Raw genomic sequence first — 57,671 nt, forward strand, 5'->3', positions numbered from 1 at the left:
TGTTGTTCTGTAGCCCCCCACAAAACAAAAAGTCGGAGCACGCGATGGTGGGGGGGGGGGTCCCCGGGCGGGCCCGGGGGGGAACAGGGGGGGGGGGCGCCCTCTCCGAGGGAGGGGCCCCCGCCGTCGTCGAACTTTAGATGTTGAAGCCGAGGGCCCGCATCTGGTCCTTGCCGTCGTCGGTGATCCGCTCGGGACCCCATGGCGGCATCCAGACCCAGTTCAGCCGCCAGTCGTCCACGACGCCGTCCAGCGCCTGGCCCACCTGCTCCTCGAGCACGTCGGTGAGAGGGCAGGCGGCGGTGGTGAGCGTCATGTCGATCAGGAGCGCACCGTCGTCATCGGAGTATTTGAGGCCGTACAACAGCCCCAGGTCCACCACGTTGACGCCGAGCTCAGGGTCGATGACGTCCTTGAGCGCCTCTTCGACGTCCTCCAGGGCCGTCCGGCCCGGCTTGATTTCGGTCATGACAAGTCCTAACTAGGCCTGTACTGCGGCGGGAGCCGCGACGGTGGCTGCGCCGGCGCCCTTGGCGTACCGGTCGTAGCCTTCTTCCTCGAGGCGGTCGGCCAGCTCGGGGCCGCCTTCCTCGACAACCTGGCCGTCCACGAACACGTGCACGAAGTCAGGCTTGATGTAGCGCAGGATGCGGGTGTAGTGGGTGATGAGCAGCGTGCCCATGTTCCCCTCGGAGTGCGCGCGGTTGACGCCCTCGGACACGATCTTCAGCGCGTCCACGTCCAGGCCGGAGTCGGTTTCGTCCAGGACGGCGAACTTGGGCTTGAAGAGCTCCAGCTGGAGGATCTCCACGCGCTTCTTCTCACCGCCGGAGAAGCCTTCGTTGACGTTGCGCTGGGCGAAGTCGGCGTCGATGCGCAGCTTCTCCATGGCGTCCTTGACGTCCTTGGTCCAGGTACGCAGCTTGGGTGCTTCGCCGTCGATGGCGGTCTTGGCGGTGCGCAGGAAGTTGGTCATGGTGACGCCGGGAACCTCCACCGGGTACTGCATGGCCAGGAAGAGGCCGGCGCGGGCACGCTCGTCGACGCTCATGTCCAGCACGTCTTCGCCATCCAGGGTGATGGTGCCGCTGGTGACGGTGTAGCGGGGGTGTCCTGCGATGGTGGACGCCAGGGTGGACTTGCCGGAGCCGTTCGGGCCCATGATGGCGTGGGTTTCGCCGGTCCTGATGGTCAGGCTGACGCCCTTCAGGATCTCCTTGGTGCCCTGTTCCGTCTCAATGCTGACGTGCAGGTCCTTGATCTCAAGAGTTGACATGCTCTTCTTTCTTTTCGCTCGTAAGTCTGGTGCTGCGGGCGCTCAGTAGTTGTCTACTGCCGCGCCGTTCAAAACGTTGGTGACGTCCACGTAGACGTCGTCCCCGTCGAGTTCGACGGCGAAGACGGGCACGGGATCGTAGGCGGGGAGCTGGAGCGGCTGGCCGCTGCGCAGGTCGAACTGGGAGCCGTGGCCCCAGCACTCGATGGTGCAGCCTTCCACGTCGCCCTCGGACAGGGAAATGTCCGCGTGCGAGCAGGTGTCGCCGATGGCGTGGATGTCACCCATCGAATCCCGGACGACGGCCACAGGGTAGCCGTCGACCAGGATGCGCAGCGCCTGCTTGACCTGGATATCGCTGGCACTGCATACCAGCTCACCCTTGGGAGTCCCGCTCATACGTTCCTGCCTGCCTGTCCCTAGTAGTCGATTGCCGCGAGTTCGCGCTCAACAGCTTCGGTCAGCCGCTCTTCGAGGGCCGGGACCTTGATCTGCTGGATGATCTCGTTGAGGAAGCCACGGACCACCAGGCGGCGGGCGACGTCCTCGGGGATGCCGCGGGCCATCAGGTAGAACAGGTGCTCGTCGTCGAAGCGGCCGGTGGCGCTGGCGTGGCCGGCACCCTCGATCAGGCCGGTCTCGATCTCGAGGTTCGGCACGGAGTCGGCGCGGCAGCCGTCGGTGAGGACCAGGTTCTGGTTCTTCTCGTAGGAGTCGGTGCCTTCTGCCTGCTTCTGAATCAGAACGTCGCCCACCCAGACGGTGTGCGCGCCCTTGCCCTGCAGCGCGCCCTTGTACAGGACGTTGGACGTGCAGTTGGGCTTGTTGTGGTCCACGAAGGAGCGGTGCTCAAGGTGCTGTCCGGCGTCGGCGAAGTAGAGGCCCAGGAGCTCTGCCTCGGCGCCTTCACCGGCGAAGCGGACGTTGGAGTTCAGGCGGACGATCTTTCCGCCGAGGGTCACCGCGATGTGCTTGTACACGGCGTCCTTGGCAACCTCGGCGTCGTGCTGTGCCAGGTGCTTGGCGTCGTCTTCCCAGAGCTGCACGGAAACCACGGTCAGCTTGGCGCCGTCGCGGACCAGGACCTCGACGTTGCCGTTGTGGTCGGCTGCTCCGTCGTGCTCGATGATGACCACGGCACGGCTGTTCGCGCCGGCCTCGATGACCAGGTGCGAGTTGGTGCGGCGGCCCGCGCCGTTGCCGGTCAGGACCAGGCGCACGGGGGCGTCCAGTTCAGCGTTCGCGGGGATGGAGATGAGCTGGGCGTCCGCGGCGTTGGCGGAGGCCACGACGGCGGCACGGTCGGCCGGCACCAGGGTGGCGCCACGGGGGGCCTCACCTGCGCGGAGGGTCCGCTGCGTCACGGATGCCGGCGCCTCGACGGTGACGCCCAGGGCGCCGTCCTCCGACGGGGTGTCGGACAGCAGGTTGGCCAGTTCGCGCACCGGGGTGAAGCGCCATTCCTCTTCCCGGCCGTTGGGCAGGGCGAAGTCGGCCACGTCATGGCTGGTAAGGCGTTCGGCGCGCGAGGACATGACCTGCGTGCCGTGGCTGTGGTGGCGGTCAACCTTGGAGGCGACGAGGTGTTCGCCCTCCTCGGTGAAACCGGCGATCGACGGCGCGCCGATGCGGGCCTTCTCGGTAGTTGCTTCGGCAGTCATTAACCGACGGATCCTTCCATCTGGAGTTCGATGAGGCGGTTCAGCTCAAGGGCGTATTCCATGGGCAGTTCACGGGCGATCGGCTCAATGAAGCCGCGCACGATCATGGCCATGGCCTCGTCCTCGGGCATGCCGCGGGACATGAGGTAGAACAGCTGTTCCTCGCTGACGCGGGAAACGGTGGCCTCGTGTCCCAGCTGGACATCGTCCTCGCGGATGTCGATGTACGGGTAGGTGTCAGAGCGTGAAATGGTGTCCACCAGCAGGGCGTCGCAGCGCACGGTGTTGGCCGAGTGCTTGGCGCCTTCGCGGACCTGCACCAGGCCGCGGTAGGCCGCACGGCCGCCGCCGCGGGCAACGGACTTGGAGATGATGGAGCTCTTGGTGTTCGGCGCGATGTGCACCATCTTGGAACCGGTGTCCTGGTGCTGGCCTTCGCCGGCGAACGCGATGGACAGGGTCTCGCCCTTGGCGTGCTCGCCCACCAGGTAGACGGCCGGGTACTTCATGGTCACCTTGGAGCCGATGTTGCCGTCCACCCATTCCATGGTGGCGCCGGCTTCGCAGACCGCGCGCTTGGTCACCAGGTTGTACACGTTGTTCGACCAGTTCTGGATCGTGGTGTAGCGGACGCGGGCGCCCTTCTTCACGATGATCTCCACCACGGCGGAGTGCAGCGAGTCAGAGGTGTAAATCGGCGCGGTGCAGCCTTCGATGTAGTGGACGTAGGAGTCCTCGTCGGCGATGATCAGGGTGCGCTCGAACTGGCCCATGTTTTCCGTGTTGATGCGGAAGTAAGCCTGCAGCGGGATGTCCACGTGGACGCCCTTGGGCACGTACACGAAGGAGCCGCCCGACCAGACGGCGGTGTTCAGCGACGCGAACTTGTTGTCGCCCACCGGGATCACGGTGCCGAAGTACTCCTGGAAGATCTCCGGGTGTTCCTTCAGTGCAGTGTCCGTGTCCAGGAAGATGACGCCCTGGGCCTCGAGGTCCTCACGGATCTGGTGGTACACCACCTCGGACTCGTACTGCGCGGCAACGCCCGAGACCAGGCGGCTGCGCTCGGCTTCCGGGATGCCCAGCTTCTCGTACGTGTTGCGGATGTCCTCGGGCAGGTCCTCCCAGGTGGCGGCCTGCTTCTCGGTGGAGCGGACGAAGTACTTGATGTTGTCGAAGTCGATGCCGGAGAGGTCTGCACCCCAGGTGGGCATGGGCTTGCGGTCGAAGTACTTCAGGCCCTTCAGGCGCAGGTCGAGCATCCACTCGGGTTCGCTCTTCTTGGCCGAAATGTCCCGGACTACCTCTTCATCGAGACCACGCCGTGCATTGGCGCCGACGTCGTTCTTGTCGGCCCAGCCGTACTCGTAGTTGCCGATGCCATGGAGCTCGGGATTCTTTTCCAGAATCTCCGAGATCACAGTGTTTTCGGCTACTGCTTTCTCTGATAGTTGGTCCGTCATCACGGCCTTTCTTGCTGATGGTTGATTTCTTCGTCCAGGCCGGCGGGGGCTGCAGCCGGCGCGGGGGCCGGTTTGGCAGACAGCCTGCCTGTAGGAATGTGGGTGGTGCAGACGTGGCCGCCGCGGGCCAGCGTGGATAGCCTGCGGACATCGACTCCCACCAGCCTTGAGAAGACCTCGGTTTCGACGTCGCAAAACACCGGGAACCGGGCTGCAAGCTGCTGGATGGGGCAGTGTCCCTGGCAGAGCTGCACGCTGGAGAGCGCCGCAGGAAGGGGCGCCTTGGCCTCGATGGTGGCCGTGGACGCAACGAAGTTGTCGCGGCTGAGGGCGGCTGACAGGGCCTTGGCCCGGTCCCGGATATCCGGGCCGGCCTGCTCGATTTCGGGTGCGTAGCGGCGCTCCATGTCCGCGAAACGTTCGACGGCGAAGGCCCGGACCGCGTCAGGTCCCGCAACCTTTTGCAGCTGCTGGAGCGCAAGGGCGGCGATGTCCAGGTAATCGTTGCCGAGGCTTGACTGGCCCTGGGAACTCAGGACGTAGCGGCGGGCCGGACGGCCGGCGCGCGCTCCGGGTTTGGCCACCCGCTTGACTTCGATGACGCCTGCGCGCGACAGGTGGTCCAGGTGGCGCCGGACGGCGGCCGGGGTGAATCCCAGCATGTCCCCCAGTTCGGCCGCACTGACGGGGCCGTGCTCCAGGACGGCAGCGAGGACCCGGTCCCGGGTCCGCTCGTCGGCATCGGCCAGAGGACTGGATCCACCAGTCCCGGGGCCGGCCACGGGCACAGCTGTAGCGTTGGTCATGGAATACACAACACAATCATGTCGTAATTTAGTCCCGGGCTCCAGTAAGGACAGGCTGACCTTTGGTTGCCGACGGAATGTGACCACGGGACCGGTCGAGTCGAAGGGCTTCCCGACCCGGACGTAAGAAAATACTACGTCCCGTAGAATATTGTGGTGCGATCCCCCCAGTCCCCCGTCCTGTCCATCCATGGGCTCATCAAGGACGTCGGCCCCCTTTCCAGCCTGGACGGAAAGATGCTTCGGGTTGTCAGCGGCGTCTCCCTGGTGGCCGAACGCGGCCAGGTCACCGCCCTGCTCGGCGCCAACGGCGCCGGGAAAACCACAACCCTCGAATGCGCGCAGGGCCTGCAAAAGCGCACCGGCGGCAGCATCTCACTCCTGGGCCAGGACCCTGCAACGGCCGGCGCGGACCTGCGCTCCCGCGTCGGTGTCATGCTGCAGGACGGCGGACTTCCGCCCTCCGCCCGGCCCCTGCCCCTGCTGCGGCACATCGGCGGGCTGTACGCGCGGCCCTGGCCGCTGGAGGACCTGGTGGGCAGGCTCGCCATCGATACCTTCAGCCGGACCAGCGTCCGCCGGCTGTCGGGCGGCCAGAAGCAGCGGCTGGCACTGGCCGCCGCCCTCATCGGACGCCCCGAGGTCCTGTTCCTGGACGAGCCCAGTGCAGGCCTGGACCCCCAGTCCCGGCAGCTGGTGTTCGACCTGATCGCCGAACTGCGCAACAGCGGCATGGGGATCATCCTGACCACGCACCTCATGGACGACGCCCAGCGCCTGGCCGACTATGTCTACATCATCGACGGCGGACGCAACGTGGCCGAGGGGACGGTGCAGGAACTGCTGCAGCGCAGCCCGGCTGCCGGCCAGGGCGGCGACCACGTCCGGACTCTGGCGTTCGAGGGACCTGCCGGCCTTGACCTGTCAGCGGTGCTGCCGGCCGGCGTCGACATCTCCGAAACCCGGGCCGGAAGCTATTCCGTGACCGGCGTCCTGACCCCGCGCCACCTCTCCGCCCTTGCCCAGTGGTGGGAAGAGAAGGGGATCATGCCCGCATCAATGAGCCTCGAGGCGCGTAGCCTTGAAGACGTCTTTCTGGACATTTCAGGAAAGGACATCCGATGAGCAACGCAGCTGGCCTGGAGACGCAGCAGCCGGCGTCCCTGCTCCGGCGTGTCCTCCTGCAGGGAAAATACGAGGCGCTGACCATGCTGCGCAACGGCGAACAGCTGATCCTTGCGGTGGTGCTGCCGCTGCTGGCGCTCGTCGGTTTGACGGTCACACCCTTCCTGGACGGGATGGGCTCCAGCCGCATCAACGTGGCCGTTCCAGGAATCCTTGCCCTGTGTGCCATGTCCACGGCTTTCACCGGTCAGGGCATCGCCACCGGCTTCGACCGCCGCTACGGCGTACTCCGGTTCCTCTCCACCACGCCCCTGGGCAGGGGCGGCCTGATCGCCGGCAAGGTCCTGTCCGTCCTGGCCGTCCTGTGCGTCCAGGTGGTGGTGGTGGGCCTTGTCGCCCTGACGCTGGGGTGGCAGCCGACGGCGGCGGGCTGGCTTCCGGGGCTGGCCCTGCTCGCGCTGGGCGCGGCGGCGTTCACCGCCCTGGGCCTGCTGGTTGCGGGAACGGTCAGGCCTGAGGCAACGCTGGCCATCACCAATCTCCTCTGGATCCTGCTGGGCGCCATGGGCGGGATCGTCATCCCGGCCGAACGGCTGCCTGCTGCCGCCCAGGCGGTTGTGCATTTCCTGCCGTCCGGCGCCCTGGGCGAGTCGATGCGCGCAGCCTTCCTGGATGGTGCCGTCAACGGCGGCGCCCCCCTCATCCTGCTCCTCTGGACGGCCATCGCCGGAGCAGCAGCCATCCGTTGGTTCAAGTGGAATTGAGATAATCGTGACCACGGCTTCACGCCTCCCCCAGTTCGCCGGCCGCCTGGCCTCGCGGCTCCCCCGCACCGTGGACGTCCGCGTCCGCCGCCTCGCCGTCGCCTCGCTGATCGGCCAGACACTCCTGGTGGTGACCGGCGGCGCCGTCCGCCTGACCGCGTCAGGCCTGGGATGCCCCACATGGCCCCGCTGCACGTCTGATTCCCTGGTGAACACCCCCGCAATGGGCATCCACGGCTTCATCGAGTTCGGAAACCGGCTCCTGACCTTCGCGCTGGCCGCCGTCGCAGCCCTGATGCTGGTGTACCTGTGGAACCTCCGGAAGGAACGCCGGGACCTCTTCCTCCTGGCCCTCGGGCTGCTGGCCAGCATCCCGGCGCAGGCGATCATCGGCGGTGTCACCGTCCTGACCAACCTGAACCCGTGGGTAGTGGGCCTGCACTTCCTGGTGTCCATGGCCCTGGTGGTCTTTGCCACCCTCCTGGTGAACCGGGCCTTCGGCCGGACGGGCCGCTTCCTTGCATCCCACCCCGCCGCCCTGCCCGCCGCCCTGCGCCCGGTGACGGCCGCCGTCGCCCTCTTCTCGGCCGTCGCCGTGATGCTCGGCGTGGTGGTTACGGGCGCCGGCCCGCATGCCGGGGACGCTGATGCGCCCCGCAACAACCTTGACTGGGACCTGTTCTCCCACATCCACGCCGTGCCGGCGTACCTGGTGACCGCCGGTACGCTGGTGGCCCTCGTCCTGGTCGTTAGGCGACGCATCAGGGGCCCCTTCCGCGCAGCCGTCCTGGCTCTCCTGGGGGTCACCGTGCTGCAGGCAATCATCGGGTTCACGCAGTACTACAACGGCATTCCCGCATTGTTGGTTGCTGCCCACATGCTGGGTGCTGCGCTGCTGATGGCGGCATCGACCAACGCGTGGGACATTGCCCACTCCAGCCCGCAGGAGACCTCCCGGCCGGGGCGGTAGGTCCCGGCAGTCCCGGGAGGCCCAGGAAATCGTTGGATTCCGGCTTCAGGACACGCCACACTCTCAAAGCACGGGGCGCCCCGGTCCATTGCGGACCGGGGCGCCTGGCGGTTCGGGCACTTCCTGCGGGTCTGCAGTCCTAGCGGCCCGGGGAAACGGCGGCGGTCCGCAGGCCGCCGTCGAACGCCGGGTCCAGGCTCTCAATGGAGTCCGCCGTGATCTGCAGGACACGCGCCGTGGCGATGTCGTAGAACAGTCCCGTTGCCTGCACGCGGCCGCATGCCAGCGCGGGCCCCGCGACCGGATGTTCCTGCAGTTTCGCCAGCTGCACCGCCACGTTCACCATGGCCAGCTGGTCCACCCTGCCGTAACCGGCTGCGGCGGCCTGCCTGCCGACCGGATGGCCCGCCAACAGCTCCGTGTAAGCCGGCCGGGCATGGTCGAGCCACTTCACGAATGCGTCGCCGAGGGAACGGTTGTCCCCGCCCCCGGCTTCCGCGAGCACGGCCTTCATGGCACCGCAATTGGAATGTCCGCAAATCACCAGCGACTGCACCCCCAGGCCGTCCACCGCGAAGGACAGGGCCGAATCGATGGATGCGTCACGGCCGTGGCCGCACACCACGTTGCCGATGTTCCGAAGGGTGAGCAGGTCCCCGGGGCCGCTGCTGGTGATCAGGTTCGGGTTCACGCGGGAATCAACACAGGCCACGAACAGGCTGTCCGGGTTCTGCGTTTCCGTGAGGTCATGGACCAGCGGCCGGACCTGGTGGGCAAACCGCCGGTGGTACCGGTCGATGCCATGCAGCAGCGGCTCCTTCCGGGGCGGCAGGGGCAGTTCCGTGGCCACTTCCCGCCGCGGTGCGCGGTCTGCGGCGTCGTGGAACACGGTGTTGCCGTGCTCCTCGAGGCGTACGTTGCCGCCAGTGGCCTGGTGCTGCTGTTGCCAGGCGAGCAGGGCTTCCCGGAAGGGATGGTCCACGTAATCGGCGTTGAGCTCCACCATCACGCTGGCTCCGGACGGCACGGCCTGCAGCGTGCTGTTGAGCCGCGGCAGGGCGAAGAAGCTGCATGAACCTCCGATGGTCACCCGCCAGGGAATTGACGGCGCGGCAGGCGGGTGGGCCTGGATGGGGGCCCGCAGGACGCGCCACAGCACACTGACGGCGGCCAGGGCCAGGCCGATCATCACGCCTTCGAGCAGGTTCAGGAACACCACGCAGGCCAGCGTCACAGCGTAAATGGCCAGGTCGCCGGTGCGCAGGCTGGTCCGGATGTCAGCCACCTTGATCAGGCGCGCGCCGATCACCACCAGGAGGCCGGCCAGGACCGCCAGCGGGATCAGCTGGATCAATCCGGCAAAGAGGGCGGAGAAGGCCAGGACCCACACGCCGTGCAGTACCGCGGAGGCCCGGGTCGCCGCGCCCGCTTCCACGTTGGTGGCACTGCGGACAATGACGCCGGTCACGGGCAGGCCTCCCAGTGAGCCGGACACAATGTTCGCGGCGCCCTGGCCGACCAGCTCCCGGTTCAGGTTGGTCCGGGTGCCGGTGTGCATCTTGTCCACCGCCACGGCTGACAGCAGTGATTCGATGCTGGCGATCAGTGCCATGGTCAGGACGGCAAAGGCAAAGGCGCGCCAGTTGCCGTCCGGAAGCTGAGGCAGCGCGATGGCATCGAAAATCGAACCGTCCAGTGCGATGCGCTTCACGCCCGGCGCAAAGGCGACGGCCAAAGCGGTCCCTGCTGCCACGGCCGCCAGGGGGCCGGGAACGCGGCGGACAGCGGCCGGCAGGAACTTCCAGCACAGGAGGATTGCCACCACGGCCAGTCCGAGCAGTGCCGCGTGCAGTTCAAGGTTGGTGATGGCCGACGGCAGCCCGGCGAGGTTTTCCAGTGCCGAGCCGGCGGGCTGTCCGCCGAGGAGTACGTGGAGCTGCTGCAGGATGATGGTGATGCCGATTCCGGCGAGCATGGCCTTGACCACCACCGGCGAAACGGCGAGGGCGGCCCTGCCCACGCGGCTGATCCCCAGCAGGAGCTGCACGACGCCGGCCGCTGCGGTGATGGCGCAGGTAACCTGCCAGCCGAATTCCTGGACAAGGCCGGCGACGACGACGGTCAGTCCGGCGGCGGGTCCACTCACCTGGAGCGGTGAGCCGCCGAGGCTGCCGGCCACGATGCCGCCGACGGCGGCGGCAATGAGTCCGGCCATGATGGGTGCCCCCGACGCTGCTGCGATGCCAAGCGAGAGGGGAAGGGCCACGAGGAACACCACCAGGGAGGCCGGTACATCGGCGGCAAGGTGCATGGTGGCGGCCGGACGGTGGAACCTGAAACGGCTGCCCCGGCCTCCCGGCGGGCTGTGGCTGGGGGCGGTGGCTGCGGTGGGACGGGCTTCCATGGTTTTCCTTTGCTCGGGGGCAGGGTCCGCTCCACCGTAAGCAGCCCGTCACTGTCAATGACAGTAAAAGTGACGCATATGACAAACCTGTCACACGAATTCGAGGGGCCTGAAGGTGAGCCCGGACCCGGGGAAAGCCTTGCCGCTTAAACCAGAGAGGCGGCCCCCACGCCACGTGGGAGCCGCCTCTGCGGGACCGGCCTTGCTAGCCGGCCATGATCGCGTTTCCGACGAAGGGGTCCACCGCTAGGGCGATGAACAGCAGGGTCAGGTAGCTGATCGATCCGTGGAAGACCTTCATGGCGCGCTTATCCGGAATATCCTCGCGCTGGGCACGGGCATACAGCGCGTGCGATTCATACAGGAACCAGGCTCCCGCGAGGACCGCGGTGACGGTATAGACCCAGCCCGCACCCCCGGCCGGGATCATGAGCAGCGAGCAGGCCACCATGGCCCAGGCGTAGAGGACCACCTGGACGGATACCACCTTGGCCCCGGCGATGGCGCCGAGCATGGGAACGTTCGCGTTTCGGTAGTCCTCGCCGTAGCGCATGGACAGGGGCCAGTAGTGCGGCGGGGTCCACAGGAAGATCACCATGAACAGGATCACTGCCGGCCATTCGACGGAGTTCGTGACGGCGGCCCACGCGATCAGCACGGGGAAGCAACCGGCCGCGCCGCCCCAGACAATATTCTGCGCGGTGCGGCGCTTGAGGATCATCGTGTAGATGACCACGTAGAAGAAGATGGCCCCCAGGCCCAGCCACGCCGACAGCGGATTGGCGCCAAACCACAGGATCACGATGGATGCCGCCCCCAGCAGCCAGGAGAAGACCAGGGCCTCGCGGGGGGTCACTTCGCCGGTGACCAGCGGCCTGTTTTCCGTTCGGTGCATCAGCTTGTCGATGTCGCGGTCGATGTAGCAGTTGAAGGCCCCCGCGCTGCCCGCGGCGAAGGCTCCACCGACCAGCGTGGCCAGGATCAGCCCAAGGGACGGGAAGCCGCGCTCGGCGTAGATCATGGTGGGCAGTGTGCTGACCAGGAGGAGCTCGATCACGCGCGGCTTGGTGAGGGCGAGATACGCCTTGGCCTTGCGGGCAAACCCGGAACCTGCGGCCCGGGATGCGTTCAGGGGCGTATCTGTTGTGCTCACGGTGGCAGTCACCCGTTCTGTGTGGCAGTTGAGGCTGGCAAGCAGCTCCGGTCGTGCGGCCCGGACCCGGGCACAACACGAGGGAGGAAAAGCGCCTGGTGCGTGCAACAGCCGGGGAACTCCGGGCGGCGACAGCAATGCCCACCCGGTGTTGGCCTCCGAATATCATACCGCGCCGCAGGCCGTGTCCCGGCCCCGCCGTATGCGCAGATGATTGCTCGCGCACCGATTCGAGCAGATTAACTCAACCTCACGGAATGGTGATTCACAAAAGGGGAAATTGCGTCCACAACGTGAGATTTGCACCGCCCGCAGTATGGATAAGAGCTAAGCTGTCACCAGATCAGCACGCAGCAGGAAAGCAGTGGAAAACGCATTCCCTACGCTGTCCGTGACTGGAATCAAGGATCAACGTTTCGATGGTGGACGGCTGGTACGCAACGGCAGCGGGCGCCACACAGGGCGCCTTTGACCGAACCCCGTGTACCACCGCCACCAGCAAAGAGAGGGGCCCGGTTTTCGTGCCACATTTGGAAGAGCAAGAACTGTCATGGACCAGCCTGGACCAGCGTGCCGTGGACACCATCCGTGTCCTGGCCGCCGACGCCGTGGAGAAGGTGGGCAACGGCCACCCGGGTACCGCGATGAGCCTGGCGCCGGCCGCCTACCTGCTGTTCCAGAAGCTGATGCGCCATGATCCGCGTGATCCCCAGTGGCTGGGCCGCGACCGTTTCGTCCTGTCCCCCGGCCACACGTCGCTGACGCTGTACATCCAGCTGTTCCTGTCGGGCTACGGGCTGGAACTGAAGGACCTCGAGGCCCTCCGCACCTGGGGTTCCCTGACCCCGGGCCACCCCGAGTACAAGCACACCGCCGGTGTGGAGATCACCACCGGTCCGCTCGGCCAGGGCCTGGCCTCCTCGGTGGGCTTTGCCTACTCGCAGCGCCGCCAGCGCGGCCTGTTCGACGCAGACGCGCCGGCTGGCGAGTCGCCCTTTGACCACACCATCTGGGTTATTGCTTCCGACGGCGACCTGCAGGAAGGCGTCACGGCTGAAGCCTCGTCGCTGGCCGGCCACCAGGAGCTCGGCAACCTCGTGGTCATCTACGACGAGAACCACATCTCCATCGAGGACGACACTGACATCGCCTTTACCGAGGATGTCCTGAAGCGCTATGAGGCCTACGGCTGGCACACCCAGCGCGTGGACTGGACCCGCACCGGGGAATACAAGGAGGACGTCCAGGAGCTCTACAGCGCCCTGCTCGCGGCCAAGGCCGAAACCTCCAAGCCGTCCATCATCTCGCTGCGGACCATCATCGGCTACCCGGCCCCCAAGAAGCAGAACACGGGCAAGATCCACGGTTCCGCGCTCGGCGCCGAGGAAGTCGCAGCGCTGAAGGAAGTCCTGGGCTTCGACCCCGCCAAGTCCTTCCAGGTCGACCAGGAGGTCCTGGACCACGCCCGCAAGGTTGTGGAGCGCGGCGCCTCCGAGCGCAAGGAATGGGAAGAGTCCTTCAACGCGTGGCAGGCTGCCAACCCCGAAGGCGCGGCACTGCTGCAGCGCATCGAGGCGCAGGAACTCCCCGAGGGCGTCGATGCGGCGCTTCCGGTCTTCCCGGCCGGCAAGGACGTTTCCACCCGCGCGGCATCCGGCAAGGTCCTCAACGCCCTGGGCCCGGTCCTGCCCGAGCTGTGGGGCGGTTCCGCCGACCTCGCCGAGTCCAACAACACCACCATCGAAGGCTCCCCGTCCTTCGTCCCGGCATCAAAGCAGACCGGTGCCTGGTCGGGCAACCCGTACGGCCGCGTCCTGCACTTCGGCATCCGCGAGCACGCCGCCGCATCGATCGTCAACGGCATCAGCCTGGCCGGCAACACCCGGGCCTTCTCCGGAACGTTCCTGATCTTCAGCGACTACCAGCGCCCCGCCATCCGCCTCGGCGCCCTGATGGGCGTTCCGTCGCTGTACGTCTGGACGCACGACTCCATCGGCCTGGGCGAGGACGGCCCCACCCACCAGCCGGTGGAACAGCTCGCCTCGCTGCGCGCCATCGTGGGCCTGGACGTGGTCCGCCCCGGTGACGCCAACGAAGTGGCTGCCGCGTGGAAGACCATGCTCGAAAACCACGCCAACCCGGCAGGCATCGTCCTGACCCGCCAGAACATTCCCACCTGGGAACGCGGGGAGGGCGACGCCGATGGCGACACCTTCGCTTCCACCGCCGGCGTGGCAAAGGGCGGCTACGTCCTGGCCGAGGCATCGAAGGACGGCGCCACGGTTCCGGCCGACGTCATCCTGATCGCCACGGGCTCCGAGGTCCAGCTGGCCGTCCAGGCACGCGAAGCCCTGCAGTCCGAGGGCATTGCAGCCCGGGTTGTCTCCATGCCCTGCGTCGAATGGTTCAAGAAGCAGGACGCGGCATACCGCGAATCCGTCCTGCCGGCAGCCGTCAAGGCACGCGTGTCCGTCGAAGCAGGCCTCGCCCTGGGCTGGCGCGAATTCGTCGGCGATGCCGGCCGTTCCGTCAGCCTCGAGCACTACGGCGCTTCCGCCGACTACAAGCGCCTCTTCCAGGAGTTCGGCATCACGGCGGAGGCAGTGGCCGCCGCCGCCAAGGACTCACTCTCCAGCCTCCAGGCCTGATCACCAATCTTTGAGGAGATAAACACCATGACTACTCCCACCCAGCAGCTCTCCGACGCCGGAGTCTCCATCTGGCTCGACGACCTCTCCCGCGGACGCCTGGAAACCGGCACGCTCCGCAAGCTCATCGAAGAGAAGAACGTCGTTGGCGTCACCACCAACCCGTCGATCTTCCACGCTGCGATCACCTCCGGCACGGACTACGACCACATCATTGCCGCCAAGGCAGCCGCAGGTGCCAGCGTCGAAGACACCATCTTCGAGATCACCACCACCGACGTCGCCGACGCCTGCGATCTCTTCGCCCCCGTGGCTGCCGCCACGAAGGGCGTGGATGGACGCGTCTCCATCGAGGTCGACCCCCGGCTTGCCTGGGACACCGCCGGAACCATCGCCGAGGCCAAGCACCTTTTCCAGCGCGTCAACAAGGACAACGTCCTCATCAAGATTCCTGCGACGGTTGAAGGCCTCGAAGCCATCACGGCAACCCTGGCAGAGGGCATCAGCGTCAACGTGACCCTGATCTTCTCCCTGGAGCGCTACCGCGCCGTCATCAACGCCTTCCAGTCCGGGCTGGAGCGGGCAAAGGAGAACGGCCATGACCTCTCCAGGATCCACTCGGTCGCCTCGTTCTTCGTCTCCCGCGTCGACACCGAGATCGACAAGCGCCTGGACAAGATCGGCACGGAGGAGGCCAAGGCCCTCAAGGGCAAGGCCGGGGTTGCCAACGCCCGCCTTGCCTACCAGGTCTACGAGGAGCTCTTTGCCACCGAGCGCTGGGCCCTCCTGGCGGATGCCGGCGCACTCCCCCAGCGCCCCCTCTGGGCCTCGACCGGCGTCAAGGACCCGGCCTACCCGGACACCCTCTACGTCACCGAACTCGTGGCACCGGGCGTGGTGAACACCATGCCGGAGAAGACCCTGGACGCCACGTTCGACCACGGCGTGGTCACCGGCGATACCGTCACCGGCACCTATGATGAGGCGAACGCAACCCTCGACGCCCTGGAAAAGCTGGGCGTCAGCTACAACGACGTCGTCGCGCTCCTTGAAACCGAAGGCCTGGACAAGTTCGTGGCCAGCTGGAAGGAACTCCTGGCCGACGTCGAAGGCGCCCTCGCCTCTGCACGAAAGGCTTCCTAACACCTATGAGCACTCTCAGCTACGACGCCACCGGCGCTGCCCAGCAGGCGCTTGAACAGCACCTTCCCGCCCTCGTCGAGGACAGGATCGCCACCCGGATCTTCGCCAAGGACCACACCCTGTGGGGTCCGGACGCCGAAGCCGAGTCGGCAATCCGGCTCGGCTGGGTGGAAGCCGCAACCGTTTCACAGCCTTTGGTCAAGGACATCCTGGAACTCCGTGACGCTTTGCGTGGCGAGGGTGTCAGCAGGATCGTGCTCTGCGGCATGGGTGGATCCTCGCTGGCCCCCGAGGTCATTGCGGGTACCGCCGGCGTCGAGCTGACAGTGCTGGACAGCACGGACCCGGACCAGGTCCGTGCCGCCCTGGCGGACCGGCTGGCCGAAACCGCGATCGTGGTCTCGTCCAAGTCCGGCTCCACCTTGGAAACCGACTCGCAGCGGCGCATTTTCGAGCAGGCTTTCACCGAAGCCGGCCTCGACGCCAAGAGCCGAATCATCATCGTCACGGATCCGGGTTCGCCGCTGGACAAGGCATCCCGCGAAGCAGGCTACCGCGCCGTCTTCAACGCGGACCCCAACGTTGGCGGCCGTTATTCGGCCCTGACCGCGTTCGGCCTGGTCCCCTCCGGCCTGGCCGGCGTGGACATCCAGGCATTCCTGGACGAGGCGGAAGAAGCTGCCGAAATCCTCAACGACGACGCTCCCGAGAACATCGGCCTTGCCCTGGGCACGGCGCTGGGTGGGACCACCCCCCTGCGGAACAAGATCGTCATCGCGGAAGACGGCTCCGGCATTGTTGGGTTCGCGGACTGGGCCGAACAGCTCATCGCCGAATCCACGGGCAAGCTGGGCACCGGCGTCCTGCCGGTGGTGGCGGGTCCAAATGCTCCGGAGGTCACCTCGGGTGCTCCCGACGTCCTGGTGGTGCGCCTCGTCGCCCCGGATGCCGACGTCGAACTCGGCGAAGACCAGGTGGCCATCGCCGGCGGCCTTGCCACCCAGATGATGGTGTGGGAGTTCGCCACGGCGGTGGCGGGCAGGCTGCTGGGGATCAACCCCTTCGACCAGCCCGACGTCGAAGCTGCCAAGGTGGCGGCGCGCGGCCTGCTGGATGCCCAGCCCGAGCCGACGCCCGCAGCATTCGTTGACGGGGCCATCGAGGTGCGCGGCGGCGACTGGCTGGGAGACGCTTCAACTGCCGAAGGCGCAGTCAAAGCGCTGCTCGGCACGCTTGCTGCGGACAGCTACCTGAGCGTCCAGGCATACTTCGACCGGCTCGCGTTCGCCGGCCTGGAGGGAATCCGTGATGAGCTCGCAGCCACAACGGGACGGCCCGTAACCTTCGGCTGGGGCCCCCGCTTCCTGCACTCCACCGGACAGTTCCACAAGGGTGGTCCGGCCATCGGCGTGTTCCTCCAGGTCACAGCCGAGCCCGCCGGGGACCTTGCCATCCCGGACCGGCCCTTTACGTTCGGCGAGCTCATCGCCGCCCAGGCTGCCGGCGACGCGCAGGTCCTGGGTGAGCACGGCCGTCCCGTGCTGCGCCTCCACCTGACCGACCGTGCCGCGGGCGTTGCCCAGTTGCAGGACCTCGTCTCTGCCCTGTCCACCCGCGCATCCGCAACCGAAAGCTAAGGCACAGAAGCACCATGCCAGAAACTGAATACGGCAGGAAAGGCGCGGGCCGCGGGCGTAATCCGTTGCGGGATCCGCGCGACCGCCGCTTGAACCGGATTGCCGGTCCCTCGTCGCTTGTGTTGTTTGGGGTCACGGGTGACTTGGCCCGGAAGAAGTTGATGCCCGCGGTGTATGACCTGGCGAACCGGGGGTTGTTGCCGCCGAGTTTCGCGCTGGTGGGTTTTGCCCGCCGGGAATGGGACAAGGAGGATTTCGCCGCCGAGGTCAAGGCGTCGGTGCAGGCGCATGCGCGCACGCCGTTTGATGAGGCGGTCTGGAACCAGTTGTCCGAGGGCATCCGGTTTGTCCAGGGCGAGTTCGACGACGACGCCGCGTTCGAGCGGCTCGGCGAGACGATCAAGGAACTCGACGACGTCCGGGGCACCCGGGGAAACCATGCGTTCTACCTCTCGATTCCACCGAAGGCGTTCGAGCAGGTCTGCCGTCAGTTGTCCAAGCACGGCCTGGCGCAGGCCGACGGGGACAAGTGGCGGCGCGTGGTGATCGAGAAACCATTCGGGCACGACCTTGAATCGGCGCGGCAGTTGAACGACATTGTCGAATCGGTGTTCCCGCCGGACGCGGTGTTCCGGATCGACCACTACCTGGGCAAGGAGACGGTACAGAACATCCTGGCGCTGCGCTTCGCGAACCAGTTGTTCGAGCCGCTGTGGAACGCGAACTATGTGGACCATGTCCAGATCACCATGGCGGAGGACATCGGCACGGGCGGCCGGGCAGGGTATTACGACGGCGTGGGCGCGGCCCGCGACGTAATCCAGAACCACCTGCTGCAGCTGCTGGCGCTCACGGCGATGGAAGAGCCCATCTCGTTCAACGCCGATGACCTGCGCGCGGAGAAGGAAAAGGTCCTCGCCGCGGTCAAGCTCCCCGAGGATCTGTCCACGCATTCGGCGCGGGGGCAGTTCACCGGTGGCTGGCAGGGCGGCGAACAGGTCCAGGGCTACCTGGAAGAGGAAGGCATCCCTGCCGATTCGACCACGGAAACCTACGCGGCGATCCGGGTGGACATCCATACCCGCCGCTGGTCCGGGGTGCCCTTCTACCTGCGCGCCGGCAAGCGCCTGGGCCGGCGGGTCACCGAGATCGCGGTGGTCTTCAAGCGCGCACCGAACCTGTTGTTCCGTGACCATGGCGAGGATGATTTCGGGCAGAACGCCGTGGTGATCCGGGTCCAGCCCGATGAGGGCGTCACCATCCGGTTCGGTTCCAAGGTCCCCGGCACCCAGATGGAAGTCCGCGACGTGACCATGGATTTCGGCTACGGGCACTCGTTCACCGAGTCCTCCCCGGAGGCTTATGAACGGTTGATCCTGGATGTGCTGCTCGGTGAGCCGCCGCTGTTCCCGCGGCACGAGGAAGTGGAGCTGTCCTGGAAGATCCTTGACCCGTTCGAGGAATACTGGGCCTCGCTGAACGAGCAGCCCGAGCCCTACGCCCCAGGCTCCTGGGGCCCGGCCAGCGCCGATGAACTGCTGGCCCGTGACGGACGAACCTGGAGAAGGCCATGATCGTAAACCTGCCCGACACCACCACCTCTAAGGTCTCCAAGAAGCTCATGGCCCTGCGCGAGCAGGGCGGCGTGATTGCCCTGGGCCGGGTCCTGACCCTGGTGGTCGTGACCAAGTCAGGGCTTGAGGAAGAAGCGATCGAGGCCGCGAACGACGCCTCCCGCGAACACCCCTGCCGGATCATCGTCCTCGCCGACGCCGGCAAGGACGCGCAGGACCGGCTCGACGCGCAGATCCGCGTCGGCGGGGACGCGGGTGCCTCGGAGGTGATCGTGCTGCGCGGCTACGGACAGCTCGCGCGCGAATCCGAGTCCCTGGTCGCAGCTTTGCTGCTTCCGGACGCTCCGATCGTGGCCTGGTGGCCGCACGGAGCCCCGGAGAACGCCTGCGAAACCTCCATCGGCGCAATCGCGCACCGCCGGATCACCGACTCCGCGAACGAACCCGACCCGCAGGCCGCGCTGGAGAGGATCCACCACACCTACAAGGCCGGCGACACCGACCTTGCCTGGACCCGGCTGACCAACTGGCGGATCCAGCTGGCCGCGGCCCTGGACGAAGTGGACTCCTCACCTGTCACGGCCGTCGCCGTCGAAGGGGCCTCCGACTCACCCTCGACCATCCTGCTGGCCGCCTGGCTCACCCTGACGCTGGACGCCCCCGTCACCATCGTCGCGGACCCGGCCGGAACCGGAATACGCCGTGTCCGTCTCAGCCGCCCCGGCGGCGATGTCCAGCTCTTCCGCCCCGGACTCTCGGTCGCCGAGCTCACCCAACCCGGCCAACCGGCCCAACGGATCTCCCTCCCACGCCGCAGCCTCCGCGATTGCCTTGCCGAAGAACTCCGGCGGCTTGACCCCGACGAAGTATTTGGCGAAGTGATTACTATTGGACTGCCACGTACCAATCTAAGGAGCGTCCGACCCAGTGAGCGTTGACCCACGAGTAAGCATCCATCCTGATTCGTCCGTCCTCATGGCCGCCATTGCGGCACGCCTGATCACCAAGCTCGTTGATGTCCAGGACAAGTACGGCGAAGCCACCGTGGTGCTCACCGGGGGAACCGTGGGGATCGGTACGTTGAAGGCCGTCGCGGATTCTCCCGCGGCGCCTGCCGTCAACTGGTCAAAGGTCAACTTCTGGTGGGGCGACGAACGCTTCGTTGGCTCGGATGACCCGGACCGGAACACCAAGCAGGCATATGACGCCTTGCTGTCACATATACCGGTGGATCCGGACCGGGTGCACTCACCGGGTTCCACGGACGAGTTCGGTTCCCCCGAGGAAGCGGCTGAGGACTACGCCCGCCAACTCCGGGACGCCGCAGCAGCGGAGCACGCCGCTGACATGTCCGACGACAGGCCGGAGGAGCCCTCAACTCTCCCCCGCCTCGATGTGGTGCTCCTGGGCGTCGGACCCGACGCCCACATCGCCTCGCTGTTCCCGGAGCAGGCCGGGATCCGTGAAAAGGACAAGACCGTGGTGGGTGTCCGGAACTCCCCCAAGCCGCCCCCGCTGCGGATCTCCCTTACCCTTCCCGCCATCAATACGGCGGCTGAGGTGTGGATGGTTGTGGCCGGGGAAGATAAGGCCGGCGCGGTGGGACTGGCATTGGCGGGAGCCAATCCCGTGCAGGTGCCTGCCTCCGGCCCCAGGGGAACCTCCCGCACCCTGTGGCTGATCGACGAGAACGCGGCCTCACGCGTCCCGCAGCAGCTGGTCCGGAAGGACGCCGCGGGCGCGTAGCCTTTCCAGCGCTCCGGCCAGGACGTCTTCGGCGTCCTGGTCGGAGCGCCGTTCTTTAACGTATTCCAAGTGCGTCTTGTAACCCTCGTCAAACAGGTCCTCAGGTGCCGCGGCCTGGCCGTCCCGGGTAGCCGGCGCTCCGCAACGCCTGCAGTCCCACGTCCGGGGGATCTGGTCTTCGGGCATTTTCAGGAACACAGGCTGGGTCTCATGCCCGCTCGCACACCAATAGGACACGCGGATACGGGGCGGGGGCTGGGAGGACGAGTCGTTCGGATGCAGGCTCGATCCGGAACCCGCCACCACTCCGGCGCGGGTTCCCCGGAAACCTGATGCTGGATGGACCATAACAACTCCCTGACGTTAGGCGCCGTTGAACAAAAAACTGTGGCTGCCGGAAACCGACAGCCACAGTTTAAAGGGCAGGTCCGAGGGCCGGGAGGGCCGAAAGTACCTTGTGCCAGGCCCTGGGGTCAGGAATCCCCGCCGCCGCTGAACCGCATGATCAGGCCGAGGGCGATGATCACCACGCCCCAGGTGACACCCAGGATGATGGTGAAGCGGTTGAGGTTGCGTTCGGCCACACCGGAAGAGCTCAGGCCCGAGCTCATGCCGCCGCCGAACATGTCGGACAACCCACCGCCGCGGCCTTTGTGCAGGAGGATCAGGAGCGTCAGCAGGAGGCTCGTGATGCCCAGGAGGATCTGCAGGATGACATGAAGAACGTCCACGACGGCCTTTCGGGAGTTGGGATTGCGGGAGTATGCGCTGGTGTGGGACTAGTCCGCGACCAGGTGGCTCTCGAACCTGACAATATTAGCAAACTCGGCAGGATCGAGGCTGGCGCCACCCACCAGCAGGCCGTCGACATCGCGCTCCTTCAGGATGGCGGCCGCATTGTTGGCCTTGACCGAACCGCCGTAGAGCAGTCGGGTCCTGGCCGCAACATCGGCATCGAAGATGCTTTCCAGTTCCGCGCGGATAGCGGCGCACATCTCCTGTGCATCCTCCGGGCCTGCCACCTCGCCGGTGCCGATGGCCCAGACGGGTTCGTAGGCAACGACGAGATCAGATGCCTGCTCTTTGGTGAGTCCTGCCACCCCGGCGCGGAGCTGCGCCAGGGTGTGCTCCACATGGGTCCCTGCCTGGCGGATTTCCAGGCCCTCCCCCACGCAGAGGACGGGAACGAGGCCGTGCTTGAAGGCCGCCTTCACCTTGGCATTGAGGACCTCGTCCGACTCGTTGTGGATGGTGCGGCGTTCGCTGTGGCCGACGAGGACGTAGGAGCAGCCCAGCTTGGCCAGGAACTGGCCGGAGATGTCACCCGTGTAGGCACCGGAATCGAACTGCGACAGGTCCTGGCCGCCGTAGGCGACCTGCAGGTCGTCGCCCTGGACCAGGGTCTGGACACCGCGGAGATCGGTGAACGGCGGGAAAACGGCCACCTCGACGCGGCTGTAGTCATGCTTGGCGTCAGAGAGGGTCCAGGCCAGCTTCTGCAGGAGGGTGATGCCCTGCACGTGGTCCATGTTCATTTTCCAGTTGCCCGCGATGAAGGGCTTGCGGTCGAAAGCGCCGTTCGTTGACGTAGTCACGTAATCTCCAAAAAAGTTCTTGATATGTGTTCGGCCGGCAGGCTGCCGCGGGCAACCTGCCGGCCGGAGGACTGCATGGTCCGGTTACTGCGGGACAGCAGCGGGAGTGCTACCGGTCCAGGACGCTGAGGCCCGGAAGTTCCTTGCCTTCGAGGTACTCCAGGCTGGCACCGCCACCGGTCGAAATGTGGCCGAACTGGTCATCGGTGAACCCCAGGGTGCGCACGGCCGCAGCAGAATCGCCACCGCCTACCACGGTGAAACCGTCGGTGGCGGTGAGGGCCTGGGCGATGGCCCGGGTGCCTGCCGAGAATGCCTCGAATTCGAAGACACCCATGGGGCCGTTCCAGAAAACCGTCCGGGCCGTCTTGATCCGTTCGGCAAAAGCGGCCGAGGTGTCGGGTCCGATGTCGAGGCCGATGCCCTGGGCGCCAAAGCTGCTGCCCTCGATGGCGTCGGCCGCCACGGTTTCGTGCCTGGCGTCTGCGGCGAACTTCTCTGCGACGACGACGTCCGTGGGAACCACGAATTCCGTGCCCGCGTCCGCTGCCCGCTTCAGGTAGTCCTGGACCACGGGGATCTGGTCTTCCTCAAGCAGGCTTGAGGCGACCTTGTGGCCCTGCGCTGCCAGGAAGGTGAAGAGCATCCCGCCGCCCACCAGGATGGTGTCGGCCTTGCCGAGCAGGTTGTCGATGACGGCCAGCTTGTCCGAGACCTTCGAACCGCCAAGCACCACGACGTACGGGCGCTGGGTGTCGCTGGTCAGCTTCTTGAGGACTTCCACCTCGGTGTGCACCAGGTCGCCCTGGTACGACGGAAGCCGGGTGGCGACGTCGTAGACGCTGGCGTGCTTGCGGTGCACGGCGCCGAAGGCGTCGTCCACGAAGGCACCGTTGGTGCCGGTAAGGGCGACCAGTTCGTCGGCGAAGGCGCCGCGCTCGGCGTCGTCCTTGCTGGTCTCGCGGGCGTCGAAGCGGACGTTCTCCAGGACCAGCGCTTCACCGTCCTGCAAGGCCGCCGCCGCTGCCTTGGCAGCGTCACCGACGGTATCGGCTGCCAGGGTGACCTTGAAGCCCGCCAGTTCGGCAAGGCGGTCCACCGCGGGACGCAGGGAGTACTTTTCATCAGGGGCGCCCTTGGGGCGTCCAAGGTGGGCTGTTACCAGCACGCGGGCACCGGCGTCCGTGAGCTTTGCCAGCACTGGAAGCGAGGCCTTGATGCGGCCGTCGTCAGTCACTGTAGAGCCGTCGAGCGGCACATTCAGGTCACTTCGAACCAGAATGTACCGCCCGCGGACACCTTCAGCGATCAGTTCGTTGAGGGTGTGTGATGTCATGTGTCTAACCCTAGCCCAGCTTGGATGCGACAAGCTCCGTAAGGTCCACGAGGCGGTTGGAGTAGCCCCATTCGTTGTCATACCAGGAAACAACCTTGACCTGGTTGCCAATGACCTTGGTCAGGCCGGCGTCGAAGATGGAGGACGCGGGGTCTCCGACGATGTCGGAGGAGACGATGGGCTCTTCCGTGTAGGTCAGGAAGCCCTGCAGCTCGTCGGACTCGGAGGCACGCTTGAGCGCGGCGTTAACTTCCTCGACGGTGGTCTCGCGGGAGACGGTGACGGTGAGGTCGGTGGCGGAGCCGGTGGGCACGGGGACGCGGATGGCGTAGCCGTCAAGCTTGCCCTTGAGCTCCGGCAGGACCAGGCCGATGGCCTTGGCGGCACCGGTGGAGGTGGGCACCATGTTGATGGCGGCGGCGCGGGCACGGCGCAGGTCCTTGTGCGGGCCGTCCTGCAGGTTCTGGTCGGCCGTGTAGGCGTGGACGGTGGTCATGAGGCCACGCTCGATGCCGAATTCGTCGTTGACGACCTTGGCCAGCGGGCCGAGGCAGTTGGTGGTGCAGGATGCGTTGGAAATGATGTTGTGCTTGTCGTTGTCGTAGAGGTTGTGGTTCACACCCATCACGATGGTGATGTCCTCGTCCGACGCGGGAGCGGAAATCAGGACCTTCTTGGCGCCGGCTGCGATGTGCTTCTGCGCGTCGGCTGCCTTGGTGAAGAAACCGGTGGATTCGATGACGATGTCCACGCCCAATTCGCCCCAGGGCAGGTTGGCGGGATCGCGTTCCGCCAGGACCTTGACCACATTGCCGTTGACGACGATGTTGCCGTCCTTGACCTCGATGGTTTCCTTCAGCCGCCCGCCGACGGAGTCGTACTTGAACAGGTGCGCCAGGGCTTCGGGGCTGGTGAGGTCGTTGACTGCAACGATCTCAAGGTCCGCGCCTTGGGCAAGTGCTGCGCGGAAGTAGTTGCGGCCAATGCGGCCGAAGCCGTTGATACCAATACGGGTCGTCACTTTTACAGTCTCCTTGGTGCTTTGAGAAGCACTACTAGTTGAGCGGGCGTTCAAGCCAACTAACAGATCCCGCACGCCATTGGGCAGAGATGATTAACACGGAGGGCGACCAGCCTCATTGCTGAAGGCTAACCGCCTTCCGTGACCTATCTTACGTTTAACTGGGTCCGCCCCCGCAAGTGCGGGGGCGGACCGTCCACATCCCGGCCGGTTTAAGTCCGAACGTGAAGTTTGTTACAGCGGGGTATAACCCGGGTCACTACGGGAGGGTGATGAGGCCCGTGGCGTTGGCGCGTGCTGCCTCGAAGCGCTGGGCGACGTCCGCCCAGTTGACGATGTTCCAGAACGCCTTGACGTAGTCGGCCTTGACGTTGACGTAGTCCAGGTAGAAGGCGTGCTCCCACATGTCCAGCATCAGCAGCGGGGTGGTGCCCAGTGCCGTGTTGCCCTGCTGGTCGTAGAGCTGCTCGATGACCAGGTTGCCGCCGATGGGTTCGTACGCCAGGAAACCCCAGCCGGAGCCCTGCAGGCCAAGTGCCGCGGCGGAGAACTGGGCGCGGAACGCGTCGAAGGAACCGAAGGCGTCGTCGATTGCGGCTGCCAGCTCACCTTCGGGCTTGTCGCCGCCGTCCGGGGAGAGGTTCTTCCAGAACACGGAGTGGTTGATGTGGCCGCCGGTGTGGAACGCGAGGTCCTTCGACAGGCGGTTGATGTTGGCGAAGTCGCCCTTTTCGCGGGCCTCGGCCAGCTGTGCCAGGGCGTTGTTGGCACCTGCCACGTAAGCCGCGTGGTGCTTGCTGTGGTGCAGCTCCATGATCCGCGCAGAAATGTGCGGTTCGAGGGCGGCGTAGTCGTAGCTGAGTTCCGGCAAAACGTACTCGGTCACAAAATCCTCCAATATCGTGGACCCCAGGGTCCGGTTGGTACCTCTCGGATTGTGCATCCGGGCAGCGGGTGCCCGGAATCCTTTTTTGATTCTATGGGGCGCTTACTCGTCCAGCATTTCCGGCGTCACATTGGCGTCCGTGCCGGGTATCCCCAGGTCAAGGGCGCGCTTGTCGGCCATGGCGAGCAGGCGGCGGATGCGGCCGGCAATGGCGTCCTTGGTCATGACGGGGTCGGCGAGCCGGCCCAGTTCATCCAGGCTTGCCTGTTTGTGGGCCACGCGGAGTTCGCCCGCATACTTCAGGTGGTCCGGAACGTCGTCGCCCAGGATTTCCAGGGCCCGCTCCACCCGCGCACCGGCGGCAACGGCTGCCTGCGCAGAACGGCGCAGGTTGGCGTCGTCAAAGTTGGCGAGCCGGTTGGCCGTGGCCCTGACCTCCTTGCGCATGCGGCGCTCCTCCCACACCATCAGGGCGTCGTGGGCACCCATCCGGGTCAGCAGCGCAGCGATGGTGTCCCCGTCGCGGATGACCACCCGGTCCACTCCCCTGACTTCCCGTGCCTTGGCCTGGATGTCCAGGCGGCGGGCGGCGCCCACCAGGGCCAGGGCGGACTCAGGGCCGGGGCAGGTGACCTCCAGCGACGACGAGCGGCCGGGTTCCGTCAGCGAACCGTGGGCCAGGAACGCACCGCGCCAGACAGCCTCGGCGTCTGCCGCCGAGCCATTGACGACGGCGGACGGCAGCCCGCGCACGGGGCGGCCCCGGCCATCGAGCAGGCCGGTCTGCCGCGCCAGCGCCTCACCGTCGCGGACCACCCGGACCACGTAGCGGCTGGCGCGGCGCAGTCCGCCGGCGGACACGACGATGATTTCGCTTTGGTGTCCGTACACCTCGGCGATGGCGGCCCGGAGCCGGCGGGCAGTGGACGCCAGGTCCACTTCCGCCTCGATGACGATCCGGCCCGAGATGATGTGCAGTCCGCCGGCGAACCGGAGCATGGCGGAAACTTCTGCCTTGCGCACTGATGACTTCTTGATGTCCAGACGGGACAGTTCTTCCTTGACCGATGCTGTCAGTGCCATGGCACCTTCCTAACTGTTCCCAAAAATGTCCTGGTACGCCGTGGCCAGCCGGAGCGGCTCGTGGACGGGGCGGCGTCCCGACGCCCCTACTTTACCCAAGACCACCTCGGCGCCGATCATGCCGGCCGCCTTCTCGAACTCCTGCCTGTCCGGTACGGACGCCGGGTCCGCGAGGACGACGTCGACGCTGAACTCGGGGGCGTACCGGCGCAGGACGTGCAGATGGTCCGCCGCCGTCATGCCGGAGGTCTCCTTCGTGTCTGTGGCGAGGTTCATGGTCAGGCACCGCTTGGCCGGCGTGCTGCACAGGGCCTGCCGCATTTCGGGCAGCAGCAGGTGCGGCAGGACAGACGTGTACCAGGAGCCCGGGCCCAGGACCACCCAGTCCGCAAGCTCGATGGCGGTCAGGGCATCCGTGCAGGCCGGTGCCGCTTTGGGCAGCAGCCGGACTTCCTCCAGTGAACCGGCCACGGCGCAACGTGCCTGGCCCCGGATGGTCTGCAGCGCGGTTCCTCCGTCAGGCGCGCTCACCCGGACGTCGCCTTCGATGGTCAGCGGAACCGTCGACATGGGCAGGACCTGGCCGCGGGCACCCAGCAGGGCGCCGGCCCATTTGAGCCCGGCCACTGTGTCCCCGAGCAGTTCCCAGAGCGTGATGATCAGCAGGTTGCCCATGGCGTGCTCATCCAGCGAACCGCCAGGGCCTTTGCCGGGGCGGAACCGGTGCTGCATGACGTCACGCCAGGTCCGGCCCCAATCGGTGTCGTCACAGAGCGCGGAGAGCGCCATGCGCAGGTCTCCGGGCGGAAGGACGCCGTACTCCTCGCGCAGACGCCCGGACGAGCCGCCGTCGTCCGCCACCGTCACCACCGCGGTGAGTTCGGAGGTGAGCAGGCGCAAGGCAGAGAGCGAGGCCGCCAGGCCGTGGCCGCCGCCCAAAGCCACCACATTGGGACCCTTGTCCTGCTGTCCCGGGCCTTTACCGGCCGGCGGCACCAGGGGCAGGGCTCCGGTGAAAAGCGCCATTACTCGCGGCCCAGATCCCGGTGCGCGGTGGTCACCGTGACCCGCGGGTACTGCGCGAGTTTCTTGGAGAGTTCGACGGCGACCGCGACGGAGCGGTGCTTGCCGCCGGTGCAGCCCACCGCGATGGTGGCGTAGTGCTTGTTCTCCCTGCGGTACCCCTCCAGGACGGGCTCCAGCGCCAGGACGTAGCGGTCCACGAAGTTCTTGACGCCCTCCGCCTCCAGCACGTAGTCGCTGACATCCTTGTCCAGGCCGGTCAGCGGGCGCAGCTGGGGCACCCAGTGCGGGTTGGGGATGAACCGGACGTCCGCCACGTAGTTGGCATCGACGGGCAGGCCGTACTTGAAGCCGAAGCTCATCACGTTCAGGCGCAGGGCCACCGGGCCGGTTTCGCTGAACAGTTCAGTGATGGCGGTGGCCAGGCCGTGGACGTTGTAGTTGGAGGTGTCCAGGACGACGTCGGAGCTGTCGCGCAGTTCCTGCAGCAGCTCGCGTTCCGCGGCGATGCCGTCGAGGATGCGTCCGCCGCCCTGCAGGGGGTGCGGACGGCGTCCCTGCTCGAAGCGCCGGACCAGGACGTTGTCGCTGGCATCCAGGAACAGGACGCGGAAGGTGACGCCGCTCGCCGCCAGTGCGCCCAGCGCCGCACGGATGTCGGCGAAGAGGCCCTTGCTGCGGACGTCGATCACCACCGCCAGCCGGGGAATGGACTGCGGGGCATGCGATACCAGTTCCGCCAGCGTGCCCAGCATCTGGGGCGGGAGGTTCTCCACGACGTACCAGCCGTGGTCCTCCAACGCGTCGGCGGCAGTGCTCCGGCCGGCGCCGGACATTCCGGTGACCACCAGCAGCTCCGCTTCGAGCGGCTTGACGGGTTCCAGCCCGTCGTGCCCCGCTCCGGATTCCGCCGTCGTGTCTGCCATGAAGCCTGCCCCGTTTCCTTGTTGTCCGCAGGGCAACCGCAGTGGCGCCGCCCCGTCCTTTACCCTAGCTAAGATTCAATGATTTCGCCGGTGGTCATGTTGATGGCGGGCACGGACGCAGGTTCGGTCCCGTCCCCGGCGAAGTGGTTCACGATGGCGGTGGCCAGGGCCGGGCCGATGCCCTTGGCCTGCGCAAGCTCTTCGGCGCTGGCCGCCTTCACTCCCTTGACGGATCCGAAGTGTGCCAGCAGGGCCTTCCGCTTGGAGGCGCCCAGGCCGGGGACGGCATCCAGCGCCGATACGGTCATGGCCTTGCCGCGCTTCTGCCGATGGAACGTAATGGCGAAGCGGTGCGCCTCGTCCCGGATCCGCTGCAGCAGGTACAGCCCCTGCGAGGTGCGGGGCAGGATCACCGGGAAGTCGCTGTCCGGCAGCCACACTTCCTCCAGGCGCTTGGCGAGGCCCACCACGTAGACATCGTCGATGCCCAGGTCCTTCAGGGCCCGGGCCGCCGCGTTCACCTGTGGCTGCCCGCCGTCCACCACCACCAGGTTGGGCGGGTAGGCAAACTTCGCCTTGGGCGCAGGCGTGGTGCTGTCCAGCACCGTGCTGCCCGGGGCGGGGTCTGCGGCGTCTGGGCTGTCCGACAGGTCCGCGGGATCCGCGGCAAGGACCGATTCGTCCACCTGGGCCGATTTGTCCTTAAGGTAGTGGCGGAACCGGCGGGTCAGGACGTCGTGCATCGCCGCCGTGTCGTCGGCGGCCGCGGGACCGGTGATCGAGAACTTGCGGTAGTCCGACTTCTTGGGCAGGCCGTCCTCCACCACCACCATGGAGGCCACCACGTTGGTGCCCTGGACGTGGGACACATCGAAGCACTCGATCCGGAGCAGGGGCACCGGCAGGTCAAGGGCTTCCTGGAGTTCCTGCAGCGCCTGGGACCTGACCGTGATGTCTCCTGCCCGCCGCGTCTTATGCAGCTTCAGGGCGTGTTCGGCGTTTTCCCGCACGGTGGACATCAGGGCGGCTTTGTCCCCGCGGCGGGGCACGCGGATGTCCACCTTGGCACCGCGGATACCGCCCAGCCAGGTGGCGAGGTCGTCGGTGTTGCTGGGCTCCACCGGAACCAGGATTTCCCGGGGCAGCCGGCCGTGGGTGTCGCCGTCCTCGCCGTAGACCTGCAGCAGGAGGTGTTCCACCAGGTCGGGGGTGGTGAAGTCCTCCACCTTTTCCACCACCCAGCCGCGCTGGCCTCGGATCCTGCCGCCGCGGACGTGGAACACCTGGACGGCGGCTTCGAGTTCATCCTCGTGCAGGGCAAAGACGTCGGCGTCGGTGTCTTCGGCCAGCACGACGGCATTGCGTTCAAAGACCTTGCGGAGGGCCGTGATGTCGTCGCGCAGCCGCGCCGCGTGCTCGTAATCCAGTTTCGCCACGGCGTCGGCCATCTGCTTTTCGAGCTTGTTGATGAACCGCTTGGCCTCGCCGCCCATGAAGGCGCAGAAGTCCTCGGCCAGTGCCCGGTGGTCCTCGGGCCCGATGCGCCCCACGCAGGGCGCGGAGCATTTGTCGATGTAGCCCAGCAGGCACGGCCTGCCGCTGGCCTCGGCACGCTTGAAGACGCCCGCGCTGCAGCTCCGGACGGGGAAGACCCGCAGCAGGGTGTCCATCGTTTCCCGGATGGCGCCGGCCGTGTAGGGACCGAAGTAGCGGGTCCCTTTCCGCTTGTCCCCCCGCATGACCTGCACGCGCGGATACTTTTCGCTCATGGTGACAGCGAGGTAGGGATAGGTTTTGTCATCCCGGAACACCACGTTGAAGCGCGGTTTGAATTCCTTGATCCAGGTGTATTCCAGCTGCAGCGACTCCAGTTCGCTGCCCACCACGGTCCATTCGACGCTGCTGGCCGCGTGGACCATCGCGTAGGTCTTCGGCAGCAGCCCGGCCGGGTTGGCGAAGTACGAGTTCAGCCGGGACCGGAGGCTTTTCGCCTTGCCGACGTAGATGACCCGCCCGTGCGGATCACGGAAACGGTAGACGCCGGGGTTGGTGGGTATTTCACCGGTTTTGGGCCGGTAACTTGCTGGATTTGCCACCTATCAAGTCTACTGAGTCGCGCCGTACCTCATTGACAGCAGCGCCCCATTGGCTGCGGGCGGGCTGTCAATGGGGCCCGGGCCTATTCGACAGTCTTGCTCTGGTTGTAGCTCGCCGAACGTGGCTGGCCACTGAGCCCGGCAATTGCGTCCATGATCCGGTCCGTGACTTCCCGGCGGGCGGGCAGGGAGTGGTCCGGTCCGGTCTTGTCGAAGTACAGCGGTTCACCCACCTTCATGGTGAAGTGCTGCGGCCTGACCCCTTTTTCCCCGGCGCGCTGGAGCTTCTCGGTGCCGATCAGGCCCACCGGGATCACGGGTGCGCCGGTGGTAAGGGCCAGCCAGCCGACCCCCGTGCGTCCCCGGTAGAGGATGCCGTCCCGGGACCGGGTGCCCTCGGGGTAGATGCCGATACCGCGGCCTGATTCGAGGATGTCCAGCAGGGTCTTGAGCGCCTGGACGCTTGCGGCCTGTTCACCGCGCTCCACCGGAATGGAACCCACCGATTCGAAGAAGGCCTTCATGACCTTGCCCTTGACGCCGCCGGTGGTGAAGTACTCGGCTTTGGCGAAGAAGGCGACCGGGCGGGGCATGAGTGCCTGGACGATCACGCTGTCGAAGAAGGAAAGGTGGTTGGGGGCCACGATAAAGGGCCCGTCCGAGGGGACGTTTTCGAGTCCGACGACGGTTGGCCGGCAGGTGCCGGCGATCAGGTTGCGCGTGGTCCAGCGGACGGCATCAAACATTTCCATCGTTGCTCACCCCGCTCATGGCCGCTGCGTGGATGGCCTGCAGCCTTCCGATAACGGCCACCAGTTCCTCGCCGGTCGTGACGACCGCGACGGAGCCGGCTTCCTCCAGTTCCCCCTCCGGAGCGAAGCCCCAGCTGACCCCGATGCAATCCAGTCCGTTCGCGATGGCGCCGGCGACGTCCTGGGCGCGGTCCCCCACCATGATGGCGTGCTGGGTGTCCAGGTCCCGGAGGGCGGCGGCGATGATCTGGGTCTTGCCCAGCGGCACGCCCTCAACTGCCGTTTCGTCATCGGCGGAACCGTGGATGCCCTGGAAGAACCCGTCGATGCCGTGGTGTGCCAACACTTTATGCGCCAGGCGCTGGGGTTTTTGGGTGGCCACGGCCACAGGGTGGCCCGCAGCCGCGAAGGATTCGAGGATGTCCCGGATGCCCGGGTAGAGCCGGCTCTGGCCGATTCCGGTGGCGACGTAGTACTCGCGGTACCGGCGGACCACTTCTCCGAGTTGGTCCGCCGGTACCTTTGCCACGTTGAGCAGTGAGTCGCTGAGCTTGGGGCCGATCATCGCATCGAGCAGTTCCTGGCCGGGAACCGGGAGCCCCAGCTCCCGGAGGGCCGATGCAATTCCCTCAGTTATTCCACCGGCCGGATCGACAAGAGTGCCGTCCAGGTCAAAGATCACGGGCACAGTTGTTGAAGTCACCGGGTTAGTTTCTCACGACAGCAGGAGTGCCTGAAACTCACATTCCCCTGCGGGAATATTCGGGCAGATTTTCCGTCCGTCAGCCCAGGATCTCCGCAAGGAACTTCCCGGTGTGGCTCGTGGTGGACTTGGCCACCTGCTCCGGGGTACCCGCGGCCACGATCTGGCCTCCGCCCGAGCCGCCGTCCGGGCCCAGGTCCACCAGCCAGTCGGCGCTCTTGATCACATCGAGGTTGTGCTCGATGGTGATCACCGTGTTGCCCTTGTCCACCAGCCCCTGAAGGACCATCAGCAGCTTGCGGATGTCTTCGAAGTGCAGGCCCGTGGTGGGTTCGTCCAGGACGTAGATGCTGCGCCCGTTGGACCGCTTCTGCAGTTCCGCCGCCAGCTTGACGCGCTGCGCTTCACCGCCGGAAAGGGTGGTGGCGGGCTGGCCCAGGCGCACGTAGCCAAGGCCGACGTCCACCAGGGTGTTGAGATGGCGGGCGATGGGTGAGAAGGCCGCGAAGAACTCCGCACCCTCCTCGATGGGCATGTTGAGTACGTCCGCGATGGTCTTGCCCTTGTAGTGCACCTCGAGGGTTTCCCGGTTGTACCGGGCGCCGTGGCACACTTCGCAGGGGACGTAGACGTCCGGCAGGAAGTTCATTTCGATCTTCAGCGTGCCGTCGCCGGAGCACGCCTCGCAGCGGCCGCCCTTGACGTTGAACGAGAACCGGCCTGGCAGGTAGCCGCGCACCTTGGCCTCGGTGGTCTCCGCGAAGAGCTTGCGGATGTTGTCGAAGACCCCGGTGTAGGTGGCGGGGTTGGACCGCGGGGTACGGCCGATGGGGCTCTGGTCCACGTGGACCACCTTGTCCAGGTGCTCCAGTCCCTGGACGGTCTTGTGCCGGCCGGCCACCTGTTTGGCGCCGTTGAGCTTGTTGGCCAGCACCTTGTAGAGGATCTCGTTGACGAGCGTGGACTTGCCCGAGCCGCTGACGCCGGTCACGGCTGTGAACAGCCCCAGGGGGAAGGCGGCGTCGACGTTCACGAGGTTGTTCTCGCGGGCACCGACAACTTTGATTTCGCGCTTCTTGTCGTATTTGCGGCGCTTTTTGGGCACCTCAATAGCCTTGCGGCCAGACAGGTAGTCGCCGGTCAGGGAGTCCTTGTTGTCCAGCAGCTCCTTGTAGGTGCCGGAGTGGACCACCTGGCCGCCGTGTTCGCCGGCACCGGGTCCGATGTCAACGATCCAGTCGGCGACGTGGATGGTGTCCTCATCGTGCTCGACGACGATGAGGGTGTTGCCCATGTCGCGGAGCCGGGTGAGTGTTTCGATGAGCCTGCGGTTGTCCCGCTGGTGCAGGCCGATGGACGGTTCGTCGAGGACGTAGAGGACCCCCACCAGGCCGGAACCAATCTGGGTGGCAAGCCGGATGCGCTGTGCTTCGCCGCCGGAAAGGGTGGCGGATGGACGCTCAAGGTTGAGGTACTCCAGGCCAACGTCCAGGAGGAACGTGAGGCGGGCCTGGATCTCCTTGAGGACCTGGTGCGCGATCTGTGCCTCGCGGCCGGTGAGGACCAGGTTGTTCAGGAAGTCCGCGCACTCCCGCATGGGCAGGGCGGCCACTTCGGCAATGGACTTGCCGTTGATCAGCACAGACAGGGATGCAGGGTTAAGGCGGGCGCCGTTGCAGGCGGGGCAGGGAACCTGCCGCATGTACTCCTCATAGCGGTCGCGGGCCCAGTCGGAGTCTGTCTCACCGTGCTTGCGGTGCACGTACTGGATCGCGCCCTCGAAGCCGGTGCTGTATTTCCGTTCCCGGCCAAAGCGGTTCCGGTACTGCACCACTACTTTGTGGTCCTTGCCGTGCAGGATGGTCTGGCGCACGTCCTTGCCCAGCTTCTCCCACGGGGTGGTCATGGAGAAGCCGACTTCCTTGGCCAGGCCTTCCAGGAGCCGGTTCCAGTATTCGGTGGTGGCGGTGCCCAACGACCAGGGGGCGATGGCGCCCTCGGACAGGGACAGCTCCGGGTTGGGAACGATCAGTTCCTCATCCACCTCGAGCCGGGTGCCGATGCCGCTGCAGGCGGCGCAGGCACCAAAGGGATTGTTGAAGGAGAAGGAACGGGGCTCGATCTCGTCGATGGCGAGCGGGTGCTCGTTGGGGCAGGCAAGGTTTTCGGAGAACGCCCGGATCCGGCCCGGCGCGTCAGCCTCAAGGTCGACGAACTCCGCCAGGACGCGGCCCTCGGCCAGTCCCAGCGCGGTCTCGATGGAGTCGGTCAGGCGCTGGCTGATCCCTTCCTTCACCACCAGGCGGTCCACCACCACTTCGATGGTGTGCTTGAACTGCTTGCCGAGCTTGGGCGGATCACTCAGCTGGACCAGGTTGCCGTCCACCCGTGCCCGCGAGTAGCCCTTGGCGGTGAGCTCCTTGAAGAGGTCCACGAACTCGCCCTTGCGCCCGCGCACCACGGGGGCCAGGACCTGGAAGCGGGTGCCCTCGTCGAGTTCCAGGAGCTGGTCCACGATTTGCTGTGGCGTCTGCTTGGACACCGGCTCCCCGCATACGGGGCAGTGCGGCCTGCCGACGCGCGCCCACAGGAGGCGCATGTAGTCGTAGATTTCGGTGATGGTGCCCACCGTGGACCGCGGGTTCTTGCTGGTGGATTTCTGGTCGATCGACACCGCGGGCGAGAGACCTTCGATGAAGTCGACGTCAGGCTTGTCCACCTGGCCCAGGAACTGGCGCGCATACGCGGACAGGGATTCCACGTAGCGCCGCTGGCCTTCGGCGAAGATGGTGTCGAACGCCAGCGAGGATTTGCCGGACCCGGACAGCCCGGTGAAGACGATCATGGCGTCGCGCGGCAGGTCAAGGTCCACGTTGCGCAGGTTGTGCTCCCGCGCCCCCTTGACCACGAGGCGGGAGAGGTCCGGGCGTGCCGGAGCGGCAGCGGCGGGGACGGTGGCGGCGATGGAGGCGGCAGGGGTTTCTTCAGCTAAGGCTTTAGGCACCCCATTATGCTAATCGAAAACTTTTTCGAACACTGACGGTTCCGCCGTCAGGGAACATCGTAGGCGGCGGCGAGGATCTTCACCGCTTCGGCGAAGCTGGCGCCTTGGGATTTTGCGACGGCGGCATACGCGGCGGCGGCGGCAGACAGCCCGCCCAGCCGCTCGTCACGGGCAGAGACGACCGTGCCGTTCCGCCCGCGGGTGGCGACGACGCCTGCCGCTTCCAGCTCCTTGTAGGCCCGGGCCACCGTGTGTGGGGCGACGTCCAGCGTTTCCGCCAGTGCCCGCACCGCTGGGAGCCTGGTGCCCGGTGGCAGTGCGCCGTTGTCGGCCAGGTGGATGATTTGCAGCCGCAGCTGTTCGAACAGCGCCACGCTGCTGGCGGCGTTGGGCCGCCAGGAGCCGGGAAAGTCGCCGGTGCCGTTCACAGGCCGCCCTCCAGGACGCCGGCCCTGCCGTCCCGTTCGGCGAAATGTGCGTTGTACAGCCTGGCATAGTAGCTGTTGGCAGCAAGCAGGTTGGCGTGCGTGCCCTGCTCAACGATGCGTCCGTGGTCCATGACCAGAATTAGATCAGCGTTGCGGATGGTGGACAAACGGTGGGCGATCACGAAACTCGTCCGCCCGTGGCGGAGGCGCTGCATTGCCTGGCGGATGAGCAGTTCTGTCCTGGAGTCCACCGAGCTGGTGGCCTCGTCCAGGACCAGCACGGCACGTCCGGCCAGTTGCGCCCTGGCGATGGTGATGAGCTGCCGCTGCCCCTGGCTCAGTGGTTCGCCGCCGTTCTCCAGCACGGTGCCGTAGCCGTGCGGCAGGGACCTGATGAAGCGGTCCGCGTAGGTTGCCTCGGCGGCGGCAACAATGGCCGTATCCGGGGCGTCCGGCCGTCCGTAGGCGATGTTGTCCCGGATGGTTCCGGCAAAGAGCCAGGAATCCTGGGGCACCACGCCGAACCGGGACCGGAGCCGGTCGCGGGGGATGTTGGCGATGTCCGTTCCGCCGATGCTGATCCGCCCCGATGAGGGTTCCAGGAACCGCATCAAGAGATTGATGACGGTGCTCTTTCCCGCACCGGTGTGTCCCACGATGGCCACGGCCTGGCCGGGTGCCACGGTGAAGCTGAGGTTCCTGACGGCGGAGACGGCTCCGGGGTAGCCGAAGGTGACGTCGTGGAAGGCGATGCTGCCGGCCGGGGGTGCATCGGCTGCCCCGCCGGGAGGCTCCTCCGGGTCTTCACCGGCATCCAGGAGCACGAAGACCCGGGCCGCGGACGCCGCGCAGGACTGCATGACGTTCAGCAGCCCGCCGATCTGCCCCACCGGCTGGGTGAACAGGCGGCTGAACTGGATGAAGGCCTGGACGCCGCCAATGGTCATGGTGCCGGCGATGACCTGCAGCGCCCCGACGACGGCAACGGCGATGTAATTGAGGTTGGACACCAGCACCATCAGCGGCTGGACCACCCCGGCTGAATACTGGGCTTTGGCGGCAGCCCGCGCCAGCCGGCCGTTGCTGCGGCGGAAGACCTCGGCAGCCTGTGCCTGCCGTCCGAAGGCCTTGATGACCTCATGCCCGCTGATGAACTCCTCGACGTATGCGTTCAGTTCGCCGGTCTCCTTCCATTGCCGGCCAAAATGCTCCTGGGACCGCCGGGCCACCACCACGGTGATCCAGGTGGAGAGGGGAACGGTGGCGACGGCGATGGCCGCGAGCAGCGGGGAGATCCACAGCATCATGGCCAGTGAGCCGCACAGCATCAGCACCGACACGATCAGCTGGGTCAGGACCTGGTTGAGGGCCTGGGCAATGTTGTCGATGTCGTTGGTGGCACGGCTCAGGACGTCGCCGCGGGACCGTTCACGGAAATAGGTCGAGGGCAGGCGGTGCAGCTTGTCCTCCACCGAGGCGCGCAGTCCGTACATGACTCCCTGGACGGCATGGGCCGTCAACGCCCCCTGCGCCCAGTTGAACAGGGAGGCGAAGACGTACATCACCGACACCGCCGCCAGCAGGATGCCAAGCCGCTGGTCCAGGCTGCCCTGGAAGATGGCTTCCACCACAACGTCGGTGGCGTCGCCGAGATACTTCGGGGCGGCGACATTGAGGGCCGCGAAGGCGCAGGTGGCGGCCACCGCTCCCAGCATTTGCAGGCGGAAGGGACGCAGGAGGCCGAGGAGCCTCCGGGCGGTGGGCCAGAACCTGTGCTCCGTTTCCCCGGTTTCCTCCCCCGCCGTCACGGGGCGCCATCCAGGGCCAGCTGTGACTCGGCAATCTCCCGGTAGGTGGCGGATGTTTCCAGCAGGTCCTGGTGGGTTCCCTGCGCAACCAGCCGGCCGCCGTCGAGCACCAGGATGAGGTCGGCATCCTCCACCGTGGCAATGCGTTCGGCCACTACCACCACCGTGGCTGCGGCCAGGACCTGGTCCAGGGCTTGCCGGAGCCTGGTGTCGGTGTCGTAGTCGAGGGAGGAGAAGCTGTCGTCGAAGAGGCAGAGGGGCGCCCTGCGCAGCAGTGCCCTGGCAATGCACAGACGCTGCCGCTGGCCACCTGACAGGCTGGCACCGCCCTGGCCCACCGGCGTGGCCAGCCCCAGGGGAAGGTCACGCATGAACCGCATGGTCTGCGCTGTTTCCAGCGCATCCCACAGTTCGTCGTCCGTGGCCTGCGGGTCCGCCATCCGCAAATTGTCGGCGATGGTCCCGGTGAACAGGTGCGAGTGCTGGGGCACGACGGCCATGGCGGCGCGGAGTTGGTCCAGGGGCAGGTCCCTGATGTCGTGGCCACCCAGGGTGATCCGGCCTGCGGTGGGGTCGAGGAACCGCGGAATGAGGTTAAGCAGGGTCGTTTTGCCGCTGCCGGTGGCGCCGACGATTGCCGTGGTAGTGCCGGGAGCCGCGGTGAAACTGACGTCCGCGAGAACGGGCGCTTCTGCTCCTGGATACGAGAAGGCGACGTCGTGGAACACCAGCGGCGCCGGCCTGCCTGCCGCATCCGGCATTGGCTGCTGTTGTGCCGGGGAAGCGGTGGTGACGGACGGATCTGTGTCCAGGACGGCCTGGATGCGTTCCGCGCAGACCGCGGCCCGCGGCGCCGTCATGAGCACGTACATGGCCATCATGATCGCCAGCAGGATCTGCATGATATAGGCGATGAAGGCCGTGAGCGCGCCGAGGTTCATCTGTCCCGCCTGGATGCGGTGGCCGCCGAACCACACCACGGCCACGGAACTCAGGTTCACCACCACCATGATCATCGGGAGCATCCCGGCCACCAGGAGGGCGGACTGGAGGTTGTTGGCGGTGAGGCCCGCGTTGGTGGTGGCAAACCGCCGTGCTTCGTGCCTCTGGCGGACAAAGGCGCGGATGACGTCCACACCTATGATCTGCTCACGCAGGATTCCGCCCGACCGGTCCAGCAGGTCCTGGCCCTCGCGGTACAGCGGAATCAGCCGGCGGACGACCAGGTACATGATCAGCAGGAGCAGGGGCACGACGGCGATCACCACCACGGACAGCGCCACATCCTGCTGCAGGGCCAGCACGATGCCGCCGACGCCCATGGCCGGCCCCGCGAAGAGCATGGTGAAGACCAGCACGGCGAACGCCTGGATCTGCTGGACGTCGTTCGTGGCGCGGGTGGTCAGGCTTTGGGTGCCAAAGAGGGCCACGTCCTGCGAGGACAGTGACTGGATCCGGGCGAAGACTTCGGCCCGCAGGCGGTGCCCGATCCGCATGGCGACGACGGCGCCGAGGTAGCCCGCCGCGATGGCAGCAGCCGCCTGCACCACGGCCACGACAGCCATCATGGCACCGAGCCGGGAGATCACCTCAGGCTTCCCCGCGACGATGCCATCGTCGATGATGGCGGCGTTCAGGGTGGGCAGCAGCAGGTTGGCGCCGGCCTGGACCAGCTGGAGGACAAGGATTACCCCGACGCCCGCGTACTGTCCTTTGAGCTGCCGCTTCATGAGTCCGACCAGCAAGATACCCCCTGTAATGCCTACGGCCGAAGAGGGGGCCAGCGGCTTGACCCCTCAATCAGTGGCCATTGTAAGCCAGATCACTTTTCTTTGCTGTCAAGGCGTGTGACTGGCAGGGAAACCTGCCGGCCACCGGGTTGTCAGTCCAGTTTGCGGCCTACGGCGAAGATCCTGCGGAAGGGAAAAATGGTCCCGTGGGGACCGGGCGGATAGGCCTCCCGCAAGGCGGCGGCGTATTCGGATTCGAACCGTTTGGCGTCTTCCCCGCCAAGTGCTGCCATGACCGGCCGCAACGCCGTGCCGCGGACCCATTCCAGGACGGGGTCGGGTCCCGCCAGGACCTGCTGGTAGCTGGTCTCCCACGCGTCGGCGGCGCATCCGGCGTCCAGCAGGATGCCCAGGTAGTCCGCCGGTTCGCCCACCGATTCTCCACCCCGCAGCACGCCGCCCAGCTTTTCCGACCAGCGCTCCGAGGCGGCGAGGCCCCGCATCAGCGCATGGGAGGGGGCGTTGAAGTTGCCCGGTACCTGCATGGCAAACCAGGCTCCGGGCCGCAGGGCCGCCAGCCACTTTGCCATCAGCTCCTGGTGGCCTGGAACCCACTGCAGGGCGGCGTTGCTCACCACAACGTCCGTCCCGGAATCGGGCATCCATCCGGCGATGTCAGCCTGCATGAACTGCAGGCCGGGCAGGCCGGCTGCCAGGGGCGCGGCCTTCGCAAGCATTTCCGCGGATGAATCGATGCCCTGGACGGCTGCCCGCGGCCACCGTTCCGCCAGCGTTGCCGTGAGGTTTCCCGGCCCGCAGCCGAGGTCCACCACGCGCGCAGGCGCGGAGGCGTGGATCCGGGCCGTGAGGTCAAAGAAGGGCCGGTCCCGGTAGTCACCGAACTGGACGTACTTTGCGGGATCCCATTTCATATTTCTTCTCCAGGTTCTGACGCACTCCGGGCCAAGCCGTAGCCTAACCCGCCGGGACGCTGAACCCGCCGGCAACGTGGCACTAAGGTTGAAGTCAATGAAACTCGTTGACCAGCTGACCGACCTGCACGCCCCCGACCCGGCCGGCGCCGTCGACCCTGACGCCCTGTACTCCCGGTTTGTTGAGTGGACGGAAAGCCGGGGCCTTTCCCTGTACCCGGCCCAGGACGAGGCCATCGTGGAGCTGGCAACGGGTGCGAACGTCATCCTGGCAACGCCCACCGGGTCCGGGAAGTCCCTGGTGGCCATCGCCGCGCACTTCCAGGCCCTGGCGCAGGGGCGGCGGAGCTACTACACGGCGCCCATCAAGGCCCTGGTGTCCGAAAAGTTCTTCGCGCTCTGCGACATCTTCGGCGCGGAAAACGTGGGGATGATCACCGGCGACTCGGGGGTAAACCAGGATGCGCCCATCATCTGCTGCACGGCGGAGATCCTGGCGAACACGGCCCTTCGCGAGGGGGCCGCCGCCGATCTGGGTGCGGTGATCATGGATGAGTTCCATTTCTACTCCGACCCGCAGCGCGGCTGGGCGTGGCAGGTCCCCCTGCTTGAACTTCCGCAGGCCCAGTTCCTCCTGATGTCTGCCACGCTTGGCGACGTCACACGGTTCGAGGAGGGGCTGACGGCGCTGACGGGCCGCGCCACCACCACAGTCAGTTCAGTCGAGCGTCCCATCCCGCTGCACTACTACTATCAGCAGACTCCCGTCCACGAGACGCTCGAAGAGCTGCTCTCCACCCGCCAGGTGCCCGTTTACGTGGTGCATTTCAGCCAGCTCGAGGCGATCGACCGCGCCCAGAACCTGATGAGCATCAACGTTTGCACCCGGGAGGAAAAGGACAAGATCGCCGAGTTGATCGCCAACTTCCGGTTCGCCGCCGGATTCGGCAAGACCCTCAACAGACTGGTGCGGCACGGCATCGGCGTCCACCACGCCGGCATGCTGCCCAAGTACCGCCGGCTGGTGGAGCAGCTGGCGCAGGCGGGCCTGCTCAAAGTCATCTGCGGGACGGACACCTTGGGCGTCGGCATCAACGTGCCGATCAGGACGGTGCTGCTCACCGCCTTGAGCAAGTACGACGGCGTCCGCACCCGCCTGCTGAACCCGCGTGAGTTCCACCAGATCGCGGGCCGGGCAGGCCGGGCGGGCTACGACACCGCCGGAACCGTTGTGGTGCAGGCCCCCGAGCACGTGATCGAGAACGTCAAGGCGATGGCGAAGGCCACCGCCAAATTCGGGGACGACCAGAAGAAGCTGCGCCAGGTGGTGAAGAAGAAGCCGCCGGAGGGCTTCGTGTCCTGGGGCGAACCGACGTTCAACCGGCTGGTCGAATCCGTCCCGGATCCGCTGACCTCCAGCTTCACGGTGACGCACGCCATGCTGATGAACCTCATGGAACGCCCCGGTGATCCGTTCGCCGCGGCGCGCAGGCTGCTCACCGAAAACCACGAACCGCGCGCTTCCCAGCTGCGGCTGATGAAGAAGGCCCTGGGCATTTACCGGGAACTGCTCGCCGCCGAAGTGATCGAACGCATCCCGCCGGAGGAACAGGCTCCCGATGGACGCACCGTCAGGCTGACCGTCCACCTGCAGCCGAACTTCGCGCTGAACCAGCCGCTCTCCCCCTTCGCACTTGCCGCACTGGAACTCCTTGACCCGGAGTCGCCGTCGTACGCCCTTGACGTGGTCTCCGTGATCGAGGCGACGCTGGAGAAGCCGCGGCAGATCCTGTCCGCCCAGCAGAAGAAAGCCCGCGGCGAAGCCATCGCTGCCATGAAGGCGGACGGCATCGAGTACGACCAGCGGATGGCCATGCTGGAAGAGGTCACCTACCCGCAGCCGCTGGCCGGGATCCTCGGCGAAGCGTTCGAGGTGTACCGGAAAGCCGCCCCGTGGGTGGGCGACTTTGAGCTGGCACCCAAGTCCGTGGTCCGCGACATGTACGAGCGGGCGATGAACTTTGGCGAATTCGTCCAGTTCTACGGCCTGGCCCGCTCCGAAGGGATCGTCCTGCGGTACCTTGCCGATGCTTTCAAGGCGCTTCGCCAGACGGTGCCGCAGGACATGCTCCGCGAGGACCTGGCGGACCTGACCGCGTGGCTCGGCGAACTGGTGCGGCAGGTCGACTCCAGCCTCCTCGACGAATGGGAGGAACTGACCTCCGGGGCAGCGCCCACGCCGCATGACGCACCACCGCCCCCGCCGCCGTCGCTCACCGCCAATATCCGGGCGTTCCGGGTGATGGTGCGCAATGAGATGTTCCGCCGGGTGGAACTGTTCGCGGATGAGGACGCCACGGCGCTTGGAGAGCTCGACGGCGGCTCAGGCTGGGACGCCGACCGGTGGGAAGATGCCCTGGACGACTACTTCGACGAACACGACGACATCGGGACCGGACCGGATGCACGCGGCCCTGGACTGCTGATTATCACCGAGGAACCCGGCCACTGGAACGTGCGCCAGATCTTCGACGATCCGGCGGGCCACCACGACTGGGGAATTTCGGCCGAGGTGGATTTGGCTGAATCGGATGCCACCGGAACCGCCGTGGTCAGGGTCACCGGCGTCAACCGGCTGTAGCGGACGGACGGCCGCTGCCGCGATGGTGGTGTGCCCGTATGGCGGGCGGGCCGGCGGTAAGCTCGGAACCATGAGTGTAATCCGCCCCGCAACCCGGCAAGACGTGCCCGCCATCCTCCGAATGATCCACGAACTGGCACATTACGAGAAGGAACCCGACGCCGTCCGGAACACCCCCGGAATGCTGGAGCAGGTGCTTTTTGGCGACAACCCCCGCGTGTACGTGGCCATGGCTGAGAACGTGGCCGGCGACGTGCAGGGCTTCGCGCTGTGGTTCCTCAACTACTCCACCTGGGAGGGTGTGCACGGCATCTACCTGGAGGACCTGTACGTCAGCCCCGAAGCCCGCGGCGAAGGGCACGGCAAGGCCCTGCTGCAGCACCTTGCCGCGATCGCCGTCGAGAAGGGGTACGCACGCGTGGAATGGAGCGTGCTGGACTGGAACGAGCCCTCCATCAATTTCTACCGCCGCCTGGGGGCCCGCCCCATGGACGGCTGGTCCACCTTCCGCCTGGCCGGCGAGGCGCTGGACCAGTTCGGCCGGTCGGAATCCAGCAGTTCCCTGCCTGCCGCTTCCCGTGGCTGACGCTCCGGTGGCACGGTTGGCTGCAGCCGGGCATGAGATCAGGGCCAGGCACGAGTTCCGTGGCATGCGCACCGTGGAGCACTACTTCACGGTGCCCCTGGACCATTTCGGAGCGAAGGGCGGCAGCGGGCAGTCACCGGAAACCCTCACCGTCTTCGCCCGCGAGTACGTCTCCGCGGCACACAGCGAGGAAGCCGCCGCGCAGCTGCCCTGGCTCCTGTTCCTGCAGGGCGGCCCCGGCGGGCGAGGCAACAGGTGGGGTTCTTTGGGCGGCTGGAGCAAAGCCGCTGCCCAGGATTTCCGCATCCTCATGCTGGACCAGCGCGGCACCGGGCTCTCCACCCCCATCGACCGCAGGACCCTGCCCGGCCGCGGGTCACCAGCCGAACAGGCCGCCTACCTGGAGCACTTCAGGGCGGACTCGATCGTGGCCGACGCGGAGCTGATCCGCAATGCCCTCGACTCACCGCCCTGGACCATCTACGGACAGAGTTACGGTGGTTTCTGCGCCTTGACGTACCTGTCCTTCGCCCCCAGGGGCCTGCGCGAAGTGCTCATCACCGGCGGCCTGGCCCCGCTCAGCGGCAGCGCGGACGACGTCTACCGGGCCACCTTCCAGCGGGTGGCGGCCCGGAACGAGGAGTACTTCGGCTGGTATCCCGAGGACCGGGACACCGTGGAGAGGATCGCCCGGCACCTGCGCACCATCCCGGAATTCCTGCCCGACGGCGAACGCCTCACCGTGGAACGGTTCCAGATGGCGGGGGCCTACCTGGGCGGAAACACCCGCGTGGACAGCCTCCACTACCTGCTGGAGGACGCCTTCGTGGCCACAGCCGGGGGACCCCGGCTCTCGGACACGTTCCTGGAACAGCTCCACGGCGTGGTCTCGCGCCGCTCCAATCCGCTGTATGCGCTGATGCATGAATCCATCTATGCGCAGGGGCAGGCCACCAACTGGTCGGCCTGGCGGATGCTCGCGGAAAACCCCTGGTTCCGGCCGGACACCGAGCCGCTGCTGCTGACGGGCGAGATGGTGTATCCGTGGTACTTCGAGCAGGACCCCGCCCTGCAGCCGCTGCAGGAAGTGGCGGACCTGGTGGCCGGCAAGCAGGATTGGAAACCGCTCTATGACCTGCAAGTGCTTGGCTCCAACTCCGTTCCCGTGGCGGCGGCCGTCTATTCGGACGACATCTACGTGGACCGGGATCTCTCCCTCCGGACCGCGGCCCAGGTCCGTGGCCTGCAGGTCTGGGAAACGGCCGACTTCCACCATGACGGGATTGCCGACGACGGCGAAAGGATCTTTGCCCGCCTGCTCGGCATGGTACGTTCAGGCGGCCGCTGACCGCCGGCGCGAGGTGCGCGCCACGACGGCGGCGGCCAGGACTGCGGCCCCGATGGCCCCGCCGAGCAGGTTCAGGCCCAGGTAGCCGGCGAATCCGAGGACCAACCCGGAGAAGGCCCCGCCCACGGCTCCCGCGGCGCCCATCAGCATGTCCGAAGCGCCCTGCACCGCCACCCGGACGTCCTGCCCTACGCTGTCGGCCAGCAGGGTGGAGGCCGAGATGGTGGCCGCGGACCAGCCCATGCCCAGCAGCACCAGGCCCACTGCCACGGCTGCGGTGGATGACTGCCCGAATCCGGCGACGGCCACGGCGGCGACCAGCACCGTGAAGCCGATCATGATGGTCTCCACCCTGCCGGCCCGGTCGGTCAGCCAGCCCATGACCGGCGAGAGGGCGAACATCCCGGCGATGTGCAGCGAAATCGTAAAACCAATGATCACCAGCACATCCCCTTCGGCAATGTGCCCGGCGTGGGACCCTGGTCCTTCCACCAGGTGCTGCAGGTGCAGGGGGGTCATGGACATGACGCCGACCATCACCGCATGCGCGGCCACCACGGCAGATACGGCCAGCAGCGCCATCCCTGAGCCCCGGATGGCCCGCAGGGCGCGGCGCAGCGATCCCCGGCCGGCTGCCGTGGCGGCCGGAACGACGCCGGCGGGTGCCGGCAGTACGCCGGGCACCGGCGCCTTGTTCCCCGGAGCGGCGGGGAGGACGTACGGGGATGCATTGCCGGCCGAGGACAGCCGGCGCGCCAGCAGCAGGGGGTCGGGGCGAAGACCGGCATACACAAGGACGGTGGCGATGAGGAGCCCGGCGCCGGAGATGACGAACGGACCGGCAATGGGCGGCAGGCCCAGCGCCATCCCGACGGCGGTCCCCGGCTGGATCAGGTTGGGCCCGGCAACGGCGCCCACGGTCACCGCCCAGACCACGGTGGACAGCGCCCTCCCGCGGTGCCCGGCCGCAGCGAGATCAGCGGCCGCAAACCTTGCCTGCAGGCTGGCCGCCGTCCCTACACCGATTCCGGCAGATCCCAGGACCAGCAGGATGAAGAGGCCGCTGACGACGGCCAGCACCATGAGGACGGCCCCTGCCAGGGCCGCCGACAGGCCTGCCACCTGCCCGGCCCGGCGGCCGTGCCGTTCCGCCAGCGCGGCCAGCGGAAGTGCTGCGGCGGCTGCCCCCAGGGTCATGACGGTGGCTACGGAGCCCGCCCAGGCGCTGGAACCGGAGAGTTCTACAGCCAGGATGGAACCGATGGACACGGTGGATCCCGTACCGAGTCCACCGAAGACCTGGGCCAGGCTCAAGAGCACAATGGTGCGCCGCTGCACCTGGGCCACGCCCTGTTCCTCAACAAGTGTGCGGGCCATGATCCGAGCATAGTCCTGTGCAGTCGACCGCCACAGGGGTTCTGCACCCCTGCATCCGGCCGGTCTTTAACCAGGACATCCCGGCCGCGGGGCGGCCGGGATGTCCTGGTGCAACACAAGAGTCCGTACTTATTCGACGTCGCTGTGGCTCTTGCGGGCGTCTTCCTCGAGCCGTGGATCGATCGTGGCGAGCTGGGCCTTGGAGCTGAGCAGACTGGCGACGACGGCAATGATGATGGTGCCCACGATGACGGCGAGCGAGACATAAGTGGGGATCTCCGGCGCCCACTCGATATGGTGGCCGCCGTTGATGAAGGGCAGCTCGTTGACGTGCATGGCGTGCAGGACAAGCTTGATGCCGATGAACGCGAGGATGAAGGACAGGGCGTGCTTCAGGTAGATCAGCCGGTTCATCAGCCCGCCAAGCAGGAAGTACAGCTGGCGCAGGCCCATGAGGGCGAACAGGTTGGCCGTGAAGACGATGAACGGGCTCTGGGTCAGGCCGAAAATCGCGGGAATGGAATCGACCGCGAACAGCAGGTCGGTGAGGCCGATGGTGATGAAGACGATCACCATGGGGGTGAACACCTTCTTGCCGTTCACCGTGGTCCGCAGCTTGCCGCCGTCGAACTTTTCGGACATGGGGATGACTTTGCGGATCCTTGCGATCAGCGGGTTCTCGCGGTCTTCCTCCTCTTCGCCCTCGTCCTGGGCCTGTTTCCAGGCCGTCCAGAGCAGGAACGCCCCGAAGATGTAGAACACCCAGCTGAACTGTTCAATGACGATGGCGCCAAGCATGATGAAGATTCCGCGCAGGATCAGGGCGATGATGATGCCCACCATCAGCACTTCCTGCTGGTATTTCCGCGGTACCGAGAACCTGGCCATGATGATGATGAACACGAACAGGTTGTCGATGCTGAGGCTGTATTCCGTGACCCAGCCGGCCACGAACTGGCTGCCGAACTCCGCACCCGTGAAGGCGAACATGGCACCGGCGAACACCATGGCGAGGGCGACGTAGAAGGCCACCCAGAGGCCGGCTTCCTTCATGGACGGTTCGTGCGGGCGCCGGACCACCAGGAGGAGATCGGTCAGGAGGATGAGGCCGAGGACGACGAACGAGCCGACCTCAAACCATACGGGCAAATCGGGCACAAGGAAGCCTTTCGCAGGGTACACAAAATCGGTGTAAGTCTCTCCGGCCTGCCTGTGCACTTGGTGCTGATACGGCGGCCCGCTACGCCCGGCGGGGCAACTGTGCCCTGCGTGCTGACGATCGTAGCGCTTGGGATACTCCCCTACGTGCTTTAACTGTACCCCAGGGAGGTGGGGGTCTGCGCCGGCTGGATAACGGTTTCCAGAAATCCGTTGACGGCGGGCCGCCGGACTTGTGATAATCGCAACCAACGAGAAACCGTTTTCTCACATTCCGGTGTTTCTTCCAGAAAGTCATGGTCAATGAAGACTCCTCTCCGCAGCAATCGAATGGTCAAGACCCTCGCCACTGCCGCCGCTTTGGCCCTGCTGGCCTCGGGCTGCTCGTCATCCTCCGCCGGCGACAGCGGCGGAAACGTCACCGTCCGGTTCACCTGGTGGGGCAACGACCTCCGGAACAAGCAGACCCAGCAGGTCATCGACGCGTTCCAGGCATCACATCCGAATATCAGGATCGAGGCCGAGCCCGGGGTATGGAGCAGCTACTGGGACAAACTGGCCACCACCACAGCCGCCAACGACTCCCCCGACATTATCCAGATGGACCAGGCCTATATCGCCGAATATGGCGGCCGCGGCGCACTGCTGGACCTGTCCAAACAGGGCAACATCGACACGTCCAAGATCGACCGGGACGCCCTCACGTCAGGCCAGGTCGACGGCAAGCAGTACGGCCTGAGCACAGGCCAGAACGCCAAGGCCGTGATGATCAACACCAAAATGTTCCAGGATTACGGTGTCCCCATCCCGGACGACAAGACCTGGACCTGGGATGACTACACGACGACTGCGGCACAAATTGCCGCAGCAGCCGCAAAGGCAGGCCAGACGAACTACGGCAGCTCCTACTCCCTGACGGATTCGGACCTGAACACCTGGGCGATGCAGCATGGCGGCTCGCTGTACTCGGCGGACCGCGGCCTCGGTTTCACGGAGGACACCGCCACCTCGTTCTTCCAGAACGTGCTGAACCTGCGCAACCGGAATGCTGCCCCGCCCGCCAACATCGCCACCGAAGACATCAGTGCCCCCGTCGAACAGACTCTCTTCGCCACGGGCAAGACAGCCATGTCGTGGTGGTGGACCAACCAGGTCAATGCGCTCCAGTCCGCACTCAAGACCGAGGTCAAAATCCTGCGGGCACCGAGCTCCACCGGCAGCGCCAGGGACAACGGCATGTCCTACAAGCCGTCAATGTTCTGGTCGGTTTCCTCGCGCAGCAAGCACCCCAAGGAAGCCGCCGAGGTGGTGAACTACCTGCTCAACAACCTGGACGCGGCCAAGACCATCCTGACGGAGCGCGGGTTCCCCACCAACTCGGAGGTCCAGGCGGCGATCGACCCGCTGCTCACGCCCGCGGACAAAGCTGCTGCGGCCTTCCTGAAGGACATCAAGCCGGACCTGAAGAACGTGCCCCCGGTGCCACCCACAGGTTCCTCCGGGGTCCAGGCGCTGATCCAGCGGTACAGCACCGATGTCCTGTTCGACCGAAAGTCCCCGTCCGACGCGGCCAAGGGACTTGTCCAGGAAGCCCAGGGCATGATCGACTCCGCAAGGAAATAGGCGGCTGGACCGGAAAGAACGACGGCGGCACCCCACCCGGGGTGCCGCCGTTCCGTTAGGTTCCCGCTTGGCGGGGCCCGGGCGTCCCCTGTCAGGCGTGGCCTGCCGCCTGCATCTGCCGCAGTTCCTTCTTCAGTTCGCTGACTTCGTCGCGGATCCGGGCAGCCACCTCGAACTGCAGTTCCGCGGCTGCGCCGTGCATTTGCTCCGTCAGTTGTTCGATCAGGCCCACCAGGTCCTCAGCCGGCGCGGCGGCCAGCCCGTCCGAACGGACCTGGGCGGCGCCCTTCTTGGCCCCGGCCTTGTTTGCCCCGGTGATTCCGCGCTTGCCCTTGCCGTAGTCGAAGCTGCCCAGCAATGCATTGGTGTCCGCGTCCTCGCGGGCCAACTGGTCGGTGATGTCCGCGATCTTCTTGCGCAGCGGCTGCGGATCCACGCCGTGTTCCTTGTTGTAGGCAACCTGGATGGCCCGGCGCCGGTTGGTTTCATCGATGGCGTTGGCCATGGAGTCGGTGATCCGGTCCGCGTACATGTGCACCTGGCCGGAGACGTTGCGGGCGGCACGGCCAATGGTCTGGATCAGTGACGTGGAGGACCGAAGGAAGCCTTCCTTGTCCGCATCCAGGATGCTCACCAGCGAGACCTCGGGAAGGTCCAGGCCTTCGCGGAGCAGGTTGATGCCCACCAGCACATCGAAGCTGCCCAGCCGGAGTTCCCGGAGCAGCTCGACGCGCCGCAGCGTGTCCACGTCCGAGTGCAGGTACTCCACCTTGATCCCGTGGCCCAGGAGGTAGTCCGTCAGGTCCTCCGCCATGCGCTTTGTCAGGGTGGTGACGAGGACGCGCTCGTCCTTTTCCACGCGGGTGCGGATCTCCCCCAGGAGGTCGTCGATCTGCCCCTTGGTGGGTTTGACGATCACTTCGGGGTCGATCAGGCCGGTGGGGCGGATGATCTGCTGGACGAAACCGTCGGCCTTGCCGAGTTCGTACTTGCCCGGGGTGGCGGACAGATAGACGGTCTGGCCGATCCGTTCCAGGAACTCGTCCCACTTCAGCGGCCGGTTGTCCATGGCTGACGGCAGCCGGAAGCCGTGGTCCACCAGGGTCCGCTTGCGGGACATGTCCCCTTCGTACATGGCACCGATCTGCGGGATGGTGACATGGGATTCGTCCACCACCAGCAGGAAGTCGTCCGGGAAGTAGTCCAGGAGGCAGTGCGGCGCGGACCCGCCGGGACGGCCGTCGATGTGCCGCGAGTAGTTTTCGATGCCGTTGCAGAACCCCATCTGCTGCATCATTTCCAGGTCATAGGTGGTGCGCATGCGCAGCCGCTGCGCCTCCACCAGCTTGTTCTGGCCTTCCAGCACGGCCAGCCGCTCGGCGAGCTCGTCCTCGATGGTCTTGATGGCGCGGCTCATCCGCTCCGGCCCGGCGACATAGTGCGAGGCGGGGAAGACGTACATTTCCGTTTCCTCGCGGATCACCTCGCCCGTGACGGGATGCAGGGTGTAGATGTTTTCCACCTCGTCGCCGAAGAACTCGATCCGCAGGGCCAGTTCCTCGTACATGGGGATGATCTCCACGGTGTCGCCGCGGACGCGGAACGTGCCGCGGTGGAAGTCCATGTCGTTGCGCGCGTACTGCATGGAGACGAACTTCCGCAGCAGATGGTCGCGGTTCATTTCCTGGCCCTTGCGAAGCGTCACCATGCCGGCGATGTATTCTTCCGGCGTGCCCAGGCCGTAGATGCAGGACACGGTGGCCACCACCACGACGTCGCGGCGCGTCAGCAGGGCGTTGGTGGCGGAGTGGCGGAGCCGCTCCACTTCCTCGTTGATGGAGGAGTCCTTCTCGATGAAGGTGTCCGTCTGGGGAACGTAGGCCTCGGGCTGGTAGTAGTCGTAGTAGGAGACGAAGTATTCCACCGCGTTGTTGGGCAGCAGTTCGCGGAATTCGTTGGCCAGCTGCGCGGCGAGGGTCTTGTTCTGCACCATCACCAGGGTGGGGCGCTGGACCTGTTCGATGAGCCACGCCGTGGTGGCGCTCTTACCGGTACCCGTGGCACCGAGCAGCACCACGTCCTTCTCACCGTTGTTAATGCGCTCCGTCAGTTCCGCGATGGCAGCCGGCTGGTCACCGGCAGGCTTGAATTCGCTGATGACTTCGAAGGGCGCTACAACACGGTTGACTTCCTGCGCAAGGCTCATGGATCTAATTTACCGCCGGGCACCGACACTGGACGGCCCCTTCCGTTACAGGCGAACAGCGTCCGGCATTCAGGGTGCTGTTCAGGACGGGTACGACGGCGGCTCCCACCCGGCTGCCTCCGCCCAGGCCGACATCAGCGGCCAGGCGACATCGGTGAACCAGGGTTCCTTGGCGTCCGCATAGCCCCGGGTGGTGCCTGAACCGGCAAACCGTGCCGCGAGGCCCACCTTGTGCGCCTGGTAAAGCCGAAGCGCGGCGGGATCGCTCCGCAGCCAGTCACGGAACAGAAGGGCATAACGCCACCCGGCCGAGCCTGCAGCCCGGACATGGACGTTCACAGCCCGGCACGGGTCCGCATTGGCGTGGAACCGCTTGAACCACTGGGACGGGTCGGGTGCGTACGGCTTGGGCGTGTCCGACCCTACGCCCCGGACCTGCGGGAACCCGGCCGCAGTGAGGAGCGGGGCCAGCCTTTCGGCAGCCTCAAGGTCCGGCACCGCAACCTGCAGGTCGATGACGTCCTTGGCGGCCAAGCCGGGAATGGAGGTGGAGCCAACGTGGTCCACCGCCAGGATGAGGCCGGGAGCAGCCGCCAGAAGCCGCGCCGCGATCCTGGCTGCCTCCCGTTCCCACTCCTCACGGTGCGGCTCCAGCACCGGTCCGCCATGGCGTGGTGCGCGTGTCCCCGCGGCAAGGTTGTGGGCAAACGGCACCAGCCGCGCGTCCCAGAGCCGGTCCACCTGGTCCAGGACGTGCTGCAGCGTGCCGGAGTTGTCCAGGACGACGTCGGCCGCGGCCAGGCGGTCCCTGCGGGTGGCCTGGGCGGCCATCCGGGCACGCGCCGCTTCCGGGGTCATCCCCCGGATGTCCAGCATGCGCTGCATCCGCACATCGTCAGGGGCGTCCACCACCACTACAAGGTGGAATGCGGTGCCCTGGCCGGTCTCCACCAGGAGGGGGATGTCCTGGACCACCACCGCGTCGGGCGCAGCTGCAGCGGTGATGGCTGCGGCCCGGGCACGCACCAAGGGGTGGACGATCGCGTTCAGCGCAGAAAGGCGTTCCGGGTTGCCGAACACCGCCCCGCCAAGCCGCGGACGGTCAAGCCGCCCGTCGTCGTCGAGCATCCCGGGACCGAACTCCGCCACGATGCGGTTCAGCCCCTCAGTCCCCGGTTCAACCACCTCCCGGGCCAAGGCGTCGGCGTCCACCAGCACAGCGCCGCGTTCCTTCAGCCGCCCGGCCACCACCGATTTTCCCGAGGCGATTCCGCCCGTCAATCCGATCTTCAGCACCCTCCCACCCTACTGAACAGGTGGGCGCGACCAGCCCACCGGAAGCACTTAGACTGGGCGGGTGCAAGATCACGACAGCCGGGCAACTGCCTACACCACGCTGGCAGCGGGGAAGGACTTCCGGCACGAACTCGAGGTCAAGCGCTCCAGGTTCATCACGGTCCTGCGCAGGGCCGGCACGGAAGACGCCGCCCGGGACCTCGTGGCCGGCCTGCGCCGCGAGTTCCACGATGCCCGCCACCACTGTTCCGCATTCGTCATCGGCGCGGACCGGACCGTCCAACGGTCCAGTGACGACGGCGAACCCGCCGGCACCGCCGGTACTCCGATGCTGGAGGCCCTGCTGAAGCGCGAAACGGCACCCGGGGTGAGCGACCTCAGCGACGTCAGTGCCGTCGTCGTGCGCTATTTCGGCGGCATTTTGCTCGGCGCTGGCGGGCTTGTGCGCGCCTATTCCGAATCCGTGTCCACCGCACTTGACCTCGCACCCCTGGGCCGCCGGAGCAGGCTGAGGATCTGTTCCATGGCGGTACCGCACGCTGAAGCGGGGCGGCTGGAGAACGACCTGCGCGCTGCCGGCACGGTCATGGCGGACACCAGCTACGGGGAACGGCACGCGGTGCTGCGGATTGCCGTCCCGGACGACGCCGCAGCGATTGCCGCTGCAGCGGACCGGATCCAGCAGCTGACGGCCGGCACCGCCACCCTCGCGGCCGGGGGAACGGAATGGGTGGATGAATCCGTCGGCTGACGTCAGCCTGGTGGACGTGGATCACGAAGTGGCGGACCAGTTGCTGGCGCTGGCCAAACGCGATGCCTCCCCCGATGAGGTCGCTCCCCCGCTGGGCGGCCCCGGCTGGAACCTTGAACGTACGGCCTGGTTCTTCAGCTACCACTCCGCCGCCGCCGCGGGGCTGGACGGACCGGCAGCGGAAAAATCATGGGCGGTGTTCTGTGGCCAGTCCATCGCCGGTTCCGTCCGCCTCAAGCGTGACGGCGCCGCCCTGGTCCCCACGGCGGAGACGGGGATTTGGCTTGGCCGGAGTTTCCGTTCCCGCGGCATCGGCGGCGCCGCCCTTGACCTTGTCCTGGCGGAAGCCCGGCGGGCCGGCCTGCAACGCGTCACCGCCCGCACGCTGGCCGGAAACAGCAGCGCACAGCGGCTGCTCGCCGCAGCCGGGGCGGCACTGACGCAGGACAACGACGGAACAGTCCTCGCCGTCGTCGACCTTTAGTCGCATCGCCTTAAAGGCAAGAAACCCCCTGCCGGTGTGGCAGGGGGTCTCTTGGAGCCCGGTTACCCGGGCCGGTGGCAATTAGTTGCCGGTCAGCTTCTCACGCAGGGCAGCAAGTGCCTCGTCCGAAGCCAGGGTGCCGGCACCGGAGTCGGTGGCAGCAGGCTCAGAGGAGTAGCTGGTGGCACCGGAGTCGCCGTCACCGGACGTTGCGGCAGCAGCGTCGTCGGCAGCGTGCTGGGCAACCTGCTTCTTGTGGGCTTCCCAACGTGCCTGGGCGTCAGCGTACTGCTGCTCCCAAGCGGCGCGCTGTGCTTCGTAGCCTTCGAGCCATTCGTTGGACTCGGGGTCGAAGCCCTCGGGGTACTTGTAGTTGCCCTCTTCGTCGTACTCTGCGGCCATGCCGTACAGGGCGGGATCGAATTCGGTGCTGTCAGCGTCGACGCCCTCGTTGGCCTGCTTGAGGGACAGCGAGATGCGGCGGCGCTCGAGGTCGATGTCGATGACCTTGACGAACAGTTCGTCGCCAACGGACACAACCTGCTCGGCCAGTTCAACGTGGCGCACGGCGAGCTCGGAGATGTGGACCAGGCCTTCGATGCCGTCTTCGACGCGGACGAACGCACCGAACGGAACCAGCTTGGTGACCTTACCCGGCACAACCTGGCCCAGGGCGTGGGTGCGGGCGAAGGTCTGCCACGGATCTTCCTGCGTAGCCTTGAGCGACAGGGAGACGCGCTCGCGGTCCAGGTCGACCTCGAGGACCTCGACGGTGACTTCCTGGCCAACTTCGACAACCTCGGACGGGTGGTCGATGTGCTTCCAGGACAGCTCGGAAACGTGGACGAGGCCGTCTACGCCGCCCAGGTCCACGAAGGCACCGAAGTTGACGATGGAGGAAACAACGCCGGGACGGACCTGGCCCTTTTCCAGCTTGTTGAGGAAGGTGGAGCGGACCTCGGACTGGGTCTGCTCGAGCCATGCACGGCGGGACAGGACAACGTTGTTGCGGTTCTTGTCCAGTTCGATGATCTTGGCTTCGATCTGCTGGCCGATGTACGGAGCCAGGTCGCGCACACGGCGCATCTCGACGAGGGATGCGGGCAGGAAGCCGCGCAGGCCGATGTCGAGGATAAGACCACCCTTGACAACCTCGATGACGGTACCGGTGACAACACCGTCTTCTTCCTTGACCTTCTCGATGTCGCCCCAGGCACGCTCGTACTGAGCACGCTTCTTGGAGAGGATCAGACGGCCTTCTTTGTCTTCCTTGGTGAGCACCAGGGCTTCGACCTGATCGCCAACGGAGACGACGTCTCCGGGGTCAACGTCGTGCTTGATGGACAGCTCGCGGGAGGGGATGACACCTTCGGTCTTGTAACCGATGTCGAGCAGGACTTCATCGCGGTCGACCTTGACGACGGTACCTTCGACGAGATCTCCGTCGTTGAAGTACTTGATGGTGGCGTCGACAGCTGCGAGGAAGTCCTCAGCGGTACCGATGTCGTTGATGGCGACCTGCGGGGTACCGGGCTTCTCGGTGGAGGTGATGGTCATGTAGTAGGGGCTCCGTTGTGGATAGTTAGTCGGTCAGGCAAACCGGCGCGCCCGCGTCATGGAACGCAGGCGCGATTCGCGGTGAATCCGACGGATCCTCCGGGTCATCCTGATTTTGTGGATTACTTTCTGGGTGCGGCCCCGGGGGCCGCAAGTGCGTGCACGCGCGGTACACGCCCGTTCATTGTAGTCATTGCGGGCAACCGGGGTCAAAGCGGCCGTTGGCTCAGAAGTGCGTCAGGCAATGGGTGGCCCGTTCCACAGCTAACATCTGCTGCGCCTTGAATGCGGCGCCTTTGGCGTGTTCCGAAATCCTGCCGGCTGCCGCCAGTGTCACCGGGCAGACGCCGCCGAGGTAGATCGAGGACAGCGCGGAGACATCCATGGCCAGGTCCGGGCCCTCCCCCGGGTCGATGCGTTCGACGGCGGCCTGGCCGCCCTTAACCTCCAGCGCGAACGTTCCTGCCGTGAAGCCCAACGGGTCACCCACTTCCAGCACGAGCCTTCCGTCCGAGGGGTAGTGCCGGGCCGCCAGGGCCTCCCGGACATCGAGGATCCGGAGCCAGAGCATGTCGCGGGGCTCGGAGGCTTCAACGCAGCGGGAGTCTTCGAGGGCCCATGGCAGCGGATCATCGACCATGGCTTCTTCCCACGTGACGCTCTCGACCAGGTCGATGGCAGCAAGGTACTGCCAGAGTTCCAGGTACGCGTGGTCGGTGGCGGCCACCAGGTCCACCACTTCCATGGTGTACGGCCGGGCGTCCCAGCCGGCGAACTTATAGGACACGTACCCGTCCACCGACCCGTCGGGCCCGTAGTGCAGCGCAACTTTGACTTTGGGATCCTCGTCCTCGGCCCGGCTGATGGATCCGGATGCGAGCTGGCGGTAGAACTCGTGCCGCCCGATCGAACCGGGCGTGAGGCGGTGCAGCTGTTCGAAGACGGCCGGCGCCAGGTCAAGGAGGACCTTGGGGTCGGCCACCTCCACCCGGCCCGTGGCAGGGTGGTTGAGGACGAAGCGGCGGCTGGTGTCGACCTTGATGGACTGCTCCCGGGTGGCCACCCCGAACCCGAACCTGCTGTAAATCGAGGCCTCCGATGCAGTCAATGCCGCCATCGCCAGCCCTTCCCGGCGGGCGAGGCCCAGCTCCTCTGCCATCATGCGGCGCAGCAGCCCCCTGCGCCGGTGTGACGTCCGGACGGTCACCGCGGTGACCAGCCGCGTGTCGAGCATACGGCCAAAGCCGATGTTCAGTGTTTTATCAAAGGTGCCGAAGGTTGCCACCGGGACGTTGGCCCCGAGGGCGTGGTCGGCCACTGGCCCCACCTGGTAGGCGCCGGTCATCACCCGCCCGTCGGCACGCTGCATCGCAATGCCCCTGTCCACCCGTTCGTCGCTGCGGCGGGCATCATGGAACCCGAAGGCGACGGCCCGCATCCAGTCGACGGTCTGCGGGTAAGCAGGATCTTCTTTGGCAGCCGGCTCGAAGCGCCGGATTTCATAGTTTCCACTCAGATCACCCATTTACCTGAGCCTAGTCAATGAATCCGGCGCCTGACCAGCAAAAACGCCCCGGCTGGTGCCGGGGCGCCGCGGGCGCCGTCAGTGGCCGGCGTCGTACCAGCTGGGTCCGACGCCGATCTGGACTTCCAGGGGAACGCTGAGGTCCGCGGCCGCTGCCATCTGCTTGGTCACCAGTTTCTCCACGGCTGCCCGCTCCCCCGCCGCGACTTCCAGGACGAGTTCGTCGTGGACCTGGAGGAGCATGCGGGATTTCAGGCCCTGCGCGTGCAGTTCGGCGTGGACGCCGAGCATGGCACGTTTAATGATGTCCGCGGCGGACCCCTGGATGGGGCTGTTGAGCGCGATCCGTTCCGCGTTTTCGCGCAGCTGCCGGTCGGTGCTGGTGAGGTCCGGCAGGTAGCGGCGGCGCCCCTCGATGGTGGCCGTGTAGCCGTCCACCCTGGCCTGGTCCACCACGCCCCGGAGGTAGTCGCGGACGGCGCCGAAGCGGTCGAAGTAGTCCTTCATGAGGGTGCGGGCCTCGTCCACGGAAATTTCCAGCTGCTTGGACAGGCCAAAGGACGTCAGCCCGTAGGCCAGGCCGTAGGACATCGCCTTCACCTTCGAGCGCATGGCGCTGGTGACCTGGTCCGTGGGGACGTGGAAGATGTTGGACCCGACGAAGCGGTGCAGGTCCTCGCCGTCCTTGTACGCCTGGATCAGGCCCTCGTCACCGGAGAGGTGCGCCATGATCCGCATCTCGATCTGCGAGTAGTCGGCGGACAACAGGCATTCGTAGCCATCGCTGACAACGAAGATCCCGCGCACGCGGCGGCCTTCCTCGCTGCGGATGGGGATGTTCTGCAGGTTGGGATTGTTGGACGAGATCCGGCCGGTGGCGGCCACGTTCTGGGCGTAGGTGGTGTGGATGCGGCCGTCCTCCGCCACCGACTTCTTCAGGGACTCGATCATCTGGCGGAGCTTCGCGGCCTCGCGGTGCGCCATGAGCTGGACCAGGAACTCGTGCCCGGTCTTTTCCAGCAGGTTCTTCAGGGACGCGGCGTCCGTGGTGTAGCCGGACTTGATCTTCTTGGTCTTGGGGAGCTGGAGTTCGTCGAACAGGACGGTCTGCAGCTGCTTGGGCGAACCGAGGTTGACCTCGTGGCCAATGGCGGCGAAGGCCTGTTCCTGCGCCTGGTCGATGACCCGGGCGAGGTCGGCAAGCTGATCGTCCATCTTGTCCATGTCGATGGCGATGCCTGCAAGCTCCATATCCGCCAGGACACGGCTGACCGGCAGTTCAAGCGTGGACAGCAATTCCTCCGCGCGGCGTTCCCTGAGTTCGCCTTCGAAAAAGCGGCTCAGCGCCAGCACGACGGCGCCGGCCTGCACCAGCGCGTCGGCCGCGGCGGCATCCCCGCCGTCGAAGGACAACTCCAGCTGCCCG

Annotated in this window: 47 protein-coding genes (1 of these 47 running past the window's edge); 15 read left to right on the top strand and 32 right to left on the bottom strand. The window is 66.4% G+C overall.

Features of this window, described 5'->3' with window-relative positions; genetic code table 11:
- Positions 1–136: 136 nt before the first annotated feature.
- The 6 genes from PUN71_RS06255 to PUN71_RS06280 are packed head-to-tail and all read right to left on the bottom strand — an operon-like array spanning position 137 to position 5,206.
- Positions 137–469, bottom strand: coding sequence for a metal-sulfur cluster assembly factor (locus PUN71_RS06255; RefSeq protein ID WP_018761278.1), 333 nt, complete (start codon positions 467–469; stop codon positions 137–139).
- 12 nt (positions 470–481) lie between these two features.
- On the bottom strand, positions 482–1,276 hold the full coding sequence (gene sufC / locus PUN71_RS06260) for a Fe-S cluster assembly ATPase SufC (RefSeq protein ID WP_043454759.1): 795 nt from the start codon (positions 1,274–1,276) through the stop codon (positions 482–484).
- Positions 1,277–1,318: 42 nt separating this feature from the next.
- On the bottom strand, positions 1,319–1,675 hold the full coding sequence (locus PUN71_RS06265; RefSeq protein ID WP_277797730.1) for a non-heme iron oxygenase ferredoxin subunit: 357 nt from the start codon (positions 1,673–1,675) through the stop codon (positions 1,319–1,321).
- A gap of 20 nt (positions 1,676–1,695) precedes the next feature.
- Entirely contained in the window at positions 1,696–2,937 is a 1,242-nt protein-coding gene (gene sufD / locus PUN71_RS06270; RefSeq protein ID WP_043454762.1) for a Fe-S cluster assembly protein SufD, read from the bottom strand.
- Positions 2,937–4,400, bottom strand: a complete 1,464-nt coding sequence (gene sufB / locus PUN71_RS06275; RefSeq protein WP_043454764.1) for a Fe-S cluster assembly protein SufB — start codon at positions 4,398–4,400, stop codon at positions 2,937–2,939. The genes sufD and sufB overlap by 1 nt, the downstream gene beginning before the upstream one ends.
- Positions 4,400–5,206 carry a helix-turn-helix transcriptional regulator gene (locus tag PUN71_RS06280; RefSeq protein WP_277797731.1) on the bottom strand — a complete coding sequence of 269 codons (807 nt, stop codon included), beginning with the start codon at positions 5,204–5,206 and terminating at the stop codon, positions 4,400–4,402. The genes sufB and PUN71_RS06280 overlap by 1 nt, the downstream gene beginning before the upstream one ends.
- Positions 5,207–5,362: 156 nt before the next feature.
- On the opposite strand from PUN71_RS06280, the gene PUN71_RS06285 reads away from it, so the two are divergent.
- From PUN71_RS06285 to PUN71_RS06295, 3 genes are read left to right on the top strand one after another with little or no spacing between them, the layout of a single operon-like run.
- Positions 5,363–6,331 (top strand): ABC transporter ATP-binding protein, encoded by a 969-nt coding sequence (locus PUN71_RS06285; RefSeq protein ID WP_277797732.1) that lies wholly within the window; start codon positions 5,363–5,365, stop codon positions 6,329–6,331.
- Entirely contained in the window at positions 6,328–7,095 is a 768-nt protein-coding gene (locus tag PUN71_RS06290) for an ABC transporter permease (protein ID WP_277797733.1), read from the top strand. Before PUN71_RS06285 ends, PUN71_RS06290 begins: the two co-directional genes overlap by 4 nt.
- Before the next feature lie 7 nt (positions 7,096–7,102).
- Positions 7,103–8,065 (top strand): COX15/CtaA family protein, encoded by a 963-nt coding sequence (locus PUN71_RS06295; RefSeq protein ID WP_043454767.1) that lies wholly within the window; start codon positions 7,103–7,105, stop codon positions 8,063–8,065.
- 139 nt (positions 8,066–8,204) lie between these two features.
- Here the strand turns inward: PUN71_RS06295 and PUN71_RS06300 are convergent, their stop codons facing one another.
- Together PUN71_RS06300 and PUN71_RS06305 are read right to left on the bottom strand one after the other, a co-directional pair.
- Positions 8,205–10,469: a SulP family inorganic anion transporter gene (locus PUN71_RS06300; protein ID WP_277797734.1), complete on the bottom strand. Its 2,265-nt coding sequence runs from the start codon at positions 10,467–10,469 to the stop codon at positions 8,205–8,207.
- Positions 10,470–10,674: 205 nt separating this feature from the next.
- Positions 10,675–11,634, bottom strand: coding sequence for a heme o synthase (locus tag PUN71_RS06305; RefSeq protein WP_043454769.1), 960 nt, complete (start codon positions 11,632–11,634; stop codon positions 10,675–10,677).
- Positions 11,635–12,152: 518 nt separating this feature from the next.
- On the opposite strand from PUN71_RS06305, the gene tkt reads away from it, so the two are divergent.
- From tkt to pgl, 6 genes are read left to right on the top strand one after another with little or no spacing between them, the layout of a single operon-like run.
- Complete coding sequence (gene tkt, locus PUN71_RS06310; RefSeq protein ID WP_043454856.1) at positions 12,153–14,270, top strand: transketolase; 2,118 nt, start codon at positions 12,153–12,155, stop codon at positions 14,268–14,270.
- 27 nt (positions 14,271–14,297) lie between these two features.
- Complete coding sequence (tal, locus tag PUN71_RS06315) at positions 14,298–15,413, top strand: transaldolase (RefSeq protein ID WP_277797735.1); 1,116 nt, start codon at positions 14,298–14,300, stop codon at positions 15,411–15,413.
- A 5-nt stretch (positions 15,414–15,418) separates the two neighbouring features.
- Positions 15,419–17,050, top strand: coding sequence for a phosphoglucose isomerase-related protein (locus PUN71_RS06320; RefSeq protein WP_043454772.1), 1,632 nt, complete (start codon positions 15,419–15,421; stop codon positions 17,048–17,050).
- A 14-nt stretch (positions 17,051–17,064) separates the two neighbouring features.
- Entirely contained in the window at positions 17,065–18,624 is a 1,560-nt protein-coding gene (zwf, locus tag PUN71_RS06325; protein WP_043454773.1) for a glucose-6-phosphate dehydrogenase, read from the top strand.
- Positions 18,621–19,562 carry a glucose-6-phosphate dehydrogenase assembly protein OpcA gene (locus PUN71_RS06330; protein ID WP_043454775.1) on the top strand — a complete coding sequence of 314 codons (942 nt, stop codon included), beginning with the start codon at positions 18,621–18,623 and terminating at the stop codon, positions 19,560–19,562. The genes zwf and PUN71_RS06330 overlap by 4 nt, the downstream gene beginning before the upstream one ends.
- A complete protein-coding gene (gene pgl / locus PUN71_RS06335) occupies positions 19,552–20,370 on the top strand; it encodes a 6-phosphogluconolactonase (protein WP_043454776.1) in 819 nt (272 codons plus the stop codon). The genes PUN71_RS06330 and pgl overlap by 11 nt, the downstream gene beginning before the upstream one ends.
- On the opposite strand, the gene PUN71_RS06340 is transcribed toward pgl, so the two are convergent.
- The 17 genes from PUN71_RS06340 to PUN71_RS06420 all read right to left on the bottom strand — a co-directional run bounded on the left by PUN71_RS06340 (position 20,323) and on the right by PUN71_RS06420 (position 39,693).
- Positions 20,323–20,718 (bottom strand): RNA polymerase-binding protein RbpA, encoded by a 396-nt coding sequence (locus PUN71_RS06340; RefSeq protein ID WP_277797736.1) that lies wholly within the window; start codon positions 20,716–20,718, stop codon positions 20,323–20,325. The genes pgl and PUN71_RS06340 overlap by 48 nt on opposite strands.
- A 125-nt stretch (positions 20,719–20,843) precedes the next feature.
- Positions 20,844–21,101: a preprotein translocase subunit SecG gene (gene secG, locus PUN71_RS06345; RefSeq protein WP_043454779.1), complete on the bottom strand. Its 258-nt coding sequence runs from the start codon at positions 21,099–21,101 to the stop codon at positions 20,844–20,846.
- A gap of 48 nt (positions 21,102–21,149) precedes the next feature.
- On the bottom strand, positions 21,150–21,965 hold the full coding sequence (gene tpiA / locus PUN71_RS06350) for a triose-phosphate isomerase (RefSeq protein ID WP_277797737.1): 816 nt from the start codon (positions 21,963–21,965) through the stop codon (positions 21,150–21,152).
- A 109-nt stretch (positions 21,966–22,074) separates the two neighbouring features.
- Positions 22,075–23,301 (bottom strand): phosphoglycerate kinase, encoded by a 1,227-nt coding sequence (locus tag PUN71_RS06355; RefSeq protein ID WP_043454781.1) that lies wholly within the window; start codon positions 23,299–23,301, stop codon positions 22,075–22,077.
- A gap of 10 nt (positions 23,302–23,311) precedes the next feature.
- Complete coding sequence (gene gap, locus PUN71_RS06360; protein WP_043454782.1) at positions 23,312–24,322, bottom strand: type I glyceraldehyde-3-phosphate dehydrogenase; 1,011 nt, start codon at positions 24,320–24,322, stop codon at positions 23,312–23,314.
- 259 nt (positions 24,323–24,581) lie between these two features.
- A complete protein-coding gene (locus PUN71_RS06365) occupies positions 24,582–25,208 on the bottom strand; it encodes a superoxide dismutase (protein ID WP_043454784.1) in 627 nt (208 codons plus the stop codon).
- A gap of 102 nt (positions 25,209–25,310) precedes the next feature.
- Positions 25,311–26,291, bottom strand: coding sequence for a DNA-binding protein WhiA (gene whiA / locus PUN71_RS06370; RefSeq protein WP_043454785.1), 981 nt, complete (start codon positions 26,289–26,291; stop codon positions 25,311–25,313).
- A gap of 9 nt (positions 26,292–26,300) precedes the next feature.
- Positions 26,301–27,317, bottom strand: a complete 1,017-nt coding sequence (locus PUN71_RS06375; protein WP_277797738.1) for a gluconeogenesis factor YvcK family protein — start codon at positions 27,315–27,317, stop codon at positions 26,301–26,303.
- Positions 27,317–28,240 (bottom strand): RNase adapter RapZ, encoded by a 924-nt coding sequence (gene rapZ, locus PUN71_RS06380; protein WP_043454788.1) that lies wholly within the window; start codon positions 28,238–28,240, stop codon positions 27,317–27,319. Before rapZ ends, PUN71_RS06375 begins: the two co-directional genes overlap by 1 nt.
- 68 nt (positions 28,241–28,308) lie before the next feature.
- Entirely contained in the window at positions 28,309–30,336 is a 2,028-nt protein-coding gene (uvrC, locus tag PUN71_RS06385) for an excinuclease ABC subunit UvrC (protein WP_277797739.1), read from the bottom strand.
- An 83-nt stretch (positions 30,337–30,419) separates the two neighbouring features.
- Positions 30,420–31,088, bottom strand: a complete 669-nt coding sequence (locus PUN71_RS06390; protein ID WP_277797740.1) for a lysophospholipid acyltransferase family protein — start codon at positions 31,086–31,088, stop codon at positions 30,420–30,422.
- Positions 31,075–31,791, bottom strand: a complete 717-nt coding sequence (locus tag PUN71_RS06395) for an HAD hydrolase-like protein (protein ID WP_043454793.1) — start codon at positions 31,789–31,791, stop codon at positions 31,075–31,077. Before PUN71_RS06395 ends, PUN71_RS06390 begins: the two co-directional genes overlap by 14 nt.
- A gap of 79 nt (positions 31,792–31,870) precedes the next feature.
- The gene (uvrA, locus tag PUN71_RS06400) at positions 31,871–34,795 is read right to left on the bottom strand and encodes an excinuclease ABC subunit UvrA (RefSeq protein WP_043454795.1); all 2,925 of its coding nucleotides are present in this window, start codon (positions 34,793–34,795) and stop codon (positions 31,871–31,873) included.
- Positions 34,796–34,842: 47 nt separating this feature from the next.
- Positions 34,843–35,223 (bottom strand): GntR family transcriptional regulator, encoded by a 381-nt coding sequence (locus tag PUN71_RS06405; RefSeq protein WP_043454797.1) that lies wholly within the window; start codon positions 35,221–35,223, stop codon positions 34,843–34,845.
- Positions 35,220–37,031 carry an ABC transporter ATP-binding protein gene (locus PUN71_RS06410; RefSeq protein ID WP_277797741.1) on the bottom strand — a complete coding sequence of 604 codons (1,812 nt, stop codon included), beginning with the start codon at positions 37,029–37,031 and terminating at the stop codon, positions 35,220–35,222. The genes PUN71_RS06405 and PUN71_RS06410 overlap by 4 nt, the downstream gene beginning before the upstream one ends.
- Positions 37,028–38,776: an ABC transporter ATP-binding protein gene (locus PUN71_RS06415; protein ID WP_277797742.1), complete on the bottom strand. Its 1,749-nt coding sequence runs from the start codon at positions 38,774–38,776 to the stop codon at positions 37,028–37,030. Before PUN71_RS06415 ends, PUN71_RS06410 begins: the two co-directional genes overlap by 4 nt.
- Before the next feature lie 137 nt (positions 38,777–38,913).
- Entirely contained in the window at positions 38,914–39,693 is a 780-nt protein-coding gene (locus tag PUN71_RS06420; protein ID WP_277797743.1) for a trans-aconitate 2-methyltransferase, read from the bottom strand.
- A gap of 97 nt (positions 39,694–39,790) precedes the next feature.
- On the opposite strand from PUN71_RS06420, the gene PUN71_RS06425 reads away from it, so the two are divergent.
- The 3 genes from PUN71_RS06425 to PUN71_RS06435 all read left to right on the top strand — a co-directional run bounded on the left by PUN71_RS06425 (position 39,791) and on the right by PUN71_RS06435 (position 44,268).
- Positions 39,791–42,334, top strand: coding sequence for a DEAD/DEAH box helicase (locus tag PUN71_RS06425; RefSeq protein WP_277797744.1), 2,544 nt, complete (start codon positions 39,791–39,793; stop codon positions 42,332–42,334).
- Between the two features lie 70 nt (positions 42,335–42,404).
- Positions 42,405–42,920: a GNAT family N-acetyltransferase gene (locus tag PUN71_RS06430; RefSeq protein WP_277797745.1), complete on the top strand. Its 516-nt coding sequence runs from the start codon at positions 42,405–42,407 to the stop codon at positions 42,918–42,920.
- A gap of 64 nt (positions 42,921–42,984) precedes the next feature.
- Complete coding sequence (locus PUN71_RS06435; protein ID WP_277797922.1) at positions 42,985–44,268, top strand: alpha/beta fold hydrolase; 1,284 nt, start codon at positions 42,985–42,987, stop codon at positions 44,266–44,268.
- Here PUN71_RS06435 and PUN71_RS06440 read toward each other — a convergent pair.
- Together PUN71_RS06440 and PUN71_RS06445 are read right to left on the bottom strand one after the other, a co-directional pair.
- Positions 44,254–45,645 (bottom strand): MFS transporter, encoded by a 1,392-nt coding sequence (locus tag PUN71_RS06440; protein WP_277797746.1) that lies wholly within the window; start codon positions 45,643–45,645, stop codon positions 44,254–44,256. The genes PUN71_RS06435 and PUN71_RS06440 overlap by 15 nt on opposite strands.
- Positions 45,646–45,774: 129 nt before the next feature.
- A complete protein-coding gene (locus PUN71_RS06445; RefSeq protein WP_043454809.1) occupies positions 45,775–46,803 on the bottom strand; it encodes a TerC family protein in 1,029 nt (342 codons plus the stop codon).
- A 303-nt stretch (positions 46,804–47,106) separates the two neighbouring features.
- On the opposite strand from PUN71_RS06445, the gene PUN71_RS06450 reads away from it, so the two are divergent.
- On the top strand, positions 47,107–48,426 hold the full coding sequence (locus tag PUN71_RS06450; protein WP_277797747.1) for an ABC transporter substrate-binding protein: 1,320 nt from the start codon (positions 47,107–47,109) through the stop codon (positions 48,424–48,426).
- 91 nt (positions 48,427–48,517) lie between these two features.
- Here the strand turns inward: PUN71_RS06450 and uvrB are convergent, their stop codons facing one another.
- Both uvrB and coaE read right to left on the bottom strand, forming a co-directional pair.
- Entirely contained in the window at positions 48,518–50,632 is a 2,115-nt protein-coding gene (gene uvrB / locus PUN71_RS06455; protein WP_043454814.1) for an excinuclease ABC subunit UvrB, read from the bottom strand.
- A gap of 81 nt (positions 50,633–50,713) precedes the next feature.
- Positions 50,714–51,928: a dephospho-CoA kinase gene (gene coaE / locus PUN71_RS06460; protein WP_277797748.1), complete on the bottom strand. Its 1,215-nt coding sequence runs from the start codon at positions 51,926–51,928 to the stop codon at positions 50,714–50,716.
- Between the two features lie 61 nt (positions 51,929–51,989).
- Here coaE and PUN71_RS06465 point away from each other — a divergent pair, with 61 nt between their 5' ends.
- Both PUN71_RS06465 and PUN71_RS06470 read left to right on the top strand, forming a co-directional pair.
- Positions 51,990–52,679: an IMPACT family protein gene (locus PUN71_RS06465; protein WP_277797749.1), complete on the top strand. Its 690-nt coding sequence runs from the start codon at positions 51,990–51,992 to the stop codon at positions 52,677–52,679.
- Positions 52,663–53,163 (top strand): GNAT family N-acetyltransferase, encoded by a 501-nt coding sequence (locus tag PUN71_RS06470; RefSeq protein WP_277797750.1) that lies wholly within the window; start codon positions 52,663–52,665, stop codon positions 53,161–53,163. The genes PUN71_RS06465 and PUN71_RS06470 overlap by 17 nt, the downstream gene beginning before the upstream one ends.
- 81 nt (positions 53,164–53,244) lie before the next feature.
- Here PUN71_RS06470 and rpsA read toward each other — a convergent pair whose 3' ends face one another.
- The 3 genes from rpsA to polA all read right to left on the bottom strand — a co-directional run.
- Complete coding sequence (rpsA, locus tag PUN71_RS06475; RefSeq protein ID WP_043454820.1) at positions 53,245–54,720, bottom strand: 30S ribosomal protein S1; 1,476 nt, start codon at positions 54,718–54,720, stop codon at positions 53,245–53,247.
- A 226-nt stretch (positions 54,721–54,946) separates the two neighbouring features.
- Positions 54,947–56,245 carry a GNAT family N-acetyltransferase gene (locus PUN71_RS06480; RefSeq protein WP_277797751.1) on the bottom strand — a complete coding sequence of 433 codons (1,299 nt, stop codon included), beginning with the start codon at positions 56,243–56,245 and terminating at the stop codon, positions 54,947–54,949.
- Positions 56,246–56,323: 78 nt separating this feature from the next.
- Positions 56,324–57,671, bottom strand: partial view of a DNA polymerase I gene (polA, locus tag PUN71_RS06485; protein ID WP_502860241.1) — the 3' portion only. 1,295 nt of this gene lie beyond the right edge of the window; only the last 1,348 of its 2,643 coding nucleotides appear in the window; its start codon lies beyond the right edge, outside the window; the stop codon is at positions 56,324–56,326.

Origin of the sequence: Arthrobacter sp. NQ7, assembly GCF_029581595.2 — a bacterium.
In the GTDB taxonomy this organism is placed as follows: Bacteria; Actinomycetota; Actinomycetes; order Actinomycetales; family Micrococcaceae; genus Arthrobacter; species Arthrobacter phenanthrenivorans_B.

Excerpts from the sequence above, each read along its gene's own strand:
- PUN71_RS06290 (WP_277797733.1), top strand. The coding sequence starts at position 6,328 with ATGAGCAACGCAGCTGGCCTGGAGACGCAGCAGCCGGCGTCCCTGCTC.
- uvrB (WP_043454814.1), bottom strand. The coding sequence starts at position 50,632 with ATGAGCCTTGCGCAGGAAGTCAACCGTGTTGTAGCGCCCTTCGAAGTC.
- PUN71_RS06425 (WP_277797744.1), top strand. The coding sequence starts at position 39,791 with ATGAAACTCGTTGACCAGCTGACCGACCTGCACGCCCCCGACCCGGCC.
- PUN71_RS06470 (WP_277797750.1), top strand. The coding sequence starts at position 52,663 with ATGAATCCGTCGGCTGACGTCAGCCTGGTGGACGTGGATCACGAAGTG.
- PUN71_RS06440 (WP_277797746.1), bottom strand. The coding sequence starts at position 45,645 with ATGGCCCGCACACTTGTTGAGGAACAGGGCGTGGCCCAGGTGCAGCGG.
- PUN71_RS06450 (WP_277797747.1), top strand. The coding sequence starts at position 47,107 with ATGAAGACTCCTCTCCGCAGCAATCGAATGGTCAAGACCCTCGCCACT.
- PUN71_RS06265 (WP_277797730.1), bottom strand. The coding sequence starts at position 1,675 with ATGAGCGGGACTCCCAAGGGTGAGCTGGTATGCAGTGCCAGCGATATC.
- PUN71_RS06255 (WP_018761278.1), bottom strand. The coding sequence starts at position 469 with ATGACCGAAATCAAGCCGGGCCGGACGGCCCTGGAGGACGTCGAAGAG.
- rapZ (WP_043454788.1), bottom strand. The coding sequence starts at position 28,240 with ATGGCAGACACGACGGCGGAATCCGGAGCGGGGCACGACGGGCTGGAA.
- PUN71_RS06420 (WP_277797743.1), bottom strand. The coding sequence starts at position 39,693 with ATGAAATGGGATCCCGCAAAGTACGTCCAGTTCGGTGACTACCGGGAC.
- PUN71_RS06355 (WP_043454781.1), bottom strand. The coding sequence starts at position 23,301 with ATGACATCACACACCCTCAACGAACTGATCGCTGAAGGTGTCCGCGGG.
- rpsA (WP_043454820.1), bottom strand. The coding sequence starts at position 54,720 with ATGACCATCACCTCCACCGAGAAGCCCGGTACCCCGCAGGTCGCCATC.
- PUN71_RS06340 (WP_277797736.1), bottom strand. The coding sequence starts at position 20,718 with ATGGTCCATCCAGCATCAGGTTTCCGGGGAACCCGCGCCGGAGTGGTG.
- sufC (WP_043454759.1), bottom strand. The coding sequence starts at position 1,276 with ATGTCAACTCTTGAGATCAAGGACCTGCACGTCAGCATTGAGACGGAA.
- PUN71_RS06375 (WP_277797738.1), bottom strand. The coding sequence starts at position 27,317 with ATGGCGCTTTTCACCGGAGCCCTGCCCCTGGTGCCGCCGGCCGGTAAA.
- PUN71_RS06435 (WP_277797922.1), top strand. The coding sequence starts at position 42,985 with ATGCGCACCGTGGAGCACTACTTCACGGTGCCCCTGGACCATTTCGGA.
- PUN71_RS06330 (WP_043454775.1), top strand. The coding sequence starts at position 18,621 with ATGATCGTAAACCTGCCCGACACCACCACCTCTAAGGTCTCCAAGAAG.
- PUN71_RS06320 (WP_043454772.1), top strand. The coding sequence starts at position 15,419 with ATGAGCACTCTCAGCTACGACGCCACCGGCGCTGCCCAGCAGGCGCTT.
- whiA (WP_043454785.1), bottom strand. The coding sequence starts at position 26,291 with ATGGCACTGACAGCATCGGTCAAGGAAGAACTGTCCCGTCTGGACATC.
- PUN71_RS06300 (WP_277797734.1), bottom strand. The coding sequence starts at position 10,469 with ATGGAAGCCCGTCCCACCGCAGCCACCGCCCCCAGCCACAGCCCGCCG.
- PUN71_RS06480 (WP_277797751.1), bottom strand. The coding sequence starts at position 56,245 with ATGGGTGATCTGAGTGGAAACTATGAAATCCGGCGCTTCGAGCCGGCT.
- zwf (WP_043454773.1), top strand. The coding sequence starts at position 17,065 with ATGCCAGAAACTGAATACGGCAGGAAAGGCGCGGGCCGCGGGCGTAAT.
- sufB (WP_043454764.1), bottom strand. The coding sequence starts at position 4,400 with ATGACGGACCAACTATCAGAGAAAGCAGTAGCCGAAAACACTGTGATC.
- tal (WP_277797735.1), top strand. The coding sequence starts at position 14,298 with ATGACTACTCCCACCCAGCAGCTCTCCGACGCCGGAGTCTCCATCTGG.
- PUN71_RS06390 (WP_277797740.1), bottom strand. The coding sequence starts at position 31,088 with ATGGAAATGTTTGATGCCGTCCGCTGGACCACGCGCAACCTGATCGCC.
- sufD (WP_043454762.1), bottom strand. The coding sequence starts at position 2,937 with ATGACTGCCGAAGCAACTACCGAGAAGGCCCGCATCGGCGCGCCGTCG.
- PUN71_RS06280 (WP_277797731.1), bottom strand. The coding sequence starts at position 5,206 with ATGACCAACGCTACAGCTGTGCCCGTGGCCGGCCCCGGGACTGGTGGA.
- PUN71_RS06430 (WP_277797745.1), top strand. The coding sequence starts at position 42,405 with ATGAGTGTAATCCGCCCCGCAACCCGGCAAGACGTGCCCGCCATCCTC.